The sequence below is a fragment of the Microcystis sp. 0824 genome, assembly GCF_003112475.1.
Lineage (GTDB): Bacteria > Cyanobacteriota > Cyanobacteriia > Cyanobacteriales > Microcystaceae > Microcystis > Microcystis aeruginosa_C.
The window spans coordinates 1-57671 of record NZ_BDSM01000025.1; the positions used below are offsets into that span (position 1 = coordinate 1).

53 protein-coding genes, 2 tRNA genes and 2 pseudogenes are annotated in these 57671 nt (G+C 43.5%); 28 read left to right on the plus strand and 29 right to left on the minus strand.

Annotated elements, in window-relative coordinates; translation table 11 throughout:
- The coding region (locus N0824_RS09715; RefSeq protein WP_233256405.1) for a transposase family protein at nt 1-180 on the minus strand (180 nt) is incomplete at its 3' end.
- A 352-nt stretch (nt 181-532) separates the two neighbouring features.
- Here N0824_RS09715 and hemF point away from each other — a divergent pair.
- The 3 genes from hemF (at nt 533) to N0824_RS09730 (ending at nt 5217) form a co-directional block, all read left to right on the plus strand.
- Entirely contained in the window at nt 533-1555 is a 1023-nt protein-coding gene (gene hemF, locus N0824_RS09720) for an oxygen-dependent coproporphyrinogen oxidase (RefSeq protein ID WP_002779853.1), read from the plus strand.
- Nucleotides 1556-1726: 171 nt separating this feature from the next.
- Entirely contained in the window at nt 1727-2701 is a 975-nt protein-coding gene (gene tilS / locus N0824_RS09725; RefSeq protein ID WP_108936615.1) for a tRNA lysidine(34) synthetase TilS, read from the plus strand.
- A gap of 215 nt (nt 2702-2916) precedes the next feature.
- Nucleotides 2917-5217 carry an ATP-dependent helicase gene (locus N0824_RS09730; protein ID WP_108936616.1) on the plus strand — a complete coding sequence of 767 codons (2301 nt, stop codon included), beginning with the start codon at nt 2917-2919 and terminating at the stop codon, nt 5215-5217.
- Here the strand turns inward: N0824_RS09730 and N0824_RS09735 are convergent.
- On the minus strand, nt 5182-5421 hold the full coding sequence (locus N0824_RS09735) for a DUF6737 family protein (RefSeq protein ID WP_108936617.1): 240 nt from the start codon (nt 5419-5421) through the stop codon (nt 5182-5184). The genes N0824_RS09730 and N0824_RS09735 overlap by 36 nt on opposite strands.
- A gap of 126 nt (nt 5422-5547) precedes the next feature.
- Here N0824_RS09735 and N0824_RS09740 point away from each other — a divergent pair, with 126 nt between their 5' ends.
- Nucleotides 5548-6114, plus strand: coding sequence for a hypothetical protein (locus N0824_RS09740; RefSeq protein WP_108936618.1), 567 nt, complete (start codon nt 5548-5550; stop codon nt 6112-6114).
- 39 nt (nt 6115-6153) lie between these two features.
- On the opposite strand, the gene N0824_RS09745 is transcribed toward N0824_RS09740, so the two are convergent.
- From N0824_RS09745 to N0824_RS09755, 3 genes are all read right to left on the minus strand, one after another.
- Nucleotides 6154-7035, minus strand: a complete 882-nt coding sequence (locus N0824_RS09745; protein ID WP_108936619.1) for a 4-hydroxybenzoate solanesyltransferase — start codon at nt 7033-7035, stop codon at nt 6154-6156.
- 219 nt (nt 7036-7254) lie between these two features.
- On the minus strand, nt 7255-7752 hold the full coding sequence (locus tag N0824_RS09750; RefSeq protein ID WP_108936620.1) for a DUF427 domain-containing protein: 498 nt from the start codon (nt 7750-7752) through the stop codon (nt 7255-7257).
- A gap of 37 nt (nt 7753-7789) precedes the next feature.
- Nucleotides 7790-8305: a DUF1499 domain-containing protein gene (locus N0824_RS09755; protein WP_008201564.1), complete on the minus strand. Its 516-nt coding sequence runs from the start codon at nt 8303-8305 to the stop codon at nt 7790-7792.
- A 70-nt stretch (nt 8306-8375) separates the two neighbouring features.
- Between N0824_RS09755 and N0824_RS09760 the strand changes: the two genes are divergently transcribed.
- Nucleotides 8376-8579: a hypothetical protein gene (locus N0824_RS09760; protein WP_002778572.1), complete on the plus strand. Its 204-nt coding sequence runs from the start codon at nt 8376-8378 to the stop codon at nt 8577-8579.
- Nucleotides 8580-8652: 73 nt separating this feature from the next.
- On the opposite strand, the gene N0824_RS09765 is transcribed toward N0824_RS09760, so the two are convergent.
- Both N0824_RS09765 and N0824_RS09770 read right to left on the minus strand, forming a co-directional pair.
- Nucleotides 8653-9117 carry an SRPBCC family protein gene (locus N0824_RS09765; protein ID WP_002778570.1) on the minus strand — a complete coding sequence of 155 codons (465 nt, stop codon included), beginning with the start codon at nt 9115-9117 and terminating at the stop codon, nt 8653-8655.
- Nucleotides 9118-9443: 326 nt separating this feature from the next.
- Nucleotides 9444-9692 carry a hypothetical protein gene (locus tag N0824_RS09770; RefSeq protein ID WP_108936621.1) on the minus strand — a complete coding sequence of 83 codons (249 nt, stop codon included), beginning with the start codon at nt 9690-9692 and terminating at the stop codon, nt 9444-9446.
- 327 nt (nt 9693-10019) lie between these two features.
- Here N0824_RS09770 and N0824_RS09775 point away from each other — a divergent pair, with 327 nt between their 5' ends.
- Complete coding sequence (locus N0824_RS09775) at nt 10020-10226, plus strand: type II toxin-antitoxin system HicB family antitoxin (RefSeq protein WP_004163097.1); 207 nt, start codon at nt 10020-10022, stop codon at nt 10224-10226.
- Nucleotides 10223-10444, plus strand: a complete 222-nt coding sequence (locus N0824_RS09780) for a type II toxin-antitoxin system HicA family toxin (RefSeq protein ID WP_079207149.1) — start codon at nt 10223-10225, stop codon at nt 10442-10444. The genes N0824_RS09775 and N0824_RS09780 overlap by 4 nt, the downstream gene beginning before the upstream one ends.
- A gap of 140 nt (nt 10445-10584) precedes the next feature.
- On the opposite strand, the gene N0824_RS09785 is transcribed toward N0824_RS09780, so the two are convergent.
- A complete protein-coding gene (locus tag N0824_RS09785) occupies nt 10585-12897 on the minus strand; it encodes a DUF3488 and DUF4129 domain-containing transglutaminase family protein (RefSeq protein WP_108936622.1) in 2313 nt (770 codons plus the stop codon).
- A gap of 185 nt (nt 12898-13082) precedes the next feature.
- Here N0824_RS09785 and N0824_RS09790 point away from each other — a divergent pair, with 185 nt between their 5' ends.
- Entirely contained in the window at nt 13083-13820 is a 738-nt protein-coding gene (locus N0824_RS09790; RefSeq protein WP_108936623.1) for a phycocyanobilin:ferredoxin oxidoreductase, read from the plus strand.
- Between the two features lie 368 nt (nt 13821-14188).
- On the plus strand, nt 14189-15772 hold the full coding sequence (ndhD1, locus tag N0824_RS09795; protein ID WP_108936624.1) for a photosynthetic/respiratory NAD(P)H-quinone oxidoreductase subunit D1: 1584 nt from the start codon (nt 14189-14191) through the stop codon (nt 15770-15772).
- Nucleotides 15773-15918: 146 nt separating this feature from the next.
- Here ndhD1 and N0824_RS09800 read toward each other — a convergent pair whose 3' ends face one another.
- Both N0824_RS09800 and N0824_RS09805 read right to left on the minus strand, forming a co-directional pair.
- Nucleotides 15919-16683 carry an ABC transporter ATP-binding protein gene (locus tag N0824_RS09800; protein WP_108936625.1) on the minus strand — a complete coding sequence of 255 codons (765 nt, stop codon included), beginning with the start codon at nt 16681-16683 and terminating at the stop codon, nt 15919-15921.
- Between the two features lie 58 nt (nt 16684-16741).
- A complete protein-coding gene (locus tag N0824_RS09805) occupies nt 16742-17554 on the minus strand; it encodes an inositol monophosphatase family protein (RefSeq protein ID WP_046662194.1) in 813 nt (270 codons plus the stop codon).
- Nucleotides 17555-17615: 61 nt separating this feature from the next.
- On the opposite strand from N0824_RS09805, the gene scpB reads away from it, so the two are divergent.
- Together scpB and N0824_RS09815 are read left to right on the plus strand one after the other, a co-directional pair.
- Entirely contained in the window at nt 17616-18134 is a 519-nt protein-coding gene (scpB, locus tag N0824_RS09810; protein ID WP_108936626.1) for an SMC-Scp complex subunit ScpB, read from the plus strand.
- 134 nt (nt 18135-18268) lie between these two features.
- Nucleotides 18269-18619 (plus strand): DUF760 domain-containing protein, encoded by a 351-nt coding sequence (locus tag N0824_RS09815; RefSeq protein ID WP_002735620.1) that lies wholly within the window; start codon nt 18269-18271, stop codon nt 18617-18619.
- A gap of 288 nt (nt 18620-18907) precedes the next feature.
- Here N0824_RS09815 and N0824_RS09820 read toward each other — a convergent pair whose 3' ends face one another.
- From N0824_RS09820 to ldpA, 9 genes are all read right to left on the minus strand, one after another.
- The gene (locus N0824_RS09820) at nt 18908-19771 is read right to left on the minus strand and encodes an NAD(P)-dependent oxidoreductase (RefSeq protein ID WP_108936627.1); all 864 of its coding nucleotides are present in this window, start codon (nt 19769-19771) and stop codon (nt 18908-18910) included.
- 26 nt (nt 19772-19797) lie between these two features.
- A complete protein-coding gene (locus N0824_RS09825; protein ID WP_108936628.1) occupies nt 19798-20457 on the minus strand; it encodes a class I SAM-dependent methyltransferase in 660 nt (219 codons plus the stop codon).
- A gap of 13 nt (nt 20458-20470) precedes the next feature.
- Entirely contained in the window at nt 20471-21313 is an 843-nt protein-coding gene (locus N0824_RS09830) for a DUF6671 family protein (protein ID WP_108936629.1), read from the minus strand.
- Between the two features lie 117 nt (nt 21314-21430).
- A complete protein-coding gene (locus N0824_RS09835) occupies nt 21431-22288 on the minus strand; it encodes a S1 RNA-binding domain-containing protein (RefSeq protein WP_108936630.1) in 858 nt (285 codons plus the stop codon).
- A 96-nt stretch (nt 22289-22384) separates the two neighbouring features.
- Complete coding sequence (locus tag N0824_RS09840) at nt 22385-23119, minus strand: dienelactone hydrolase family protein (protein WP_066029859.1); 735 nt, start codon at nt 23117-23119, stop codon at nt 22385-22387.
- Between the two features lie 75 nt (nt 23120-23194).
- Nucleotides 23195-24010 carry a Cof-type HAD-IIB family hydrolase gene (locus tag N0824_RS09845; RefSeq protein WP_108936631.1) on the minus strand — a complete coding sequence of 272 codons (816 nt, stop codon included), beginning with the start codon at nt 24008-24010 and terminating at the stop codon, nt 23195-23197.
- 77 nt (nt 24011-24087) lie between these two features.
- The gene (locus N0824_RS09850) at nt 24088-25515 is read right to left on the minus strand and encodes a hypothetical protein (protein WP_108936632.1); all 1428 of its coding nucleotides are present in this window, start codon (nt 25513-25515) and stop codon (nt 24088-24090) included.
- Between the two features lie 11 nt (nt 25516-25526).
- Nucleotides 25527-27272 (minus strand): R3H domain-containing nucleic acid-binding protein, encoded by a 1746-nt coding sequence (locus N0824_RS09855; RefSeq protein WP_199224902.1) that lies wholly within the window; start codon nt 27270-27272, stop codon nt 25527-25529.
- A gap of 122 nt (nt 27273-27394) precedes the next feature.
- Nucleotides 27395-28396 (minus strand): circadian clock protein LdpA, encoded by a 1002-nt coding sequence (ldpA, locus tag N0824_RS09860; RefSeq protein WP_108936633.1) that lies wholly within the window; start codon nt 28394-28396, stop codon nt 27395-27397.
- Nucleotides 28397-28643: 247 nt separating this feature from the next.
- Here ldpA and N0824_RS09865 point away from each other — a divergent pair, with 247 nt between their 5' ends.
- Together N0824_RS09865 and N0824_RS09870 are read left to right on the plus strand one after the other, a co-directional pair.
- Nucleotides 28644-28874 carry a helix-turn-helix domain-containing protein gene (locus N0824_RS09865; RefSeq protein ID WP_108936634.1) on the plus strand — a complete coding sequence of 77 codons (231 nt, stop codon included), beginning with the start codon at nt 28644-28646 and terminating at the stop codon, nt 28872-28874.
- A gap of 62 nt (nt 28875-28936) precedes the next feature.
- Nucleotides 28937-29215 (plus strand): DUF4164 domain-containing protein, encoded by a 279-nt coding sequence (locus tag N0824_RS09870; RefSeq protein WP_108936635.1) that lies wholly within the window; start codon nt 28937-28939, stop codon nt 29213-29215.
- Nucleotides 29216-29320: 105 nt separating this feature from the next.
- Here N0824_RS09870 and N0824_RS09875 read toward each other — a convergent pair whose 3' ends face one another.
- Nucleotides 29321-29542, minus strand: coding sequence for a hypothetical protein (locus tag N0824_RS09875; RefSeq protein ID WP_002736250.1), 222 nt, complete (start codon nt 29540-29542; stop codon nt 29321-29323).
- A 139-nt stretch (nt 29543-29681) separates the two neighbouring features.
- Here N0824_RS09875 and N0824_RS09880 point away from each other — a divergent pair, with 139 nt between their 5' ends.
- Together N0824_RS09880 and N0824_RS09885 are read left to right on the plus strand one after the other, a co-directional pair.
- On the plus strand, nt 29682-30488 hold the full coding sequence (locus N0824_RS09880) for a TlyA family RNA methyltransferase (protein ID WP_108936636.1): 807 nt from the start codon (nt 29682-29684) through the stop codon (nt 30486-30488).
- 158 nt (nt 30489-30646) lie between these two features.
- Nucleotides 30647-31027 (plus strand): cyclic nucleotide-binding domain-containing protein, encoded by a 381-nt coding sequence (locus N0824_RS09885; protein ID WP_108936637.1) that lies wholly within the window; start codon nt 30647-30649, stop codon nt 31025-31027.
- Between the two features lie 29 nt (nt 31028-31056).
- Here N0824_RS09885 and fmt read toward each other — a convergent pair whose 3' ends face one another.
- The 3 genes and pseudogenes from fmt to N0824_RS21910 all read right to left on the minus strand — a co-directional run.
- Nucleotides 31057-32034, minus strand: a complete 978-nt coding sequence (fmt, locus tag N0824_RS09890) for a methionyl-tRNA formyltransferase (RefSeq protein WP_108936638.1) — start codon at nt 32032-32034, stop codon at nt 31057-31059.
- Nucleotides 32035-32075: 41 nt separating this feature from the next.
- A complete protein-coding gene (gene pgeF / locus N0824_RS09895) occupies nt 32076-32870 on the minus strand; it encodes a peptidoglycan editing factor PgeF (protein WP_108936639.1) in 795 nt (264 codons plus the stop codon).
- 671 nt (nt 32871-33541) lie between these two features.
- Nucleotides 33542-33676 (minus strand): annotated as a pseudogene (locus N0824_RS21910) (IS5/IS1182 family transposase); the annotation flags it as partial.
- A gap of 831 nt (nt 33677-34507) precedes the next feature.
- Here N0824_RS21910 and N0824_RS09905 point away from each other — a divergent pair.
- The 3 genes and pseudogenes from N0824_RS09905 to N0824_RS09915 all read left to right on the plus strand — a co-directional run.
- Nucleotides 34508-34696, plus strand: a pseudogene (locus N0824_RS09905) (transposase); the annotation flags it as partial.
- Nucleotides 34697-35004: 308 nt separating this feature from the next.
- The gene (gene gltB / locus N0824_RS09910) at nt 35005-39609 is read left to right on the plus strand and encodes a glutamate synthase large subunit (RefSeq protein WP_108936640.1); all 4605 of its coding nucleotides are present in this window, start codon (nt 35005-35007) and stop codon (nt 39607-39609) included.
- 69 nt (nt 39610-39678) lie between these two features.
- Nucleotides 39679-39933: a DNA cytosine methyltransferase gene (locus N0824_RS09915; RefSeq protein ID WP_079208643.1), complete on the plus strand. Its 255-nt coding sequence runs from the start codon at nt 39679-39681 to the stop codon at nt 39931-39933.
- Here the strand turns inward: N0824_RS09915 and N0824_RS09920 are convergent.
- Both N0824_RS09920 and N0824_RS09925 read right to left on the minus strand, forming a co-directional pair.
- A complete protein-coding gene (locus N0824_RS09920; RefSeq protein ID WP_012265925.1) occupies nt 39891-40091 on the minus strand; it encodes a hypothetical protein in 201 nt (66 codons plus the stop codon). The genes N0824_RS09915 and N0824_RS09920 overlap by 43 nt on opposite strands.
- Before the next feature lie 10 nt (nt 40092-40101).
- Nucleotides 40102-40329: a type II toxin-antitoxin system RelE/ParE family toxin gene (locus N0824_RS09925; RefSeq protein WP_002781597.1), complete on the minus strand. Its 228-nt coding sequence runs from the start codon at nt 40327-40329 to the stop codon at nt 40102-40104.
- A gap of 408 nt (nt 40330-40737) precedes the next feature.
- Here N0824_RS09925 and N0824_RS09930 point away from each other — a divergent pair, with 408 nt between their 5' ends.
- The 7 genes from N0824_RS09930 to brnA all read left to right on the plus strand — a co-directional run bounded on the left by N0824_RS09930 (nt 40738) and on the right by brnA (nt 48217).
- On the plus strand, nt 40738-44184 hold the full coding sequence (locus tag N0824_RS09930; protein WP_108936641.1) for a type ISP restriction/modification enzyme: 3447 nt from the start codon (nt 40738-40740) through the stop codon (nt 44182-44184).
- A 400-nt stretch (nt 44185-44584) separates the two neighbouring features.
- On the plus strand, nt 44585-44794 hold the full coding sequence (locus N0824_RS09935) for a type II toxin-antitoxin system HicB family antitoxin (RefSeq protein WP_108936642.1): 210 nt from the start codon (nt 44585-44587) through the stop codon (nt 44792-44794).
- Nucleotides 44787-45014 carry a type II toxin-antitoxin system HicA family toxin gene (locus N0824_RS09940; protein ID WP_108936643.1) on the plus strand — a complete coding sequence of 76 codons (228 nt, stop codon included), beginning with the start codon at nt 44787-44789 and terminating at the stop codon, nt 45012-45014. The genes N0824_RS09935 and N0824_RS09940 overlap by 8 nt, the downstream gene beginning before the upstream one ends.
- 432 nt (nt 45015-45446) lie before the next feature.
- Nucleotides 45447-47273 (plus strand): peptidoglycan DD-metalloendopeptidase family protein, encoded by a 1827-nt coding sequence (locus tag N0824_RS09945; RefSeq protein ID WP_108936644.1) that lies wholly within the window; start codon nt 45447-45449, stop codon nt 47271-47273.
- A gap of 91 nt (nt 47274-47364) precedes the next feature.
- Nucleotides 47365-47438: transfer RNA gene (locus N0824_RS09950), tRNA-Met, on the plus strand.
- Between the two features lie 295 nt (nt 47439-47733).
- Nucleotides 47734-48003 (plus strand): BrnT family toxin, encoded by a 270-nt coding sequence (locus tag N0824_RS09955; RefSeq protein ID WP_002759054.1) that lies wholly within the window; start codon nt 47734-47736, stop codon nt 48001-48003.
- Entirely contained in the window at nt 47993-48217 is a 225-nt protein-coding gene (gene brnA, locus N0824_RS09960; RefSeq protein ID WP_002759052.1) for a type II toxin-antitoxin system BrnA family antitoxin, read from the plus strand. Before N0824_RS09955 ends, brnA begins: the two co-directional genes overlap by 11 nt.
- Before the next feature lie 125 nt (nt 48218-48342).
- On the opposite strand, the gene N0824_RS09965 is transcribed toward brnA, so the two are convergent.
- Nucleotides 48343-49185: a methyltransferase domain-containing protein gene (locus tag N0824_RS09965; RefSeq protein ID WP_108936645.1), complete on the minus strand. Its 843-nt coding sequence runs from the start codon at nt 49183-49185 to the stop codon at nt 48343-48345.
- Nucleotides 49186-49392: 207 nt separating this feature from the next.
- Between N0824_RS09965 and N0824_RS09970 the strand changes: the two genes are divergently transcribed.
- The 3 genes from N0824_RS09970 to N0824_RS09980 all read left to right on the plus strand — a co-directional run bounded on the left by N0824_RS09970 (nt 49393) and on the right by N0824_RS09980 (nt 52818).
- On the plus strand, nt 49393-50598 hold the full coding sequence (locus N0824_RS09970; RefSeq protein WP_108936646.1) for an FAD-dependent hydroxylase: 1206 nt from the start codon (nt 49393-49395) through the stop codon (nt 50596-50598).
- Between the two features lie 92 nt (nt 50599-50690).
- A tRNA-Pro gene (locus N0824_RS09975) sits at nt 50691-50764 on the plus strand.
- A 131-nt stretch (nt 50765-50895) separates the two neighbouring features.
- Nucleotides 50896-52818 (plus strand): S9 family peptidase, encoded by a 1923-nt coding sequence (locus tag N0824_RS09980; protein WP_108936647.1) that lies wholly within the window; start codon nt 50896-50898, stop codon nt 52816-52818.
- Nucleotides 52819-53167: 349 nt separating this feature from the next.
- On the opposite strand, the gene N0824_RS09985 is transcribed toward N0824_RS09980, so the two are convergent.
- The 3 genes from N0824_RS09985 to N0824_RS09990 form a co-directional block, all read right to left on the minus strand.
- Nucleotides 53168-54943 (minus strand): hypothetical protein, encoded by a 1776-nt coding sequence (locus N0824_RS09985; RefSeq protein ID WP_108936648.1) that lies wholly within the window; start codon nt 54941-54943, stop codon nt 53168-53170.
- Entirely contained in the window at nt 54937-55062 is a 126-nt protein-coding gene (locus N0824_RS21595; protein WP_255420525.1) for a hypothetical protein, read from the minus strand. Before N0824_RS21595 ends, N0824_RS09985 begins: the two co-directional genes overlap by 7 nt.
- 336 nt (nt 55063-55398) lie before the next feature.
- The gene (locus N0824_RS09990; RefSeq protein ID WP_108936649.1) at nt 55399-57534 is read right to left on the minus strand and encodes a hypothetical protein; all 2136 of its coding nucleotides are present in this window, start codon (nt 57532-57534) and stop codon (nt 55399-55401) included.
- Nucleotides 57535-57671 lie beyond the last annotated feature (137 nt).

Sequence of the window (57671 nt, forward strand, 5' to 3'; positions counted from 1 at the left end):
CGACTCTGAGACTCCCCACTCGCACCCAATGTGAAAATAAGTCCGATATTCCCGCCAGTATTGAATAGCTATTAAAACCTGATCTTCTGGGATTAATCTACAAGGACGACCCAGCTTATTCTTCTTTTTTTCGTATTCTTTAATGATGTTAACAATCAGATAGAAAGTTCGGCGACTCATTCCCGTTAAACGCTTAAATTTCTTTCGACATAACCTATTCGTTTCGGCAAATTTTATACTCTTATTCTGTTTTTTATCTATTAAGGACGGATTTTAAACAGTATTACAAAAAAACTCTTTTATTACGCTGGCAACACTATCTCATTGTGGCGATCGCTGTCTCGTGAGAGTATTGGCAAAAATAAATAACCCCTTATTATATCACGAAAGACTTTTGCAAGAGGTCTACTGTTCACTGTTCACTGATGAAAAACCTCCAATCCGTCCAAATGTTAAGTTAAGTATCGAAGATCGGCATCTTCATCACCCAGTAGTAATATAATCACTGAGTTATCAACTTTGATCCTTGAGTATGACTGCATTCACCACAACCCCCACCCTTGCCAATTTGCCCGCCAGTGACAGCCGTAGCCGCGTCAGTGAATTTATGAAATCCCTACAGGATGAAATTTGTCAGGGATTAGAAGAAGTGGATGGACAAGCAAAATTTATCGAAGATAGTTGGCAACGGCCCGAAGGTGGCGGCGGACGTTCGCGAGTTTTGCGGGAAGGGGCAATTTTTGAACAAGCAGGGGTGAATTTTTCGGAAGTTTGGGGGAAAGAATTACCTCCTAGCATTGCCAAACAACGGCCCGAGGCTGCCGGTCATCAATTTTACGCCACGGGAACCTCGATGGTCTTACATCCTCGCAATCCTTATATTCCCACGGTTCACCTCAATTATCGCTATTTTGAAGCCGGTCCAGTTTGGTGGTTTGGCGGCGGTGCCGATTTAACTCCCTACTATGCTTTTGAAGAAGATGCTAGTCATTTTCATCGCACTTTTAAACAGGTTTGCGACCAACATCATCCTGAATATTATCCCGTTTTTAAACGCTGGTGTGATGAATATTTTTATCTCAATCATCGTCAGGAAGCCAGAGGCATCGGCGGGATTTTCTTTGATTACCAAGACGGTTTAGACCCTCTCTATCGGGGTCCCTTTGCCGAAAGTGATGCCGCTATCTATTCAGAAAAATTATCTCCCCAACAACCCCGCAACTGGGAAGAAATTTTTAGTTTCATTAATGACTGTGGCCGAGCTTTTCTACCCGCTTACGTTCCCATTGTCCAGAAACGCCGCTCGACGGAATACGGTGACAGAGAACGTCAGTTTCAACTCTATCGTCGCGGTCGTTATGTAGAATTTAATTTAGTTTATGATCGTGGCACAATTTTTGGGCTGCAAACTAACGGTCGTACCGAGTCGATTTTGATGTCTTTACCTCCTTTAGTCCGTTGGGAATACTGTTATCAACCTGCACCCAATACCCCAGAAGCAAAACTCTATGATATCTTCCTAAAACCCCAAGATTGGGTTAATTGGCAAGGTTAAATCAGTTATCAGTTATCAGTTATCAGTTATCAGTTATCAGTTATCAGAAGATTGCTTTTATTTATTCTTCCCAATTCATAATTCATAATTCATAATTCATAATTCATAATTCCCTCTCCCTTCTCCCGTTCTAGTTATCTGTCATTTGTCAAGTAAATAAATCTAAAAATTTTGGCTAATTTTTGGACACCTCTCCATACTCGTCTGGAAACCACGGTGAAAAAGGGACAATTACTACCTAAAAATGCGTCTCTGTTAGTGGCATTGTCGGCAGGTCAGGATTCCCTTTGTTTAGGTCAATTATTGCTGGATTTGCGCTCTCGTTGGGGTTGGCAACTAGCGATCGCTCATTGTGATCACCGTTGGTCCCAGGACCGAGGATTAGTGGATCATGTGCGTAAAATCGCCGAAATTTGGCAATTACCCGTTTATATTGCCACCGCACCCCCCATGGCGGAAACGGAAGCCAAGGCCCGACAATGGCGTTATCAAGCTTTACAAACAATCGCCCAAGAACAGGGTTTTAATTATCTTCTCACGGCACACACGAGAAGCGATCGAGCGGAAACTTTTCTTTATAATCTCACGCGCGGAGCCGGTAGTGATGGACTTTCTGCCTTAACTTGGTTGACAAGTTTAACCCCAGATATTTTTTTAGTCCGTCCCCTCTTAAATGTCACTCGCGGGGAAACTTTCGCTTTTTGTCAAAGTCGAGAATTACCGATCTGGTATGATCGAGCTAACGAAAATTTACGCTATGCTCGCAATCGCATCCGTCAGGAATTATTACCCTACCTGCAAACTAATTTAAATCCCCAAATCGAAAAACATCTCGCCCAAACTGCTGAAATTTTGGAAGCAGAAAGCGATTATTTAGATAGTATTGCCCGGGATATTTTTCGTCAGGTTATCGATCTAGATCAACAAAGACTCGATCGCTCTCCTTTACAAATTTTACCTCTAGCGATACAAAGACGGGTGATTCGTTTATTTTTGGCTCAATATTTACCCTCATCACCTAATTTTGCCGAAGTTGAGTCAGTGGTTAATCTCATTACTGGTGTTAATCGCGATGCCACTTCCTCCCTAACGGGCAAAATTAGGGTAGAAGTACAACAAAATTGGCTATATATCAGTTATCAGTGATCAGTTATCAGTGATCAGTTATCAGATTACAGTTTTAAGTGGACAGTGTTAGGGGAAAAATTCGCTACTTTCTTTTCACTGATTACTGATTACTGTTCACTGAAAAAAACCATCTCCCCATTCTAGTTATCTCTAGCTAACTTTTACAGCAATTAGTTTAAAGATAAACTAAAATAGTAATACAATTAAACTAAAAATAAAATTGGCGGGGCATAATGAGCGAAACTAAAGTAATTAATCGAGAAAATTTACTGGTAAATCTCCGGCAACAACTGCGAGCCAGACAACAGGAATTAGCCGATTGGCAAGGGGGAAAAATGGCCATTTCTGCGGTGCCGGGGGCGGGAAAATCCCACAGTTTGGCCGTAGCTGCCGCTATGGTTATTGCTCGTGAGCAACTGCACGCTAAAAAACAGTTAATTATTGTCACCTACATCCGCTCGGCTGCCGCTAGTATTAAAGCTAAAATTAAACAACGCTTGCAAGATTTACAACTTTCTGCCCAAGGGTTCAGCGTTCAAACTCTGCACGGACTGGCTCTACAATTGGCCCGTCGTTACCCGGAATTATCGGGATTAGACCTCGAATCTTCTACCTTAGTTATTCCGACTCCTAGCCACAGAATTATTAGAAACTCGGTGGAAAAATGGCTAATTGCCGATCCAATTCGTTATCAAAAGTTATTAGAAGGAGTGGAATTTGATGGGGAAGAAACCGAAAGATTACGCCGTCAATCGGTGCTGAGAACCGAAATTTTACCTAGTCTTGCCTATACGGCCATTCATGAGCTAAAAAGTTCGGGATTATCACCGCAGCAAGTCTGGGAATTAAGCCACTATAGCGACGATAATTATCAAATTCTCGCTATTGCTAGTGGTTTGTACCAACAGTATGAAATCCTGATGCGTCAGAAAAACTATATAGATTATGATGACATGATTTTAGGAGCCTTGCGAGTATTAGAGGAAGAAACAATTCGCCGACAAGAGCAAAAATCTGTCTTTGGAGTTTTTGAAGATGAGGCACAGGATTCTAGTCCTCTCCAAGAAAAACTAATTACTATTTTAGCAAAAAATAATGACGGGGAAATACCTAATTTAATTCGCGTCGGCGATCCCAATCAAGCCATTAATTCCACCTTTACCCCCGCCGATCCTGTTTACTTTAATTGGTTTTGTGAAAGTTGTCAAAGCGAAGGCAATTTATCCACTATGAACCAAGCAGGTCGCAGCAATACTAAAATTATTGAAGCTGCTAATTTAGTTTTACAATGGGTCGATCGAGATTGGAAACAGGGGAAAGATAATCATAAAGTTACCGAGGCTCCTTTTCGGGTTCAAGCGATTCTTCCCGTCGGTGCTGAAGATCCCCAACCTAATCCAGTTAAGGAGGGAAAAGGATTAGAAATTTATCAACCCGATGACATTTATCAAACAGTAGAATTAATTGAAAAACGTCTAGTTAAATTACTCCAAGAAAACCCTCAACATAATGCCGCTATCCTCGTTAGACAAAATCGACAGGGACACTTTTTTGCTCAAAAATTCGCCCATTTTTATAAAAGTTATCAAATCAGAATTTTTGAAGCTAACGAGATCGATCGCTTTTCCCAAATTCCCGCCGAAATGCTGAAACTATTGGCTTTTGTCGAACGTCCCCACTCTCCTGATTATCTCAAAGCGGCCTTAGAAGTGTTACAATTGAGGGGTTTAATTACTGCCCAAGACTTAAATCCTTTAGTTACCTATCCCGAACAATTTCTTTATCCCACTCCCCTCGATCCTGAACTGAAATCTAACGAAAAAATCGCCCGTCGTTATTGCTGCAGTTTACTAAAAGCTAGATTAGAATTACCCCATTATCAACTCCTGTCTTTTTTCGCTATGACTCTCCAATATTCGGGATCAGAATTAGCCACTTTGCAAAAATTAACCGCCCGTATTTATCAGGAAACTGCTGGTAATAGTTCTCTCAAAAATACAATTAATACTCTTAATGAAATTATCGCCTCTGAGCGCTTTGAAGGAGTGGAAGAAGATAACGACGATTGTTATACTCGTCCCGGACAACTGACGATTATTACTATGCACAAAGCCAAGGGTTTAGACTGGGATTATGTTTTTATTCCCTTTCTTCACGAAGATATTATTCCTGGCAAACCTTGGGTCCCCAATGGGGCGAAATTTTTGGGAGATTTTACCCTCGCAGAAGTAGCGCGAGCGCAAATTCGAGCAGCGGTTCATCAACGCTATTTAAACCCCGACAGCATACCAATTATTCCCCCACCTTTAAGCGCTTGGTTAGAAGCTGGACAACTTAAAAAAGCTGAAGAATACCGACTTTTGTATGTAGCGATGACACGAGCAAAAAGACTTTTATGGATGTCGAGTGAAAAAAAAGCTCCTTTCCGTTGGAACACTTTTCGCGGAGATGAAAGTAGTCAATTACAGGATAAAAATCCCTGTCCTGTCTTTCCTGTTTTAATCAATGCTTTCCCCGATTCTTTCTGTGTTTAACTGTTGCTGCAGCGTCCGGGGATAAAGAATTAGGAAGACAAACCACCAGAGGAGTATGGGAATAGATAGGAGTAGGGTTAACCAGAGACGCTGAGTTAAAAACCAACAGCCAGCAATCAGGGTAATTCCTGTCAACAAAATCGACCAAGGTTGACACCAACGGGGTTTGTTGTCCCAAACGCTACTAGATTTCGAGTTAGACATTAGTTAAGGGGCGGTAATTTACTAACTTGATTTTATCGTACCTGACTATTCAGATAACTGCTACAATTTTGGGTAATTCTATCAATAGAGTTTCTTATCTCTAGACAAACTAAGCTAAATTTTCCTATGATTGATGTCTTTTATCCGATTCCCAAGCTGTTAGATACTATTCTGACGGAGATTTATGCCGAAAATCGCCGTAAACATGAAGAAAGAATGGCCGAATTACAAGTAATCTCTAATTCGTCCCTTCGCGATGCCTACGCTCAACAGCTATTATTAGATCGATTTCTTGCTCCCGTGGAAAATGCTCAACATAGCATTCAAAATGCCGCTAAACACGCTCAGTACATGGCAGAAGTAGTTAATTATTATCATCGTGACCATGGCTGTAGTCAAGAGCAAGCTCAAGAAATATCCCGTCAATTTCGGGCTTTAGCGGTTAAAATTTCTCAAATTGACTCTCTTTACGATTTAAAAATCATTTATCAAGTGGTTACTGTTTTCACCCAGCAATTATCAAGATTTAAACACCGAGAAAGAAATTATTCTTGGGAAAGGGAAATCAGAAAGGGTATTTTAGATCCCTTAAATACCTGCATTGCTGTGGAAAAAAATTTTCAAAGACGGGTAGCTTTGATGACTGGTGAACCCGCATCAGCTACGGTAATGGGATTATTAGAGTCAGAATAGACAATAGATACTGACTCTAGGGACATTTTTGGGGGAGTTTTAATACAAACTTCCCCCAATCATAGCCGCTAATAAAATAAAACCGACCCAAACATTTTGACCGAACATTTGACCATAAACTGGTTTAGGTAAATCCGATTGACGTAACAGCCGGTATTGACGCAACCAAGCGATCGCCGCTAGACCCAACCCTAGCCAAAAAGAGGCTGATAACTGCATTTTTTGCCCCTCCCAAGCCAATAAACCCACTGTTATGGCAAAAAAGACCCCCACGGCTTCCGGGGCGTATTTGCCGAAAAATATGGCACTAGAGTTAATACCAACCTTGAGATCATCCTCTCGATCGGACAGAGCATAAATTGTATCAAATGCCAATGTCCAAAAAATCACCGCTCCCCATAATATAAATGTATTACTATTTAACGCCCCAGTGACGGCACTCCAACAGATTAAAACCGCAAAACCCCAAGCGAGAGAAAGAACCAATTGGGGTACAGGAAAAAAACGCTTGGCGAGAGGATAGCAGATAATCAAGGGAACGGCGGCCACACATAGGCAAAAACTCAGGAAATTCAGATATAAAGCTAAAATTGCGGCGCAAAAGAAAGCAATCAGAGCGATAATCAAACCAACCTTGATCGATAAAGCTCTGGCCGCTAAAGGACGGTTACGAGTGCGATCAACCTGTGGATCAATATCCCGATCCCAAAGATCGTTAACCACACAGCCGGCGGCGCTAGTAGCCAAAGTTCCCAAAACGATCACCCCGATCAAGGGTAGCGGTGGCACCCCGTCTGCCGCCAAAAATACCGCCCATAAAGCGGGAATCATCAAAATTAACCTACCGGCGGGTTTATCCCAGCGCAAGAGGCGAATAATCGTCATCCAAGTGGGTTCTAGATCGGGTTGGGATATAGTCATAATTTCTCGTAAAAAGTAGAAACTAGGAGTTAAGGGGAATTATAAATTATAAATTATGAATTATGAATTATGAATTATAAATTATAAATTATGAATTATGAATTATGAAGTGAGAAGTGGGAAGTGGGAAGAAAAAAGCTGCCTCCTGCCTTTTGCCTTTTGCCTTTTGCCTTTTGCCCCTTCTGACAAGTAGCATAATGCCCAAAGGACTTAACGTGATTACCAGCCCCAACTATTAGGAACGCCTTTAAACGGACCAACCACATCGGAGGTTATCCATCCCCCGTAAAAGTTGCCGGGCTGCGGTTGTACTAATTCCCCATCGGCATAACAAGCACTCATTTTGGCGGGATAAAAAGCCAGATAATTCTTAATTGCTTGAAACTCTGGTGTCGGATCTGGATAATACCAAGCGGCGTTAATTGCCTGTTGATCCCCAACGGCGATATTATAATATCCCGCTAGACCTTTCCACTCACAAAAAGACTTTTCTGCTGTGGCTTGCAGGTATTCCATTTTAATATCTTGGGGCGGTAGATAATAAACTGGAGGATGACTGGTTTCTAGAACTCGATAACTGCTTTTAGTATCGGCAATTATCACGCCATTAAAGATAATTTTTAGGTGTTTAGGTGATAATTCTAGGCGCGGGGGACGAGGATAATCCCAGACGGATTCCTGTCCTGCTTTTGCTGGTATCGGTTGGGGACGAAACATAATTTTTCTTATATTATTCTCCGAGTCAGTTCACTGTTTACTGATTACTGATCACTGAAAAGAGTTTTCTCAGGGTTTCCACTCGTTCTCGATTGACATTTAAATCCGATTCTCCTAACCGGGAGGCCGAGCGAACATCGATCGCATTTTTGCTAGGATTAAGAGAAAATTCCACATCATCGACAAATCCCATCCATTGACTGCTAAATTCGGCGTAGAGATAGTTACTATCTTGGTTAATAATTTTAGTTCTCGGTTGGGAGGCGATAATTTTAGCTAATTGCTCGATCGCTTTTTCACCGCTACCCTGATAACTAAGGGGTTCGATCGCATGAGCCTGATCCTGACTCTGACTACTAACACAATTAGGAGTGACCGGACAAGGGGCCAGTTTACCTTCCCTGACTCCCAAATAATCGGGACGAGTACCAGCGAATAAACTGACGCTATCGGGAGCAATTAACCTAATTCCTAGCCAGATGAGCAGTATTCCCAGGAAAATAAACGGGGTTAGCCGGAAAGATTTTTTCACCGTGTCGGAAGTTTCAGTCATGCTAGTCTTACAGAATCACTTCAATTAACTTAACATTGATAGGTGTGACAAGATCAGGAGATAGAATAAGATGTTTCTCGATGAATTACAACCCGTTGTTAAAGAACTGATTCAACAACCGATCGCTTTTTTCGGTGGTTTTGCCTCTGGATTACTGCGCTTGAAACTTTCGGACGATCCCCTCAAAAAATGGTTAGAAGAGCAGGGATTAGTCAGTTTTAACGACAATAATCAGGATAACGGCAACAGTCCCCAGTCGATCTCGATCGATTAGGGATCAGGGGTTAGCTGTTGGGGGTGAGGGTATTCTCCCATCCCCAAAACCCCCCGCTTACTACCCCATCAGCTTAACTTGTTGCTGAAAGTAGATAAATTTCCTCGGCTACTCTTTTTAAGCGTCTTAATTGCGCTTCCATATCCTTTTTAGTCCATTTGGCGGCGAATTGCTGGAATCCCCACCCCACAACTGGATTAGGAATCGCAAACTCAAAACGATTGATGAGACAAGTGCCGCCATCATTGGGTTGACATTCCCAGCGATCGCAGCCGCGAAAAAAGCCTTCAAATTGCCAGACAATTAACCCCGGTTCCCTCTCAATCACCGTACTTTTCAGCGTTGGCTGAATTAGGGGAATTTGAATCAAAAAACGACTTCTCCCACCGATATCGGTCTTCCAATCGCCGATAGGTTCACAAACTAACACCGGATTCAACCAACGACGCATTAACTCTAAATCCGTGATACAACGCTCCACCGTCGTGGCACTAGCTTTAATCTGAATTGATTGTTCAAATACTTGACAAGATGACATTGATCTGCTTATAAATTACTGGCTGAGAATTATCGGTAGTCGGACAAAAATAAAGTTAACTGTGCAGACAAGGCAACAGTAAGGGTTTCGGCCTTGGTTACATTTCTTAACATAGTGTTATTTATAGCCTTTCTCATCAAGATGAAGTGTAACCTAATTTGCCATGGACGACCAGCGACCGACTCCCCAAAACGAAAACTTCCTACCTCACCATTAAGATAACTGCTCTCAAGCTCACTTTTTCACTAGCTTGACAAATTCTCGAAAACGTTGGCGTAATCTCTCGATATTAACTGATAATAACATTGGTATCGAGAACAAAGCGTTTAGTTATCTTCATTTAAGAGAGATTCTAAAATTTCAAGGGTTAATCCTCTCTCTTGTGCTTTTTGTCCAATAGTAGCCATCGTTTTATATAATTTCTCCAGAGATTCTTTTCTAGATAAATTTGAAGATTGAACATAAAAAGCGATTTTTTCTGCTATTCTTTGACGTTCTTCCTCCTTTGCATTCCAATAAGTTTCAGCAACATCTAAAGGAACTTTAATTTTAATTTCTGTTTGATAGTTTGTCATAATTATATTTTCTTAGTTTAGTTATTAGTAAAAAAATCAGTCGAAATTAATAGCCTCTCTTCCGCCAGCGTTACAGTCTAGAACTTTCAGTTACTCTAGCGCATTGTTAAACTGATTGTCAAGTTTAGTTACTCTCAATTTAAGATATGTAATTTACTTTGGTTGCGAAAAACCAACGCCGCTAGTGTAAGTATTCTTCAGCGCCTGGACTAAATCTAGAGATGACGTTGGGGGGAAGGCTAATCCAGGAACGGTAAATAAATTTGGCTGAGTTGTTTGCTATGATTAGGGGTAATTATTAACACTTCTTAAAAAGCGAGTGAAAAAATGAGGCAAGTCATTGTATATCGAGACGAAGACGGCTATTGGATTGTGGAGTGTCCAAGTCTCAAAGGCTGTGTTAGTCAGGGAAAAACGAAAGAAGAAGCCTTGATTAATATAAAAGAGGCGATTGCCGGTTATATTGCGGCTTTAGCGGAAGACGGACTGCCGATTCCAGAGGATACATTGGAAACATTTCTGGCGGTTGTGTGAGTAAGCTACCGAGTGTTTCAGGCAAGGACTGTATTAAGGCGCTGGAGAAAGTCGGCTTTTACCAAAAACGACGAGAAAGCAGTCACGTTATTCTTCGTCGAGATAACCCATTTTCTCAGGTTGTTGTCCCAGATCACCCCAAACTGGCAAAGGGAACTTTGCGTTCAATTATTAGAGACGCCGAGTTGAGCGTGGATCAGTTTATTACCTTATTATAAATATCCCCAGCAGCGTTAGGTTAAGCGCCGAGATCCAGAAAACGGGTTTCCTAAAGAAACCCGTTTTCTGTTATTAAAGACTAATTATTTAGGATTTGCTGAAAAACTTTTTGCCGCAAACCCTAACTATAGGCTCAAGCTCACTTTTTCACTAGCTTGAGCAACTCTCGAAAACGTTGGCGTAATCTCTCGATATTAGCCGATTTACCGCCATAACGCCAATCAACGTAAGCGCGAGCAATCTCCTCGATAATATTCGCCACTGGCGGCGGTTGGACGCGGCGGGCAGCGGCGGCGTATTCTAAAGGAGTTTGAGCGGGATGTTTACCATAACCGGCTTCTGTTAAGATTCCTAACATTTGCTGGTATAAACGCTCGATCGGTGGTAGTTTAGCTAACTTGCGACCCCGACGCCAACCATGGAACTGTCGCCATCCTAACCAACCAGCGTAAGCGAAGACGACCCCCACTAAACCGCCGAGAATTCCCCCGAAAAGACTGCCGGAAATAAAGCGCCATAACCAGGCCAATAACTTACCGATAGTAACGATAACATTTTCCCAAATCAGACCGAGAAAACCCGTTACTGGAGAGGGCAACCATCCGGCCACCCATTGCCAAAATTGCTTGAGGACGCTAAAAGGTTCCGCTTCCTCAAAGGATGGGGGAATTAATTCGTGGCCCGGGATAGGATCGAAAGTGTACCAACCGTAACCAGGGAAAAACACCTCTGTGATGGCGTAAGCATCCGTATTTTGGACAACATAAAAGCCAGTGAAAGGATTAAACTGGCCAGGGGCAAAACCGGTGGCTAATCGGGCAGGAATACCGATCGAGCGTAACATAATCGTTAACACGGTGGAAAAATGATCGGCGTAACCCCCCTGAAAACGAAACAAAAAGGCCGAGACTAAATCCTCATTTTCGGCTAAAAAGGGCAAATCGGTTTTTAATTCGTAGTTTTGCTTTAATGCTTGGGCCAAATATAGGGCCTTCTCGTAGGGAGAGGTTAAGGGTTTGGGAGATTTGGCCAGCAATTCCTCGGTTTTTCGGCGGACTTTCGGGGCAATTTCGGCAGGAATTTGTAAATAATACTTGAGAATAGACTTAGGGTAGGTTTCTGGAGCAGCTCGCAGTTGGCTGCGATTGCGTTCCGGCACTTGTGAGATTACAGTATAAGTTAGCCCTTCTGCTAATCCCCCCGGCGACCTTAAGCTATTTTCTCTGTCCAAAGATACCTGTCGGGTAGGAAAAAAGAGAAACTGGGGCGAGGTAAGAGCAGGGATAATATTCGGTAAACTGGAGACAATGCTGTAGGTTTGGACTACCTGATGGGTTTTTGCTTGGGTTGCGGGTAGTGGCACAAAAAAGCGATAGGACCAACTACTGCGATTTAAATCCTCTACTTCTTGATCTCGCGAGATTTGCCACCCTTGACCAGTATAGCGATCAAAGGCCATCGCCCGCCAGAATCCGGGGGCTTGGGAACGTACCCGCATGACTGTCTGGGGAGTCATACTTCCCCGCAAATTTTGGTTAATTTGAGGGTTAAAACCGTAATAAAAGGTAGAATCTAACTGTCCTGACCCTGTAGTGGGACTATTACCGCCATTTACGCCACCATTCCCCGTTTCACCCTCGCGCACATAGCCGGGGTTAACGATTTGTCTGTCTCCCTGTTCAAAATCCTGATTTTCCATACCTCCTGGACTATTGACGGGAAAAGATTGAATTTGATAACCCGGAAAACGCGGCATCAGAGCAAAAATTGTCAATCCCAAGAGGAGAATTGTCAGAAAGAAAATCCCGAAACGTTTGGGAGAAAGGGAAGAATTTTGCGGGGAAACTAATTTTTTTGTGGCTAGATGCGGGGATTTCCTTGAGAAGAAAGGGAGACTCTGATTGAGATTATCTAAACCTAAACGAGAACGATAGTCTAAAACTAGGGTAGGTAGGGATAAAAACAGAAAGAGGATTAACCAAGGCGCAAAAGCGAGGGTTTGGGAGATTGTCCCTGCGACTCCCAAGAGAATTAAACCGATTACCATAGAATACCCTAAATCTTTGCGTCGGGGCAGGTCAAAACTATGGAGAATTTGTAATTGAATTAATAATTGTGTTAGGGCAATGCGACTATCCTGCATCGCAACGATATTACCCAAGAATAGCGCCAACACTACCAACATTCCGATCGCTATACAAAATTTTGCCCCGATATTGCGCTTTTTCCTGCGTCGCCAACTCCAGATTCCGCCGATAATACTGAGAGGAACAGCCCAAATACTGGTATAACTATCGGTAGCCACATCGGTGGCGATAATACCGACGATTACTAAAGCTTGCACCAGAATTCTTAAAATAATCGATTCCTCGGTTTCTGGTAGGGGAAAAGATTCTATCTTTTGCCAGAGGGTTTTTAAGGAAGGTTTTGGACGAGCGGCACTGCTAACCATAGGCTAAATTGGGAGAAGGATCAAAAAGTTAATTTTATGTTTCCCAGTTCTAATCTCGATCGCTCCATGGGGTAAAGTGGATTTTAGATGTCAGGAGATAGGAAAATAGGGAGATAGGGAGATGGGGAGAAAAAAGCTGACTACTGATAACTGATAACTGATTACTGATTACTGATTACTGACCTATGATAGCCGTTACCAACCCTGAAATTTTACCGTTACTTCATCCCCTGATTGGACAATTAGCCACAGCAATTCTGTCCCACTGGGAAAATTATCTTGATTTGTCGCCCTTTGAGTTGCCGGAAGGTTTAGGCTATGTGGAGGGACGTTTAGAAGGGGAAAAATTAATTATCGAGAATCGCTGCTATCAAACTCCCCAGTTCCGCAAAATGCACCTAGAACTGGCTAAACTGGGCAATGGTTTGGATATTCTCCACTGTGTCATGTTCCCCCGTTCAGAATATCCGCTGCCGATGTTTGGATGTGATATAGTCTCCGGCAAAGCGGGAATCAGTGCCGCTATTGTGGATCTTTCTCCCACCAGTAGCGATAAAACTCTCCCTAGTGCCTATAATCAGGCTTTAGCGGCTTTACCTGGGGCTGATTTCGCCCAAGCTCGTGATTTACCGCCTTGGGGTCATATTTTCTCCCAATATTGTCTGTTTATTCGACCCGAAACCGCCGCCGAGGAACGACAATTTTTACAAAGAGTTACAGATTTCTTGACAATTCACTGCAAATGTGCTAAGGAAAGTCAGCCTCTTTCCGGGGAAGAAGCGCGCATTTATTTACAGGGACAACGGGATTATTGTAGTCAACAGCAAAAAAACGATAAAACTCGGCGTGTACTAGAAAAAGCCTTTGGTTGGGAATGGGCAGAGCGTTATATGACGGGTGTTCTCTTTGATCTGCCCGATTAAACTGAACTATCCCCTCCCCCCTTGCTCCTAGGGTTGATTCATCGCAGGGTTGATTCATGAATCAACCCTACCCTTAATAAGGGGGGAGCCGACAATTTTTAACACCTACCTCTTATTTAGAGATTTTCTGCAACCTCATCGCTATTTTTCCCATTTTTGAACTCTCAAACCCTAATTAGGCCAGAAGTCTCTTGAAACTTAACAATATTAACAGACAAGGACGGGAAAATAATTGCTAGATTGGGTTAGGTACAGTCAAATGTAACCGCGAGAACAAGAGAAAAAAGGCGGTTTTACCTAGCAAAACCGTCAAAAAGCCCTAGCTTAATTTCTCGATTCTGACGATTAAATAAATATTAAAACAGCCGATGAATCTAACGAACTTTCCTTGGTTAACTGCCATCATCCTTTTTCCCATCGTCGCCGCTTTATTAGTTCCCATAATTCCCGATAAAGACGGTAAAACCGTGAGATGGTTTGCTCTGACGGTGGGATTAATCGACTTTGCCCTAATTATCTACGCTTTCTATAGCAGTTACGATTTCGCTAATCCCAATCTGCAATTAGTGGAAAGTTACCAATGGTTGCCCGAAATTGACCTAAGATGGTCCTTAGGAGCCGATGGCCTCTCCATGCCTCTGATTATCTTAACGGGATTTATCACCACTCTGGCTATCTTAGCGGCTTGGCCGGTGACTTTTAAACCGAAACTATTCTACTTCCTGATGCTGTTGATGTACGGGGGACAGATTGCGGTGTTTGCCGTGCAGGATCTGTTACTGTTCTTCCTCGTCTGGGAATTAGAATTGGTCCCCGTCTATCTCATCCTCTCTATTTGGGGCGGTAAACGCCGTCTCTACGCAGCCACCAAATTTATCCTTTACACCGCCGGAGGCTCTCTCTTCATCCTTGTAGCGGCGCTGACGATGGCTTTTTATGGCGATACCGTCTCCTTTGACATGGTGACTATTGCCGGCAAGGATTTTCCCCTGAAACTGCAATTATTCCTCTACGCTGGTTTTCTGATTGCCTACGGGGTAAAACTGCCGATTTTCCCCCTCCATACTTGGCTACCGGATGCCCACGGCGAAGCCACTGCCCCTGCCCATATGTTACTAGCGGGAATTTTGCTTAAAATGGGTGGTTATGCGCTCCTACGCATGAATATGGGGATGTTACCCGATGCTCACGCCGTTTTCGCCCCCGTTTTGGTGATTTTAGGGGTAGTTAATATTATCTACGCCGCCTTAACTTCCTTTGCCCAACGCAATCTTAAGCGCAAAATTGCCTATTCTTCCATCTCTCACATGGGATTTGTCCTGATTGGTATGGCTTCCTTTACCGATATTGGCACAAGTGGGGCGATGTTACAGATGATTTCCCACGGACTGATTGGGGCGAGTTTATTCTTTATGGTCGGTTGTACCTACGATCGCACCCATACCCTGATGTTAGACGAGATGGGCGGTGTCGGCAAGAAAATGAAGAAAGTTTTTGCCATGTGGACTACCTGTTCCCTCGCTTCCCTCGCTTTGCCCGGTATGAGCGGTTTTGTGGCGGAATTAATGGTATTTATCGGTTTTGCCACCAGTGATGCCTATAGTCCCACTTTCCGCGTCATCATCGTCTTTTTAGCAGCTATCGGTGTCATTCTCACCCCGATTTATCTCTTGTCCATGTTGCGAGAAATTCTCTATGGGCCGGAAAATAAGGAATTAGAAGAACACCATGTCCTAGTGGATGCGGAACCCCGGGAAGTCTTTATCATCGCTTCTCTATTAGTGCCAATTATCGGCATTGGACTCTATCCCAAAGTGGCCACGACGATTTACGATGCTACTACCAATAAATTAACCGCCCTAGCGCGTAATTCTGTCCCCAGTTTGGTACAACAGGCAAAGGCAAAAACCCCTAGTTTCTCCCTTTATTCCCTAAAAGCTCCCGAAATCTAAGGAGTTACCAGTTATCAGTTATCAGTTATCAGATTTGAGTTTTAAGTGAGCAGTATGTATTAAGTGAGCAGTATTAAATAGTAGTTTCCCACTGTCTTTTCACTGTTTACTGATTACTGTTCACTGATTACCGAAAAATCCCCATCCTACCCAATCACCTCGTGTAAATCCGTCGGTGCCAGATTAGGATAAACCACTTCACCATCTTTAAACCAGATAATGCGTCCGGAATTACGCGCCACATCAGCCTCGTGAGTTACCATGACGATAGTAATGCCACTGTTATTCAATTCCGAGAAAATAGCCATCACCTCTTGGGTAGTTTTCGAGTCTAGCGCCCCCGTGGGTTCATCGGCAAGTAATAATATGGGTTGATTGACAATTGCCCTAGCAATAGCGACGCGCTGCTGTTGTCCCCCCGATAATTGATTCGGTTTATTGTGCAGTCGATTATCTAATTTTACCCTCGTTAAAGCAGCGATCGCTCTTTCCTTTCTTTCCTGGGGAGGAACCCCACCATAAATCATCGGTAACATGACATTTTCTAGCGCACTCATCTGGGGTAAAAGATGGAATTGCTGGAAAACAAAGCCGATTTTACGATTGCGAATCTGAGCTAAATCCCCATCCGGCAGCGTGGAAACGTCCAGATTTTCTAGATAATAGGACCCCGAGGTGGGACGATCAAGACAGCCGATAATATTCATGGCTGTGGATTTTCCCGAACCCGAAGCCCCCATAATAGCGCAATATTCCCCTTTTTTCAGGCTTAAATTGATGTTATTAAGGGCTTTAACCATGGTTTCGCCACTGCCGTAGATTTTAGAGACATTTTCGAGGCGAATAATTACTGGCTGATAGACTTCGGCTTTATCGTTGCGTTGGCTGAGAGAGGAAGTATCAAAACTCATGAAATAAATAGAGATAAAACCAATAAATGCAGCTATTCTAACCTGAGCAATTTTCCATTCAAGCAACGTCCTTGAGAAAACCGACCAGAGGCAAGAAAACCGGCGCTAAATTCGATCGAGCTACGGCTAAACAGGGATAGGAGCGATCACTATAATTTTCCCCAGGCTGCAAGGGAAAAATCTTTTCTCCTAAAGAGATAAATACCCCGCCGGCGGCCTGTAGAATTGCCCAAACGGCGGCAATATCCCAGACTTTTGGGGTTGCTTCCACTCCTCCCAAAACCGTGCCATCGGCAACCAAAAGCAGATTATAACTAGCCACTCCTATCATCCGCACTTTGCAGGGAAAGGGATTTTTTAATATATCTGTACTACGAGCGCAGAGATTAAACAGATGATTTTTGCTAGGAAAATCTTCGCTGGTGTGAATCGGTTGACCGTCGCGGTAGGCCCCTAGCGGACCGGTTAAACCCGTCTCACCGTACCAATAACCATAATAGGCCTGTTTTAGGCAGGGGAGATAAACAAATCCGAACACAGGAGTGCCCCGGTAGAGAAGTCCTAGGGAAATGCCCCAGATGGGAATACCGCGAGTAAAATTAGTCGTGCCGTCGATCGGATCCACTACCCAACACCATTCTTGATCCGGGAAAATATGGGTAGTTTCCTCGGTTAGGACTCCATGATCCCGGAAAGTGCCAGCAATTAGCGATCGCAATTCCCCATCAGACCAACGGTCGGCAGCCGTCACTAAAGTCCCATCTGCTTTATTGGTGGCCTGTAATTTGCCAAAATCAGCCAGTAAGCGATCGCCAACCTGGCCAGTAGCCTGATAACAAAAGTCTAAAACCTGACTCCAAAAAGTTTCCATAATTTTCTCGTTCGTCTTCTAGTAGAATATCAAATCATTGTCTAAACTTAGGTAGTCGAGATTGAGCGCGGAACCCCACAAGGAGATCAGACTAGCTACCCGTCTAGAAGCGATACTTTACCTAAAAGGGCAGCCTGTCCCCTTAACCGAGATGGTGACATTAACCAACAGCGATCGCTTGACGGTAGAAGATGCCATGATCGAGTTAATGTCCGATTATGCCCACCGGGATAGTGCCTTGGAAGTGGTGGAAACCCCCCTCGGTTATAGTTTACAATTGCGGTCAGCTTATCAGAATTTGATCGAAGACCTGATCCCGGCCGAATTAGGCACGGGAACCCTCCGCACTTTAGCAGCGATCGCAATAAAAGAACCGATTTTACAAGCGGATTTAATTAATTTACGGGGCAGTACGGCCTATCAACAGGTTCAGGACTTGGTAGAACGAGGATTTGTGAGAAAACGCAAGCAAAACGAAGGTAGATCCTACTGGTTAGAAGTAACCGATAAATTTCATCAATATTTCGAGGTTGACAATCTTAGAGAACAGGGTATTCTGGAACCTACCGATCAGGAATAGGGAGAGAGGGTATATTATGGGTAAATATTTCTGATCACTGAGCTAAACTTGAAGAAGATGGGGGGGGCTTCAGGCAATCAAGAAGAGCGATTTGTTAACCTATATCCAATAACCACTACAGCGTGGGAGTTCTGATGACTTTTAATCCTGATTTTTTTCCCTGGGAAACCGAAGAACAAAATGATAACTGTCTGATGCAGTATCTCCAGCAGCAGCATCCTGAAACCCTTGAGAGAATAGCCCAATCGGTCAGTAGCGAAATTAAAGATATTATCTCGCAAAACGTCAGGGGATTGGTGGGAATGTTGCCCTCAGAGGATTTTGCGGTACAAATTACCACCGACCGCGAGAATTTGGCGAATCTTCTCGCTTCAGCGATGATGACAGGTTATTTCCTCGGTCAAGTGGAGAAGCGCCATCATTTAGAATCAATTTTGTTAGCTACAGAATCAATTAAATTGGGCAAAAAACCCAAAATAGATTAATCTTCACCCAATACAGAGACACTTTCATCGGTGTCTCTATCGGTTTTTAACCCCCTTTGGCAAAACTCACCATCACCAAAATCGAGAGCAGGATACCGGGGACAAGTAAACCCGCTAATAATCCAAATTCAGTCAGCGTCATAGGAGAATATGCCCAAAATTCCATCACTTCCCACTCTAACCCCCTCTTCCGGCTACCTCAACAAAGCTTAAGGAAAATTTAAAGCCTTTTACCGGGTTTTCTTCCTACACAAACCAAAGAGAGTCGTTTTGATGTTGCCAAGCAGTTTATAATTCTTTTTTCAGCGCCTCGTATAAAGCTGAATAATCTTGTTCTGCTAATCCCATTGCTAAAGCTTTTTCAAGAAGGTGCTGTACTCCTGTTAGGGGAAAAGTGGTTAAATCTAACTTCTCCGATTCCTCTAAAAAAAGATTAACATCTTTCAGTAAATGTTTAGTGGGAAAGTTAGGGTTAGCATAATTTTTCTCTAACATTCTGGTTAATTTTTTGTCAAAAGTAGGCGCATATAAGGCACTTTGACGCAGGATAGTCATGAACTTTTCTAGATCTACTCCTTGCTGGGATAAAAAAGCTAAACTCAAACCAAAAGCGCTGGTTAGAGAGGCAATTAATTGATTTAAAGCTAATTTTAATGCTGCGGCGGTTCCCACTGCCCCGATTAACATCGGTTTTTGACCAAAATATGCTAATAAATTTGACCATTGATGGAACTGTTTCTCCGTTGCTCCCACCATAACTAAGAGAGTCCCCTTTTTAGCTTCGGGAATACTTCCTAGCACGGGTGCTTCTAGATATTCTCCCCCTTTAGCCACAATTTGATCTCGCAGTTGTTTACTTTCAGAAGGAGCAATAGTTCCCATCTGAATAATAGTCCGATTATTAAAGTTAGATTGCTCGGAATTTAATCCTAACACCTCTTGGATAGCGGCGGCATTAGTTAACATTAAAATCAGACAATCTGCCTCTTGAATTACTTGTTCAGGAGAGTTAACTGTTTTGGCTCCCAACTGCTGTAAAGGTGCTAATTTTTCTAAGGTGCGATTATAGGCAATAACAGAAATTTTCTGATTTAATAATCTTTCTACCATTGGCGTTCCCATTAATCCTGTTCCCAAAAATCCAACTTTCATAACTTAATTTTTCCCTGATTTAGTGATTAGTTTTTACTTGTTTTTATGGCTGTCCAATGACGATTAGAAGACTGATAAATTTTAACATTTTTTAATCCCGACTGCTGGATTAAATCGGCGATTTCTGCTAGGGTAAAAGCCGCTCGCAGGGAGTCTTGAAATAGTTGCGATTGTCGGGGAGAAAAATTAGGATCGATTTCCCTCACCATCCCCTGGATTATTTCCTCGGAATCGGGACGGAATAAATCTCTTAAAAAAATGCCACCATTGGGTTTTAAGACTCGCTTAATTTCGCGTAAAAAAGGCAGAGGATTTTCGAGATGATGGATTAAACTATTAGAAATAACTAAATCAAATTGCTCGGATTGGTAGGGAAGATTTTTTCCATCAACTTTCTCCAATTTGATCTGTTCTTGACAGTTAGCATTAAGGATATTTTTTTGACCAATTTCTAACATAGAATCGGCCAGATCAATAGCGATAATTTGCCATTGGGGACGTAGTTGACTGATCATAATCGGAATGCGTGCAGTACCGGTTCCTACATCTAATACCCTAGCATTAATACCGGCCAATTGTACGGCTTCTTTAGCGAAATTAGTATTAACTTCAGTGAAGTCCATGGCATCATATTCGATCGCTTCTTCCCGATCATCCATTACTTCTGGTTCTAAAATTCTTTCCATAGAAAAGCTATCTTTAAGGATTACAATATTCACAATACATAGGATCGGCAGTTTTTTGACCGTTGGGAAAGAGTTTTTCCTCTCGATAATCACACCTTTGACAACCGTATATTTCCAGTTTAATTAAAGAGGTGGGAAAGTGACATAAACCACAGGGTAAACCCGCTTTTCTTTCGATAATATCAAACCCCGGACAACCACAATTAGGGCATAATTGATTAAGTTTTTGAACAAGATTTGCTGTCGCAGCAACAATTGCTTTCATCCGCGTGGGATTGTGCATAGCACGCATATCGGTTTCTAGGTGTACTTTGCCGTTTTTGTCAAGAATATCTTCAACAATTTTAACTAAATTTTTCTGGTCAGTAATTCCCTTAAAAATCTGCTCGGAGTCGAGAGAATTTTTATCAAACATCACCACTAAACCATGACTAGGAAACCCGATTTTTTCAGCAAATTCTAAAGCAGCTGCTAGATTAGTGACAGTTTGGTGAGCGTGATTAGTTTCCGTGACTATTGCTTGACCAATTATTTCTAGATTATGGACTCGATCGAGCAATAAAATCAATTCACGATTACAGGAAACTAGCGGCAAGTTGGGATAGGGATAAAAACTACCCTCACTAGCAATTCCGATATCGTATCCCGAAAGCTCGATCGCTTGTTGTGCCTTCCTGCGCGCGGTTTCAATTTGTGTCCCGATGCGCTTAATATCCCGGGTAAAAGTGCCAAAGCGATCGGTATTAAAATTATCGGGTACAATCACCTTAAGACCTATTTTTTCCTCTAAAATCGGTGCAATTACCCGCTCTTTTCCGTGCATAGTCCCTAAAATTGCTATCCGATCTTGAAACATCTTTGTCAAGTAAAAAGGAGACAGGAGACAAATATAACTGATAACTGATGGTGGGTTACGGCGAATACTAAATAGGTGGTAAAATATCTAAATTATTGTCGCCTAACCCACCCTACACTAAGTTGCTGGGGTTTTTTCCTGAGCTTGTTTTAATCTTTCTGCTGCTGTTTCCATGACTTCTGCAAAGTTTTCGATAATTTCACCGGGGTGCGCTTCCAGGATTTTTGTAGATAGGGAAATGCGATTTTTATATTCGTCAATTTCCGCGACTACCACTTTAATTGCTTGACCAACTTTAAAGAAAGTCATGGGAGAATTAAAAGAGGCTCCCGTCACCTGTTTAGCATGGAGTAATCCCGTCACTCCACCGCAATCGACAAAGACACCGTAGGGTTGTAATTTAACCACGGTGCCACTTAATAATTTACCCACAGCTAATTGACTGATAGCGTTAGCGCGAGCAATTTCTCGCTGAGACAAAACTAACTTATTATTTTCTTGATCGATTTGAATAAAAGTTGCGGTTAAAAGTTGTCCGATCAGGGAATCTAAATCATTTTTTTCGATTAAATGGGAGCGAGGGATAAATCCTTTTAATCCCTCCACTTCCCCCGTCACTCCTCCCTTATTCACCCCCGTGACGCGCAGCTGCACCGACTTGCCACTTTCAGAGATTTCCCTGACATTTTCCCAAGCTTTTTGCAGTAATAATTGACGCAGAGATAGGGTAACTTGTCCTTCCGCATCCTGTCCACGGGTAATCAGAAAATCGAATTCTGCACCTATGGGTAAAGCTTCAGCAATGGAAGTGACATTTTCCAGGGAAATTTCCCTTAAAGGAATAAAAGCGGAGGATTTGCCGCCAATATCGATGAATGCTCCATCGGAGGTGTGTTGATCTACTCTCCCGCGCACGATCTGCCCTTTTTCAAATTGATAATCGTATTGATCAAGAGCTTTGGCAAAATCGTCCATGGAAAAGGCAGGGTTCGGTGTCATGATAAATAGAATGGTTACAAATGTGATTTCGAACTGCTTCCAGTGTAAGCTGAAGCTTGAGGGGTCAGACCATTAAGATTTAAGAAGACTAAATAACTCTAGCACATGATCCCAGGCAGATTTGGCCGCCTTAGCATTATAACTAGCTCTTTGGTCGCAGAAAAAGCCATGGTCGGCGTTTTCATAGCGGAAAACTCGATGAGGAATTTGATTACGGGTTAATGCGTGTTCTATCTCATCCACTTGCTTTTGAGGAATACTCGCATCTAACATCCCGAAAAATGCGTAGATTGTCCCCTTGATTTGGGGAGTCACCTTCACTGTCGCTTGGCCACCGCCGGGGGTTCCCGTGGTGATTCCCGCACCGTAAAAAGAGGCAGTAACTTTGATATCCTCTAGAGTGGAGACAAGATAAACCACATGACCACCAAAACAAAAACCGATCGTGCCGACACCGGTTTTTTGCACCTGTGGCAAACTATAAAGATAATCGATGGTGGCTTGGATATCGCTGAGTAATTCGGCTGCTTTGGTTTGTTCCTTATACTGACGACCGATTTCGATATCTGCCATACTGTACCCCGTTTCAAAACCGGGAGCAAATCGCTGATAAATGGCAGGTGCGATCGCTATATAGCCTTCTTGGGCAATTCTGCGGGTGACATGGCGAATATGGTCGTTTACGCCGAATATTTCCTGAATTACGATAATTGCCGGATAAATTCCCACTCGATCGGGAATGGCTAAATAGGCATCTATGTCAATATCTTTGTTAGAAATCGTAACAGTTTGCGTATTAATAGTCATAATTTTCTCGATGAAAAGGGTGTTGGGGTTTTAGGGTGTTGGGGTTTTAGTTGAATCTCCCCATCCCCCCATTCCTCAAATTAAAACAAACTTTGCCAAGGCTGCGGCCACCCCATTTAAGTCTACACTGGGGGCAACCCAATCGGCTTGATCCTTAACGGCTTGGGGAGCATTACCCATGGCGACACCGACACCCGCATAGGTGAGCATAGAAACATCATTAAAATTATCACCGATCGCCATAACGTTTTGCGGTTGTAATCCTAGGATATCTTCGGCCAAAAATTGGGTGGCGCTTCCCTTAGTGGCCTCAACGTGGGTAACTTCAAAAAAAGTCGGACTCGATTGGGTAAAGTATAAATCTTGATTTTGATAGCGTTGCTGTAAATGCTGCCAAATCTCGGCGATAAATTGCTTATCTTCCCCCATGGCCAGGATTTTAGTGGTTTTGTGGGCAACTTTGCGTAAATCTCCCACTGCTTCGGCAATAATACCCGATCGCTGCCGATAGAATTCCGTTTCCGCGTTTAATTGCCGCACATAAAGCACATCGTCCATATAAAAATTAAGGGAGATTTTCCCCTTCCATTGGGGTTGTTCGAGATAATCTAAAAGATCGATCGCTAAGTCGGGGGAAATGGGGGTATGTCGATGGTGAACTTGGGAAACAGGATCTTGAATCCAAGCGCCATTGTAAGCAATTAAAGGTAAAGTCGATTTAAGGCGTTGATGAAAACGTAAAGCCGAGCGGTACATCCTGCCAGTGCCAATAGCGACGGGAATCCCCTTTTTTTGGACGGCCGAGACAGCTTGCACCACAGCCGGATTAACCTGATTGTTATCACCGGCGATCGTTCCATCCACATCGACAACGATTAAGCGAATATCCACAGTCTTTTCCCATTCAACGGTAACAGTTAACAGTTTGCCACTTCCCCCATCAAAAAGGGCAAGAATTAAGTGGTCTGTTAAGTATTGGGTAAATTTTGGTATTCAGCCAAAGCACTCATAAAAAAGAAGTCTCCCCAAATTAAACCCGTATCATAGATTTGGGTGGGTTGGATCGATGCGGGATGATGATAACAACCATGACGCAATAGACTCATCTCTGGGGCGGTTTCGTCGGGAAAATAGGCAAAAGAAGTCAAATTCAAGAGAGTATTATCGATCGCCTCTCGATAGGTTCCATAACTAGGATCACTGCTGGGTAAAGCTTTTAATAAGCGAATCATCCCCGCCACCGCGATCGCTGCTGCCGAAGAATCCCTTTCGGTAGCGGCATTTTTTTGCAAGGCATAATCAAAGTCCCAAGGGGGAATAAAATCTCCGGCGCGTCTTTGTCCACCGGGCCAACGATCGGGCAAATTTTCCAGATAATAATTAATGGCAGCCTTGGCAATGGTTAACATTTCCGGATCGCCGGTGTAAATATAGGCCGTCGTGGCACTATAAATAAACCAAGCTTGACCCCGGGACCAAGTGCTATCATCACGCCAACCCTGTTTTCCCTCATTAAATAAGAAATTTCTATAGGTGGGAGAGTTGACATTTTGATCAAAATAGCCTCTTTGCCAAGTTCCTGTTTTACCCGGGCGACGGTTAGCGCCAAAGGTGCGGCTAATGGTGCGGATGTGGGAAAGGGCCTTTTCTTGCCAATCTTTTGCTTCCTTGGGGTCAGAATTGTGGCGACTTGCCCAGAGCAGTTGTTCTATATTGATCGTATGGTCCATAAAAACGTGCCAATGTTCTTGCCGATCAGTGCGATCGGCCTTGCGTAACCAGCCAAAAGTCCCGATATCGGTGTGATAACTCCCTTTACCATCCTGAAAGGGTTGCGCTAGTTGTCTGGCCCCCCGTAAAGTTATCTCTAAAGCTGTCTGTTTTTCCTTGCCCTGTCCCGACTCAAACCAAGGAGCAAACACCAGTACATTATTAAGAGCGATATCTTTGTTCTTCAAACTGGCTTCTTTTAAGGGATCGCTCCATTTTTTCGCAGCAGCTGCCCAAAATCCCGCATCCATAGGGTTTGATTCTAAGTCAGCAATTTTCCATAATAGAGCAGGAAAAGCCCCTGCCGCCCAAAAATCGGCTTTTTCTAACTTCCAAGTGCCGGGGGTGGGACTATTCCCCCTCCGTAGCCAATTTAAGAAGTTAAAACCCGATGACTCTGGATGGGTAAGATAGGGATAGAGAATGCCCCGACGGGCATAACTATCGAGATAATCGATCGTAGTGGCTAGTTTCATCTTAGCCAGATCGAGACAGAGCTTAATTCTTTCAGCTAGGGGCATTTTAGCCCGCAATTCCGCCGCCGATTCGGGACGATGGATAATCCGGACGGCCACCGCACTGATCGCCGCCCCCGTACCTATAATGATGAGCGTGCGTCGCTTCAAATTCCTGACTCCTAAGCTGGATAGATGCGAATACGGCGATTCGGTTCCTCTCCGAAGCTATCGGATTGGAGACGGTAATGTTCCACTAATTCGTGTTGCATTTTCCGCACTTTCGCCGAGCGGGGCAGTAACTCCACCGGTTGGCCGGTAGGGATAACGATTTGTTCCACCGCTAACCGGGCCTCCTCCAAAGCTTCGATCTCGTCATCGCTGCCGCTGCGGGCAAATAAACGCACGTCCGCACCTTCCTGATTCATCGGGTCATCAATGCCCAAAATCCGCTTTAAACCGCGAGAAATTTGGGGCAGGGTATTGGACTTGATGCCGTGGATGGGAATTTGTCTCACTTTAGCAATTTGACGCAATTTTGACTGATTTTTAACGTGGGAACGCAGGGCCAGCACTGCGTCGGCCCCCTGTAGGTCTTTGGTCAACACGATCGGCAAATCTAGGGCCTGTACTACCTGTTCGATCGGAGCGCGACTAACCCCGTAGGGATAGACATAAACTGGCCAATCTTCGCCATTAGGACCGGGGACGCGGACTTTTTCCGTTTCCGGTTCTTCCTGCAGCCAAGATTGTTCGAGGAGGCGATCGAAATCGTTTTCCCGGTTGAGAGGGCCCGCAGGGAAACGGGCCACGGGAGTCATCCGGCCATCGGCCCGCCATCCCTTGGGTTTATCCATTTCCGGGAGATAATTGCCGCGCAAAGGGGTCAACTTTTCCGGTTTTGGTTCTTCCTGAGCGACCTGTACTTTTCCCTCCTCGTCCACCCAACGGATTTGGGCAATTGCTTCCCGTCCCCGCAGCAGTTGGTCGATAGTGGTGGATACGTCCTCGTGAATCACCCAGCGCTGACGTTCCAACATTTCGATGGCAATGTCAAAGGTGGGCGGTGCTTTGCGTTCTAAAACGGTTTTTTGGGAACCCCGGCGGCGTGCTTCTTCGTCTCCGAGAGTTACTGCCTGAATTCCCCCGACTAAATCCGATAAAGTCGGGTTTTTAATTAAATTTTCCAGTTGATTGCCGTGGGCGGTTCCCACTAACTGCACCCCGCGTTCGGCGATCGTGCGAGCGGCCAGAGCTTCTAGTTCCGTACCGATCTCATCAATCACGATTACCTCTGGCATATGGTTTTCCACTGCTTCGATCATGACTTGATGCTGCAATTCCGGACGGGCCACCTGCATCCGACGAGCGCGACCGATGGCCGGATGGGGAATATCTCCATCCCCGGCGATTTCGTTGGAGGTGTCGATAATCACTACCCGTTTATTGAGATCGTCGGCTAAAACTCGGGCTATTTCCCGCAAGGCCGTGGTTTTCCCCACCCCCGGACGACCCAGCAGCAGCAGGGATTTTCCTGTTTCCACTAGGTCGTTAATTAGGGTGATCGTACCAAAAACAGCCCGACCGATACGACAGGTTAAACCGATAATTTCCCCGTCTCGATTGCGAATGGCACTGATCCGGTGCAGGGTGCGTTCAATCCCGGCGCGATTATCGCCGCTAAAACTGCCCACCCGGGCGATCGAATACTGGATTTCTTCTTTTGAGATCGGTTCGTCTCCCAGATCGATCGCCCCATCGGGAAAACGCGCTTCTGGTATGCGTCCCAAATCCATAACTACTTCGATTAGTTGATGCTGCCGCGGGTGTTCCTCGATTTTGCCGCGAATCCGAGCGGGTAGAATTGCCAAGAGTTTGTTTAAGTCGTCGGTCACTGGCATCCGAGAGGAGGGTAGGGTTTCTGGCATTAAATTAATAGTAAAAGGTTTTGGCGATAATTGACTGTTGTTATTTCCAGGATTTTCTTGGGGTCTAACACATTTAGGGGTTAGTTGTCAATTAAAAAAATATTATAGTTTTTTGAGCAAGGCTAGGCTTTTAATTGAGCAACCACCATAGAAGCGGCTTTAAGGGCTTCTTGGTAAGATTGGGGGTCATTTTCAAGGTTAGGCTGGTCTAAATGCTCTAAAATTGGCAAAATCAATGAACGGGCGTAACTTCCATAGGCAATACCAGCGATTTTTTCTCTCAGTCCCAGTTGCTCTAATTTGGTCACGGTGTGGTCATTGGTTCCCCCGGCTAACTGCACAAATCCGGCTAGATTGCTGGAAAGGACTTTTTTGGCCATATTAATGGCCGGGTGGGTGGTCCCTTTGCCGATATCGCCGCTCATCGGTCGGCCGTCCGTCTGCCAAATCAGAGGACAGCTTAGGGGTGAAATGGTTTCTCGCAGATAGTGGAGGTAATCAATGATATATTCATCATCTTGGCAACTTATGGCCAGGATTTTTAGGTTTTTAGTTAAAGGTGCGATCGCTTGCCAGAGTCGGGCAAATTCCTCCCCATGACCGACTTGGGTATGAATTTCGATCGCATCTACTCCCATTTCGATAATTAAGGGGATAATTTCTTCAGGTTGACAGACACGGGATCTTGTCTCGATTATCTGCTCGGGACAAACGGGTAAGCAACGACCGCAACCATAACAGCGCTGTTCAATCACTCCCCCCCCATCAATAGCATAAGCGGGACAGATTTTTTCGCAGGGACGGGGACAATCGACCGGACAGAGTTGCGGGTTAAAGACAGCTTTGCGAAAGTGGGGATCTTCACCGTCATTGAGACTGACCATTAACCAAGGTCGTCGATTTGGGGAGAATCCGGCGATTTTTTCCGCCGTTTCGATGCCTTCCTTGGCCGCAAGGATCACGGCTCGATCGGCAGCCACATCAATACAATCGGCCCCGGCGATAGTATAGGCCAAGGCGAGGTTGCGAATCGTGGGCAAATCTTGGTAACTAGCTCCACAGATGAGCTTGAACCAGTGACCCGCCACTAGGGACTGTAAGGGAGGGGAGTTTTTATCTAGCACTTTTTCATCCTATCGCGCCCAGCCCCTAAATGTCAGCCCTGTGCTGCTCTGATTCTGACTAAAGACCGATTATTGATTCTTCTTGGACATACTAAGCCACAAACGGTAAGTAAAACCGATTTACTCAACAACTTCATTGTCTTTTTACCAGTAAGTCACCGAAGGGCGGTCGTCTTTCTTTATATTCTTGATGTATAATGATAGTTATATAATGTCAATAGTATGTTTAGATGATTTTTGAGATATAATGACGGATACGGAACTAGGACAGCGTATGCAGAAATTACGGGAGAACGCTGGGTTAACTCAAAGAAAACTAGCGGAACGGTTAGGTGTGACAGTACAAACCGTAAGCAATTGGGAAACAGGCTACAGGGAACCGAGAATGAACCCATCGCAAACATTAAAGCTATGTCAATCCCTTAACTGCTCACTTGCACAACTGGCTGAAGCGATCGCACCATGCCAAGACAACTGACATATTTAGGTATCCCCAATCTCACCAGCGATCGCAATTAAAGAAAATACAGGAGACAGAAAATGGCTAACGAAACCGTTACTTGTTCCCTAGAAGCTGTTCTGACAAGGATCGAAGGGAAAATAGACAAAATCGATGAACGGTTAACCAAAGTAGAAATAGGACAATCGGAGATCAGAGGGGACATTAAAGCTTTAGATGAGCGACTAACTACGGAAATTAAAGGACTAACGACACGGGTTGCTTATCAGGAATTTACCAACCGGGGGATTTTTATCGCCCTAGTTGTCGCCATTTTAGGAGGGGCAGCTAAACTTTTTGGTTTTTTCCCCAATCCCTGACAGCGATCGCCATCGGTTAGGCCGGGGTTGACACTAAAGACTTAATGTAAATTCTAAAATCCAGCTGATTCTTCTTGAACGAATGCCATCGGCCTCTACATTGAACTATAAACCCAAACGCTGCTTTTGACGGGCTTTATAGGAAGCTAACAGCCAAATAGAGCCAGAAATCAAAGAAGGAGCAAGGACAAAAAAAGTGGCCATGGTCACGGGATGTTCCCGGGCCCAGACCCAATAAATCATCACGGCAAAAATCAAGCCACAGTAAGCTAGTCCGAGAAAGGGAATGCCAATGACTAAAATGGCGAATCGAGTATCTTTATCCATAAAATATCGGGATGGCAGCGAAAATTTAGCTGATGGGTTCCCCTTGTCCCTTTCTTTACTTATAATCTTCTTTCTGGGATTGCTTGGGGAAAAATAAGGTATTTTTTAGAATTAGGCGCTGATTATTGGGAGGCCTTCCTTGCCGAAAGAAAGATTAGATTTATTATTGGTAGCCAAAAATCTCTGTGATTCCCGTCAACAGGCACAGCGATTAATTCGCGCTGGAGAGGTGAAAGTCAATCACCAAATCATCGATAAACCGGCCACAGAAATCGATCCAGAAGCGGCGATCGAGGTTAAGCAGAAACTGCCCTATTTGTCAAGGGGGGGCGAAAAATTAGCCAAGGCGTTAGAATTGTTTGCCATCGATGTCAGCGATCGCATTTGTTTAGATGGAGGCATTTCCACGGGGGGATTTACCGATTGTCTCTTGCAAAAAGGAGCAAAACGGGTTTATGGGGTCGATGTGGGTTATGGACAAGTAGCGTGGAGTTTACGGCAGGATCAACGAGTTATTTTACTAGAAAGAACTAATTTTCGCTATTTAACCCCGGAAAAGTTATACGGACCAGAAAAACCCGCCGATTTAGCAGTCATGGATCTGTCCTTTATTTCTTTGACCAAAGTTTTGCCGACCCTGTGGACGCTATTAAATCCACCCCGAGAGGCGATTTTATTGGTCAAACCCCAATTCGAGGTGGGACGGGAAAAAGTCGGCAAAAAAGGGGTAGTTCGCGACTACCAAGACCAAGCAGGGGCAATTTTTCAGGTTTTACAGGCCGCCGAAGTCTTAGGATGGTTCTATCGGGGTTTAACTTGGTCTCCCATTACCGGACCTGCGGGTAACGTCGAGTATCTTCTCTGGTTATCCACCGAGACTGGCCCAGTTAGTCCCAGTTTAGCCGCGATCGCAGAAATCACCCAAGCAGCGATCGAACAGTTTTAACCCCGGTGTTTTGTCAAGGAAGTGGGAATTATGAATTATGAATTATGAATTATGAATTGAGGTGTGGGGAGATGTATTCTTACATACAAAAACGATGATCGGGGAGTTCAATATATCGGAAAATGGGAGAGATAACCCAAAAAAATTATCGTTAAATCATGTTAAGTCCCGTAGAAACGATTAAAATTCTCGAAAATCATCCCGATCGCACTTTTCCAGCTGGTGAAGTTATTTTTGCCGATGGCACGGAGGGCGAGTTAATGTACGGTATTCTTAGTGGAGAAGTGGAGATGTATGTCAAGGGACAATTGATAGAAACTCTAGAAAAAGGGGATGTATTCGGAGCAGGAGCGCTCCTGCATGGGGATAAACTGCGAGAATCCACAGCTATTGCCAAAACTGATTGTAAATTAGCCTATATCAATCAACCGCAGTTTTTATTTGCCGTGCAGGAAACTCCCATGTTTGCGATCGAAGTGTTAAGAAGTTATTCCGACCGCTTTCGCAAGTTAAAAAAAATCTTCACCAGTGAAGCATAGAGGAGCAAAGGAAAGCCATCCCCTGAAAACTATTGACCGAAAATCTCACCGATAGTTAAACGGGAACCATTGACCAAATCCCCACCAGAACGCGGAGGTTTCCCCGATAATTGCACTTCTTTTAATAATAATAAACCCTCACCCGTCTGCACTACCGGCCCGAAATTTTTCCAGAGAGCCACGATCGATCCCACTTCTCCGCTTAGATGAGAAAGGTCTTTTGTCTGTAATTCTGGAGGAAGTTGACCGAGATCGTCTAGGGGAATAGTGGCCATCACTTTTAGGGGTTGTCCCCGGAAAGTGGTCAGCGCATTAGGATAAAAACCCCGGACTCGATCGTGAATTGTCCGGCCCGAATCTTGCCAGTGGATTAGATAGTCGGATTTCTCAATTAAAGGGGCATAGGTGGCATCGTCGTTATTTTGAGGAATTGGGGTAATTTCTGCTCGATCGAGCTTAGAGAGGGTTTCTAGGAGCAAATCCGCCCCCATTTGGCCTAGGGTTGCTCCCACCTGTTCGGCATTGTCAAAAAGAGCGATCGGGGTGTAGGCTTTCAGTAGCATCGGTCCGGTGTCCATGCCCGCATCCATTAACATAGTGGTAATGCCGGTTTCTTTTTCTCCCCTAGCGATGCACCACTGCACGGGGGCTGCTCCCCGATATTTCGGTAAAATTGAGCCATGAACGTTAATACAGCCTAATCTCGGCATCTCTAGAATTTCTGGGGAGAGGATTTGTCCGTAGGCAACTACTACAAAGGCATCCGCTCGCGATTGTCTGAGAAAATCTAAGGTTTTAGCGTTTTTTTTCACACTTTTGGGCTGCAAAACTGGTATTTGCTGTTCTATGGCTATTTGTTTCACCGGTGAGGGGATTAATTGATTACCCCTTCCCCGGCGCTTGTCCGGTTGGGTAACGACGGCAATCACTTCTATATCGGGATTGGCTAATAATTTTTTGAGGGTGGGGACGGCAAAAGTCGGGGTTCCGAAAAAAACAATACGCATGGGAAAGGGGGGATTTTTCAGTTATCAGTGTGCAGTAACCATTAACGACTAACTATGCCAGACCATTGGATTTTTTTGGCTTTTTCCCGACGATAGGAGAAAAAATGCTCCTCTTGTTGATAGGTACAAAAAGGAGCGATCGCGATTTGTTCATCCCTAATTCCTAACTGTTGTAGTTGATGATAAATCACCCGTCGCACGTCTAAGCGCACTTTTCCTTTTTCCTCGTCAGCAAATAAGGGGGAGGGAGAGAGGTTAAATAAATTCGCCAGAATTTGGTCGGGATTGGTTTCTTGAGGAAATAAACTTAAACCCACTTCTGCGGCAACTTCTCCATCTACTTGATACACTTCCCCGGCAATTGCTGGCCCCAGGGCCAGGACTAAGTTATCTAAACAACTACCGGAGTTTAATAACTGTTTAACTGCTTTGGCAACTATTCCCTTAGCTGTGCCTCTCCATCCAGAATGAATCGCCACCCCAACACCGCTAGAGCGATCGCCTATTAGTACAGGAGTACAGTCAGCACTGGCTACCCAAATCCCTTGACCGGAAGCGTCGGTGATAATTCCATCCGCTTCGGCTATTTCTGGGTTAGCAATCCCTTGGGGATTTAATAGGCGATCGCCATGTACCTGTTTGACCCGATAAACTGGTACATTTGCCCCTAGAGCAGCCGTAAAAGCTTCCGGGGTTTGGGGGTAATAATGACGGGTAAAAAAGCCGTGGGACCAATCCTCTAGGAGATTACAGGTAAGATAGGGCAATCCTTGCCATGTTTGCCATTGCCACAGAGAAGTCTCGGTTAATCGCACATCGATCGCTACATTGGTCACAGTCTAAGCCTCTCTGGCTGCAATAATACCTTATTCTCTCCTATCCTAGTTCTGAGCTTGGCTAAAAGGCAACGGAAGATTATTACTCAAAACCCTTGACAAATGGCGAGACTTGCTTTAGAGTTTATGTATAATGGGGACTCCTGCGCCCATATATATAGGGTTTTTAAGCGAATTAAAAGAGTGACTGCTTCATCAAAACGAAGAGTTTTTTTCTTTGATATTAGGGGGAGAGAAGGTCGTCACGGACCTCCTCTCCCATTCAGAAGCGTGCATGAGACTTTCACCTCACACGGCTCCTGGTTCCACTGCTCCCTTGTTAAGGATACAGCTTGACTTCTTTTGGTTAACTATGTATCGTTTTGTTTGACGAATTCCTTGGGGAATGTCTTGACAATCCTTGATCTAAAGATAGAAGGATTCTTAAGAAATAGATTAGAACTCTTGCCAATTAATTAGATGTTATAATGATGAGTTAACTAATTTTACCCCAAAAAGGCTAATTAGTACATTTAAACTGAATGAAAATTTGAAGTTTTACTTCTAACTCAAAACTCTTTATATATGCTTTAATTTGGTTATCAAAACCTCTTTATTTAAGCAGCACAAACTATCTCAATTTTTATAATTGAGAATAAATCCTCCCTGACTTGATTAATGTTTGGCAACTTTTAAGAAGTTGCTATACCTATCCCTAACTCATAGTTATAAATAGCCGCCAACAGGTTAACTCTTAAACTATATCTTCGACGACGATTCCGATATTTACAGGATAAGATTTTCAAGATTTTGAGTTTCCTATTTATAGGTTAAATGATAATCCTTTCTTTGGCTAAAGCCTTGTTATACTACTTTTATAACTCTGTTAATTTTCTATTTTTCGTTTTTTTTTCGGGGTATATAGCGTTTCCTGAGCTAGTGAGGTACACCTATTTTTCTTCCCTTTTGCCTTTTGTCTAAAACCCATAACTTTTGTACCTCAGCAGACTGAAAAACGCTATATACGGTGCTGTGGATGCGGTAACATTTGAAGGATTTATTGTGAAGGAAGTGCTGCCAAAAATTAAAGAAGGAGACTGTCTGATCATGGATAAGTAGTCGTGCAAAATTAATTTCCTAGTAAAGATAGGCAAGAGGCAAGAGGCAAGAGGCAAGAGGTGGTTAGATATGTGTAATTAATTTTGCTTAGGTACTTAACGCCAAGATTCATCTCGGAGAAATGGTCAGAGAAATAATCGAACAAGAAAAAGCTAGACTCATCTATAGCAATTCCCATAGTTGTGAGGTACAGAGTCTTAGGTTTTGAGGAGTCAGGAGTCAGGAGTCAGGAGTCAGGAGTCAGGATTCGGGATTCAGGATTCAGGAGTCAGGATTCGGGATTCAGGAGTTAAGATTTTGGTGTACCTCATGAGATTGGGAAACGCTATATTTAGGGTCTGCTGAAAAAGTTTTTCGTGGGGGCAGGGTGTGGGGTGTAGGTTGTGGGGTTTTACCAGTTTTGAGGTGACCAATTACCTAATTTTCAGGGAAAAAGTACCTGAATTTTACCCCGATCACTCCCATATCCAGTACTTTTGGATTTCAAAAAGGTCTAAAAGTCTTACCCAACAAGGTTTTTAGATTTATTCAGCAAGCCCTATTTACCTTCTTATTCTCCCGAATTCTCTCCTATTGAAAACTTTTGGTCAAAAGTCAAAGCGATGTTAAGAAAACTGAAGGCGAGAACTTACAAAGACTTAATAGAAGGGATTGAATTGGCTCTGTTACAAGTTACTCAAAAAGATATTCGCAATTGGTTTACTCACTGTTGCCACTGCACCTCATAAGTTAGAGAATTGCGATAAATCTGCGTCTTAGCATTGATAATCTGACAATATTCTGCCAAAATAAGCACCTAGAAGGATGTTTCACCCCATCCAGGGGATTTTCGATGACAATTCCTGAGAGCTACTATATCATGGTAGATCACCTGTGATTCCTCAGACTGGCCAAGATAAAGACGGCAACAGGCAAAAATTAGGAAAAATCAGCGACAATCGAAACGGCAAGATCAAAAAAAATTCTATTCTAGATTGACCCTTTCAGCAGACCAACTATCCCACCCTTCTAGACAACGACCCTAAGGATAACTTCTATGGCGCAACAAAATAACCTAAAAACCGACAATATACACCAAATCGATCCCTATTGGGGTCCCCGATGGCTCGTAGAGGAACGGGACGCTTGCGGAGTCGGTTTTATTGCCGATGTGCGCGGTTCCGGCAGCCATCAACTGATCGAACAGGCCCTTTTAGCCTTAGGTTGTTTGGAACACCGGGGAGGCTGCAGTGCCGATCAGGATTCCGGTGACGGTTCTGGTATGATGACCGCTATCCCCAGAGATGTCCTCGCTCCTTGGTTCGCCGAAAATGGCTTAAATATGCCAGAATCTGAGCGACTAGGGGTGGGGATGGTCTTTCTTCCCCAAGCGGCCCAAGAACGCGCCGAGGCTAAGGCACACATCGAGGAAATTGTCAATAAATATAATATTAAGATTTTAGGTTGGCGCACTGTTCCCGTCCGTCCCCAAGTCCTCGGAAGACAAGCAAGGGAAAATCAACCCTACGTCGAGCAGATTCTGGTGACTTCCCCCGATTTAGCCGGTTCTCAATTCGATCGCCTACTCTATATTGCCCGTTCCGAAGTGGGTAAGCAACTGGCCGATGATTTCTATTTCTGTTCCTTTTCCTGTCGCACCATTGTCTATAAAGGGATGGTACGGGGCGAAATCCTGCGAGAATTCTATCTAGACCTGCAAAATCCCGCCTATAGCAGTCAATTTGCCATTTATCACCGTCGTTTTAGCACCAATACCCAACCCAAATGGCCCCTCGCTCAACCGATGCGTTTATTGGGTCATAACGGCGAAATTAACACCCTTTTGGGCAATATTAACTGGATGTCGGCCCGGGAACCCGCTTTAGAAACGGAAGGTTGGACCCACGAAGAATTACAATCCCTGACCCCCATTGTTAACCCCGCTAACAGCGACTCCTATAACCTCGATAGCGCCCTAGAATTATTGGTGAGAACCGGTCGCAGTCCCCTAGAAGCGGCTATGATCCTAGTGCCGGAGGCCTACAATAATCAGCCGGATTTACAGGATTATCCCGAAATTATCGACTTCTACGAATACTATAGCGGTTTACAGGAACCCTGGGACGGTCCGGCTTTACTGGTCTTCAGTGACGGGGGAATCGTCGGCGCTTGTTTAGATCGCAACGGTTTGCGACCGGCCCGTTATAGCATTACTAACAACGGTTATATCGTCGTTTCCTCGGAAGCGGGAACTATTCCCCTCGATGAAACCACCATTATCGAAAAAGGTCGTCTCGGCCCAGGTCAAATGCTCGCAGTGGACCTAGAAAAAGGCGAAATTAAGCGTAATTGGCCGATTAAACAGGAAATTGCCCGAGCTAATCCCTACGGTGAATGGGTGAAATCCCAACGCACCTTTATTGACAAAGAAACAGCGATAGACATTCCCGCTCCTAGTCATCTCCTTCCCCTGCAAACCGCTTTCGGTTATACTGCCGAAGATGTGGATCTGATTATCGTTCCTATGGCAGAACAGGGAAAAGAACCGACTTTCTGTATGGGTGATGACACTCCCCTAGCGGTCCTCTCCAGTAAACCCCATCTTCTCTACGATTACTTTAAACAACGTTTTGCCCAAGTTACTAACCCCCCCATCGATCCCTTACGGGAAAGTTTAGTCATGTCCTTGACTATGTATCTGGGACGACGGGGTAATATCCTTAAATTAGGGGTTGATGACGCACATTTACTGAAATTAGACTCTCCCCTGCTCAATAATGCGGAATTAGCCAAAGTTAAAACCTCTAGCTACAAAACAGCCGAACTTTCTACCCTTTATGATCTGACCACCGGACCGCAGGGATTAGAAACCGCGATCGCTCATTTGTGCGCTGAGGCCGCCAAGAAAGTAGCATCGGGAGCGGAAATTTTAATTCTCAGTGACAGGACTGCTCCTATTGACGAAAAAACTAGCTATATTCCCCCTTTATTGGCCGTTGGGGCCGTCCATCATCACCTGATTCGCTCACACTTGCGTTTAAAAGCTTCGATCGTTATCGACACGGCCCAATGTTGGAGTACCCATCACTTCGCTTGTCTAATTGGTTATGGCGCTTCCGCAGTCTGTCCCTATCTGGCCCTAGAAACGATCGCCCAGTGGTGGATTGAGCCAAAAACTCAGAAATTGATGGAAAATGGCAAATTAGAAGCTATTAGCCTCGAAAAAGCCCTAATTAATTACCGCAAATCCGTAGAAGCGGGATTACTGAAAATCCTCTCGAAAATGGGCATTTCTCTCCTATCTTCCTACCATGGGGCGCAAATTTTTGAGGCGATCGGATTATCGGCAGATTTAGTTAAACTAGCTTTTAACGGTACTACCAGTCGCGTCGGGGGTTTAAGCATTGCTGAGGTGGCCCAAGAAGCGATCGCATTCCACAGTAAAGCTTTCCCCAATCTTACCGCTAAAAAACTAGAAAACTACGGTTTTGTCAACTACCGTCCGGGGGGAGAATACCACATGAATTCCCCGGAAATGGCGAAAGCACTCCATAAAGCCGTGGCCGCTCACTCCCAAGGGGAAGGATATGACCATTACGAAACCTATCGTCAAATCTTGCAGCAAAGACCTGTCACCGCTTTACGGGATCTATTAGAATTTAACAGCGATCGAGCCTCAATTGCCATCGAAGCAGTAGAATCGATCGAAAGTATCCTGCAACGCTTCTGCACAGGGGGAATGTCCCTCGGTGCCTTGGGCCGGGAAGCACACGAAACCCTAGCGATCGCCATGAATCGTATCGGAGGTAAGTCCAATTCCGGAGAAGGGGGAGAAGATCCGATCCGCTACACCAGCTTAAGCGATGTGGATGCCGAGGGACATTCCGTGACCATGCCTCACCTAAACGGCTTAAAAAACGGTGATACAGCTAATTCTGCCATTAAACAGATAGCTTCGGGTCGTTTTGGAGTCACTCCCGAATACTTAATGAGTGGAAAACAGCTAGAGATTAAAATGGCCCAGGGAGCAAAACCGGGAGAAGGAGGTCAATTACCCGGGAAAAAAGTCAGTTCCTATATTGCCATGTTACGGCGATCAAAACCGGGAGTAACTTTGATTTCTCCCCCTCCTCACCACGATATCTACTCGATCGAAGATTTAGCGCAATTAATCTACGATTTACACCAAATTAACCCCCGGGCCAAAGTTTCCGTCAAATTAGTGGCCGAGATCGGTATCGGTACAATTGCGGCCGGAGTTGCCAAAGCTAACGCTGATATTATCCAGATTTCCGGCCACGATGGTGGTACAGGTGCATCACCCCTAAGTTCGATCAAACACGCGGGTAGTCCCTGGGAATTGGGAGTAACGGAAGTGCATCGGATGTTAATGGAAAATCAACTGCGTCATCGGGTGATTTTGCGTGCAGATGGGGGACTGAAAACCGGTTGGGATATCCTCATGGCTGCTCTCATGGGTGCGGAGGAATTCGGTTTTGGTTCCATTTCCATGATTGCCGAGGGGTGTATCATGGCCCGCGTCTGTCACACGAATAATTGCCCTGTGGGAGTCGCTACCCAGCAGGAACGTCTGCGATCTCGTTTTCCAGGAATTCCCGCTCATGTGGTCAATTTCTTCACTTTGGTGGCCGAGGAAACGCGGCAATTATTGGCGAAATTAGGCTATCACAGTTTAAATGAGGTGATTGGCCGGGCAGATCTGTTAAAAGTGCGCTCCGATGCTCGTTTAACTAAGACAGAATCCCTCAATCTCGATTGTTTATTGAATTTACCCGATGGTCGTGGCGATCGCTCTTGGTTGCAGCACGAGGAAGTACATAGTAACGGTGCTGTCCTTGATGACGAGATTCTAGCCGATAGCGAGATTAAACAGGCGATCGAGCAACAGGGAACCGTCAGCAAAACCTACAGGATTGTCAATACCGATCGCTCCGTCGGGGCGAGAATTGCGGGGGTAATTGCCCAAAAATACGGGAATGACGGCTTTGAAGGCGAAATTAAGCTCAATTTCCAGGGTGCGGCCGGTCAAAGTTTCGGAGCCTTTAATTTACCCGGTGTCAATCTCCATTTAGAGGGAGAAGCTAACGATTATGTGGGTAAAGGCATCTACGGCGGCGAAATTGTCATCTTACCGCCCCAAAACGCCAATTATCAGCCCGAAGATAACGCTATTATCGGTAATACCTGTCTCTACGGGGCCACCGGTGGGGTGTTATACGCTAATGGTCGCGCTGGTGAACGTTTTGCTGTCCGCAATTCCACCGCGAAAGCGGTTATCGAAGGGGCCGGGGATCACCTCTGTGAATATATGACCGGTGGGGTAATTGTCGTGCTTGGTTCCGTCGGTCGCAACGTCGGCGCCGGGATGACGGGAGGATTCGCTTATATCCTTGATCCGTCCCTACCGGAGAAACTCAACCCGGAAATTGTCAAGATTCAACGGGTTGGCACGGCTGCCGGTGCGGAACAGTTAAAATCTTTAATTGAGGCCCATGTAGAACGCACTAATAGCCCCAAAGGTAAGTTAATTTTAGCTAATTGGGATAGCTATCTCGGTCAATTCTGGCAAGTGGTCCCTCCCTCGGAAGCGGATAGTCCCGAAGCGCAAATTAGCGCGGAGAAAACCTTAACTTCGGTGTAATTTCTTTGGGGTGCGTTACTCTTTGTTAACGCACCCATTGATTAATTTCTTTGATGTCATAATTTGGCAATGACAAACGAAAAACTCAGATTTATCGATCTTTTTGCTGGTATTGGAGGATTTAGATTAGCTTTCGAGAGCGTTGGTTATGACTGTGTATATTCTTGTGAAATAGACGAAAACTGTCGAAAAGTAGGAAAACGAGCCGGATTTAGAGATACAAGGGGAACTCTATTTTTTCCCATCTGCGAAATAGTAGAATTAAAGCAAGATACAAGCAATCAATCAATATTTAGCATCTTCTTAACCTCATCTAGAGAATAAGTTTGACTATCTTTTTCTTCTTCTTTTGCCTGTATTAAATCTTCCAAATCCTCTAAGTCTTCTAAGATTTCTTTAATTTTCATAAACTCCTCATAAGTTAAAACAGCAAATTCTTTTTTGCCATTTTTGATTAAGAATTCAGGATGTAATTCAATCATTGTTTTCTCCTTAATTTAATTGTAGATATTTTAAAGTGATTTCTTCAACCTCAAATAGAATTCGATAGTTACCCACCCTTAAGCGATAATTAGGCGTAAAATTCTTTAATTGCTTGACATCTCCTTGTAAATTATCCTTCATTGCTTCAATTTTAGCCATAATCCTAGTCCGATCTTGAGAAGAAAGTTTTTCTAAGTCTTTGATAGCTTTAGGCTTGAATTGAATTTGATATTTCACATTATACCTCTTGCATAAATCAGAGAAATTGAAGATTTCTAATTTTGGATTTTGGATTGAGGGATTTAGGACTTTTACCAGAGATCTATTAATTGTACCTCCATCAGGTTGAGGTGGGCTATCAAGCTCAAATAAAACAGCTTATAGTGATGGGGAAACCCCACTTATATATTATGTTCCAAGGCAGAGCCTTAGAACAAGCAGTAGTAGGACAAAATTAACTTCTTGGTTAGCACAGACCCCATGCACTCAGACAAGAGCCTTTGAGGGTTCAAAAACAGCCCAAATAAGGATTAAATAGCATAAAATATGTAAATAGACTACTTAGTTAATTATTATTCATTCCTAATTATCCTGACGACCGACTCCTAACCCTAACAACAATTTTTAGTTTTCACAAGAGGTCTCATGAATCCCCTCGTCAATTATTTTCGCAACCTGCAAGAAATCCACTCCTCCCAAGCAGCAGTAAAAGAAACCTCCTACTACGGCACTCTCGAAACTCTCCTCAACGAAATCGGTAAAACCCTAAAACCGCGAGTGCGCTGCATTATCAACCTCAGAAATCAGGGTGCGGGATTGCCGGACGGGGGACTTTTTAACGTCGATCAATTCCCGAAAAATCAAGAATTAGAACCTTTTACGGCGATTTTTCCCGAAAGAGGCGCGATCGAGATTAAGGGAACCAAAGAAGATATCAAAAAAATCGCCGCCAGCGAACAAGTACAAAAATACTGGCAAAAATACGGTCAAGTATTAGTCAGCAATTATCGCGATTTTCTGCTCATCGGTCGCAATAGCCAAGGTCAACCGGTAGAATTAGAAGCCTATAGTTTAGCCCCGTCAGAAGCCGAGTTTTGGCTAAAAACCTCAAATCCATCCAAATTTGCCGCCGAACACGGTGATAGCCTCTTAGAATACCTAAAGAGAGTGCTTTTACAGGCGGCTTTTATCACCTCACCGGCCGATGTTGCTTGGTTTCTTGCTTCCTATGCGCGGGACGCAAAAGCACGCTTAGAACATCATTCCGATCTTCCCGCTCTGGCCAATATTCGTCAAGCTTTAGAAAATGCCCTAGGTATCAAATTTGAACGGGAACAGGGGAATAAATTTTTTCGTTCTACCCTCGTGCAAACCCTCTTTTATGGTTTATTTTCTGCTTGGGTATTATGGCACAAGCAAAACCTCAATCGCGAGGATAAAGAGGATAAGTTCGATTGGAAATCCGCAGCCCACCATCTCCATGTTCCCATGTTAGCGATCCTATTTGAGCAGATCGCCGCACCGAGTAAGTTAAAATCTTTGGGATTAGTAGAAGTTTTGAACTGGACCGGTGCAGCTTTAAATCGAGTGCGACGAGAGGAGTTTTTTCGTCAATTCGATGAGGGACAAGCGGTGCAGTATTTCTATGAACCATTTTTGCAAGCTTTTGATCCCGATTTACGCAAAGAATTGGGAGTTTGGTACACTCCTCCGGAAATTGTTCGCTATATGGTAGCGCGAGTCGATCGAGTTTTGCGAGAAGAATTAAATATCGAGGACGGTTTAGCTAATCCCGATGTTTATATTCTCGATCCTTGCTGTGGAACCGGTGCTTATTTAGTCGAGGTTTTGCGCTATATTACCGATACTTTACAGGAAAATGGCGCGGGTGCTTTAGCCATGGCTTTGGTGAAAAAGGCAGCCATAGAAAGAATTTTCGGTTTCGAGATTTTAACCGCTCCTTTTGTCGTCGCTCATCTACAATTAGGTTTATTCCTGCAAAGTTTGGGTGTACCTTTAATAGAAGATAGTGAACGGGTGGGGATTTATCTGACTAATGCTTTAACCGGTTGGCAACCTCCCGATGAGGAAAGTAAACAGAAAATTCAACAGCTACAATTGAGTTTTCCAGAGTTAAATAAGGAACGAGAAGCAGCTGATGAAGTTAAGCGCGGTAAACCGATTTTAGTTATTCTCGGTAATCCTCCCTACAATGCTTTTGCTGGAACCAGTCCCGCAGAAGAAGCAGGTTTAGTGGAATTGTATAAACAGGGTTTAATCTCCGATTGGGGGATTAAAAAGTTTAATTTGGATGAGCTATATGTGCGCTTTTTCCGTTTAGCGGAAAGATGTATTTCAGAAAATACTGGCAAAGGGGTTGTTTGTTATATTTCTAATTTTTCCTATCTCGGTGATCCTTCTTTTGTGGTGATGCGGCAAAGATTTTTACAAGAATTTGATCGTCTTTGGTTTGATTGTCTCAATGGTGATAGTCGCGAAACGGGAAAGTTAACCCCTGAAGGTAATCCCGATCCTAGTGTTTTTTCTACTCAATACAATAAGGAAGGGATTCGAGTCGGGACAACTATCGGACTAATGGTAAGAAAGGAAGTAAGGAATAAAAATGTTGATGTCTATTTTCGCCATTTCTGGGGAGTTGCTAAACGAGAACAGTTATTAGATAGTTTAAATAATCAAGATTTTGATGCTTTTTATCAAGTCTCTAACCCAGAAAAATCTAATCGTTATTCTTTCCGTACCTCCGATGTTTCTTCTCACTATTTAGCATGGCCAAAGTTAACAGATTTATGTAAAAAACCACCTAGCAATGGATTAATGGAAAAAAGGGGAGGAGCATTAATTGATATTGATAAATCAAGTTTAGAAAAAAGAATTAAAATGTATTATGATACTTCGATAACATGGGAAGAACTTAAAACCTTAAAAACTGGATTAACGGAAGATGCTAGTGGATTTGAAGCCAAAAAAGTACGCTTAAAAGTTCAAAAATCAGAAGGTTTTCAACAAAATAACATTATACGCTATTTACTTCGACCTTTTGAAGTTAGATGGTGTTATTACAGCAAGATTAGTCCTTTATGGAATCGTTCCAGACCTGATTTATGGTCACAATGTTGGGAAGGAAATTCATTTTTAATCAGTCGTTTTAAATCAGCAAAAACGGACGAAGGTTCTCCCTTTTATTTTGCGATAGGATTATCTGACGATCATCTCTTATCTCCTGATGCTTCCTGTTTTCCTATCCGTCTAAGGACTAAATTAACTGAAAATAAAACAGCCTCATTATTCAATACACAAGAATTTATCGACACCACTCTAACAGCCAATCTTTCAGAAAAATCTCGTCAATACTTAAATCAACTGGGTATTAATAATCTTGATGAAAATATCGAGAATGCTTCCTTAATTTGGCTGCACACATTAGCGATTGGGTACTCTCCCTTGTATCTTGGGGAAAATGCCGACGGTATTCGTCAAGACTTCCCAAGGATTCCCCTTCCCAATAGCCAAGAATTATTAATTAAATCTGCCCAACTAGGACAAGCGATCGCCTCTCTTTTAGACACAGAAAACCCCGTTATAGGAGTCACCAAAAAACCGACCCCTGCACTGCAAAAAATCGCCTTGATTTCCTGCACTGATGGGGGAAATTTAAACCCAGATAAGGGGGATTTAATTATTAACCTCGGTTGGGGACACGGGGGGAAAAATGGCGTGACAATGCCGGGTAAAGGAAAAGCGATCGCCAGACAATATACAACCGCAGAAATGAGCGTAATTAGCCCAGAAATGCGAAAATTATTAGGAACCAAAACCTATGATATTTATCTCAACGATCGAGCCTATTGGCAAAATATACCAGCCCGGGTGTGGGAATATACCATCGGGGGTTATCAAGTCATTAAAAAATGGCTAAGTTATCGCGAGGAAAAATTATTAGGACGGGGATTAACTATCGCAGAAGTGCAGGAAGTCAGCGAGATGACTAGAAGAATTACTGCGATTATTCTCCTAGAATCAGACCTAGATGATAACTACCAAAATATCAAAACAGCCGTGTATTCTTTTTAATTAGGTAGGCGTTAAAAATTGTCAGATACCCCCCTTATCAAGGGGGGATTAAGGGGGGATCGAACCTAAAATCCATTTTTAATTTAATTATAACCAGCTACTTAATTAGGGTTGGCTGATTAAATAGAGTTCTTGCATAACTAATTTTTGAGGGTTTAAAACCGGCAAAAATAAGGATTAAATTGCCTAAAATTCCTAAATAGAGTATTTAATTGATTAAGGCTCATTCTTAATTCTCCTGACTACTGACTACTGGCTACTGACTCCTAACCCTAACAACGATTTTTGATTTTTACAAGAGGTCTTATGACTCCTCACCTAACGGAAGATCTTTGATTTTTGCAAGAGGTCTTATGAAAGATGTTATGCTTGCAAGAAAAAGTTTTGAGGAGAGGATAGGATGAAGAGTCGTAGCTTCACAGTCATTCTTCATAAAGAAGATGAAATGTACATTGCTGAATGTCCAGAGGTTGGCACAGTTGATCAAGGGGAAACGATCGAGCAGGCGATCGCAGGCTTGAGGGAAGCAACACGGCTCTACTTAGAAGAATTTCCCCTATCTGAAACCTCCCCTAGATTGGTAACTAGCATCGAGGTCAGCTATGCCTAAAATGCCGCGAATCTCAAGCGCAGAGGCAATTCGGGGATTAGAACGTTTAGGGTTCGAGCAAATTCGTCAAGCTGGCAGTCATGTTGTCCTCAAGAAAGAGACCGAAGAAGGCGATATCGGTTGTGTTGTGCCTCTCCATCGAGAGTTGAAGGTTGGTACGTTGAGCGGCATTCTGAAACAAGCGCAAGTGACAGTGGAAGATTTCATTGAGAGTCTGTGAGGTCTAATTAGGGTTTGCTGAATAGCCATCATTGCCCCTTGCGAGCGGCGAATCATCAATAATTTCTTTCTAAACGGCAAAACAGATAAAAATTTTCTATCAAAAAACTGGCAAAAATTGGCAGGACGAAAAATGCTGATCAGCTTGGAACAACTGAGATAGAGCATCGTCTATCTAGACATTCAAAATGTCACCAACTTGCCGTGATCCCGGCGCTAATGGTCAGAGGGAGACTTGCATGATTTCAAAATCTAAGTTAATCTCTCCTAAAAGTCACCTTTAGGTATTTTGACTAAAAAGAGAGTTGCCTAGCTTCTACTCTAGCCTCAAGGCTAATGCTGAAAGCTAGAATCATCGGCTTAATCCACTGGCTCTAGCTAACTCTTTACACCACAGGAGGTCTGTTTGAAAGAGACTTTTATCCACAACACCATGACATCCGCTACCCCAGAACAGAATTGCACCGCTGAGTCTAACCGAGTCCGTTACTCAGTTGCTCTACTGGGATTAGCACTCTCCCTGGGAGTACCTAGCATTCTCAACTCCACCTCAGAATCAGCCCAGGCCGCCAATTCTCTACCCTTGGCATGGGAAGTGATCGACCTGTCCCAAAAAGCCAAGGATGCGGGTAAAAAACTCAAAGAACCGCAGATAATCCAATCCCAAGCACTTGCTACTGTCAAATTCATCGCCACATCAGTAGTTGAGCATCAGGTAAAACCGGGAGAATCCCTGTGGAGTTTGGCCGACACCTATCAAACCACCCCTATAGCGATCGCTAACAGCAATAATCTCTCCCCCCATTCCGATCTGATTATCGGACAAACCTTAAAAATTCCCACTCCTGAGCAGTTGCCCCCGGCAGCCCCGGCAGCAACTCCTGAGCAGTTGGATAGTTCCTCTGCTAGTCTCCGTCAAACCCGTCAACGTCTCCAAGAAAGTTTGGCCGCCTTACAGACCGAGGAAACCCCCCATCAGTCCGATTCTGGGGAAACGGTAATCGTTACCGAAACTACCGCTCTCGTTCCCGATAATTCGCCAACTAGCGTCGAGATTCCCGTTATTGCTCCCGAAGAATCCCCCCGACCAACCGGCCAGGTGATCCCGATTCCCGTTCCCACTCCTGAAAGCGATCGCCCGATAGCCACAATTCCCCTTAATCCTCCCTTAACCAGCAGACCGGAAATTCCCAGGGTCGCCCTACGAAATCCGGCTCCTGTGACTGAAATTCCCGCCATTCCCAATCCTAGGGTCATAGTTCCCCCAGAAAACCAAGTTTATCGGGTTCGGCCCGGGGATACCTTAAACACCATCGCTCGCGCTCTCGGCATCACCCCCGCCGAATTAGCCAGGGAAAACGGCATTGACAACCCCAACCGGATTAAAGTTAATCAAACCCTAGTGATTCCCGACCGCTCTGCTAACGCTAGAGTTAATCAAAATCTTACTCCCTTGGTCGGTGATCGCCAGAGATTGTCCTTTGACCCCAGCAATCGACAAAATTTGCCCGCCGCCACCGCCACCACGGAGACGGAAGAATTCCCCGAAAATATCACCGGCAGCTATCGGGAAAGATTGCGCCAAGAGGTGGCTAATCTGCGGGAAACTAACCTTTCGGAAACCCAGAAAAGTATCGCTATTCCCGTCGATAATCCCGCAGAAACCGTCGATGATCGGCAAATAACCCCTAATCCCCAATGGGCCGCCCTTCGTTCTCGTTCTAACCAAAGCACCCCCCCACAGATTATCGGTTCGGCTCCTACCAATGTGGAAGAATATAATGACCGCCTACGAATTCCCGTCGGCGAAACCGTAGAACCTTCCCTTCCTCCCCTCGCTAATCCTGATGAGCATTTACCTAATCCCGCCCCTATTTTTACCGGCTTTATCTGGCCCACCAGGGGGGTGTTAACCTCCGGTTTCGGTTGGCGCTGGGGCAGACCTCATCGCGGCATCGATATCGCTGGTCCAGTGGGTACACCAGTTGTGGCGGCGGCTGCCGGTGAAGTAATCTCCTCTGGCTGGAATTCTGGCGGTTATGGCAATCTGGTGAAACTGCGTCACCCCGATGGTAGCGTCACTCTCTATGCCCATAACAGCCGTCTGTTGGTGCGTCGCGGCCAAACTGTTGAGCAAGGCGAGCCAATCGCCCAGATGGGTAGCACCGGTTTTAGCACCGGCCCTCACCTACATTTTGAGGTTCACCCCTCCGGCCAGGGCGCAGTTAATCCCATGGCTTTCCTGCCAGGCAGACGTTAAAGATGCCCGCAAAGGGAAGAAAAAATCTTCCCTTTTTTGCTCTTGTGCAATTGGGTGACTGTGTGTTATGATTGATAGCTGTGTAAAGAACGGCTTAGTAGCTCAGTTGGTCAGAGCAGGGGACTCATAAGCCCAAGGTCGGCAGTTCAAATCTGCCCTGAGCCATTGGACAAGATCCAAGAAAACCAGCAAGATTATAGTCAGGTGATATCTCCTTCCCTTTTATTTGGGGACGCTCCCTTCAGGTTCTACCTGATAACTTTTTACTGATAACAGCAGCAAGGAAATTCCAAAATTTATTAGCTCAATTGTACTATAGCTTTTGCCGATACAGTCACTACCATAATATTATGGTAGGATTGCCTAGGGGTCAGTGAGTTTATCGAACTGCGTGCGCCCAAAATGTCCTATAGATATTTCGACCAAATTGAGATGCAGCCACGGAAACGAAGCCGAGAGAATGAAAAAACCGGAATTTGAATTTGATCCTAATAAAAGCCAAGCTAACAAAAATAAACATGGTCTAGATTTTGTTGAAGCTCAAGTATTATGGTTAGATTCCCAAAAAGTCGAAATTCCAGCCCGAACAGAAAATGAACCACGATTTGTTGTTATTGGTATAATAGCAGGTAAGCATTGGTCAGCCGTAGTTACCTATCGTCAAACCAAAATCCGTATTATTTCAGTCCGACGCTCTAGACCTGAAGAGGTAGAAATTTATGAAAGCTGAAGATTTTGACCGCAAATTTGATGATGGAGAAAATATCATCGAATACTTGGATTTAACCAAAATTAAACGTTCTAATTCCGAGGAACAAACAATTGCGTTTGAGTTTCCCTCATGGATGGTAGAGGCTCTTGAGCAAGAAAGTCAGCGTCGTGATTTACCGTTACAAGCTATTGTCAAAGACTGGATTGGGGAAAAATTGGCGTTGTCAAATTGAAAGATGATCCGAATCAGCACCGAAACTCAAATTACTTTGATAGCAAGGATTGCATTGCATCTTTCCTATTCTGATCTGACAACGCCTAATTATCAATCGCTGCACTGTAATCATCGCCAAGCTGATTATTTTTTCCCTTGCAGTAAACCAAAACGAATTAAACCCGACTCGTAACCGCGCCGCATTAACCCTAAAGATAAGGCCCCTTGGATAGTAGTATAACCGCTTGCTAACAGACCAGCGATCGCATCTGTGCTGAGGGCCGAATCAATCACCACATCCCAAAAAGCCGCCACCGATAGGGACCAATCATCGGTTTTTAGGTCTTGAAAGCCAACTTCACGGGCAATATCGGCGTATTCTGGCAAAGAAATCACATAGGGCAGACAATAAACCTGATAAATCTCGTTTAATAGTTTAATCTCCCCTTCCGTTAAATTACCGGCGAGGGAAGTGGTGGGACGATGACACCAAGTAGCCATCAAAAAAGTCCCCCCGGGCTGCAAAACCCGATAACATTCCCGCAGAAATTGCCTTTTATCGGGCATATGTTCGCCACTTTCCAATGACCAGACCAGATCAAAATTATCCTCAGGAAAGGTGGTTTTTAGGGCATCAGCCACACAAAAACTGACTTGTTCCTCTAAATTGAACTCTTGCGCCCTTTGGCTGGCTCTAGCGGCTTGTACCGGGGAAAGGGTAATCCCCACCGCTTGGCTGTGAAATTTTTCGGCCAGATAAAGGCTACTGCCACCAATACCACAACCCACATCGAGAATCTGATTAGCACCGGTGACACCACCCCAAGTTAATAATTCTTCTATTAAATCAATTTGTGCCTGACGGCGATCGAGTTTAATCTTGCCGCCGCGACCGTAGTAACCATGGTGCATATGTTCGCCCCAAATCCTTTCCCACAGTCCACTAGAGGAGTCATAAAAATCGGCTATTCGTTGATAAAGTTCCATGGTGATTTCCTAGTTAAGAGAGGCACTCTTGCCAGAGAGCCGAAACACTTACCTAACCCTAACCCGAAACTCTCGGCAAAGGACAAAACCCTTTCAAGTCTATCAATGGCTAGGTGGGGTGAAGAGAATCAAACCCGATAGCAACCCCGAAAATCGTGTCAGAATAGATCAGTGTAGTCACTGATGATCTTTGAGAAAAATATTTATATGTTAGGACGGGACAGCTACGATTTAATCATTGTCGGGGGCGGTATAGTCGGGACCACCCTAGCGGTGGCTTTAAAAAATACAGGATTAAATATCGCTATGATCGAGGAACGTCCCCTAGAGGTGGCCGCCTCCCGTCGTCAAGCTTATGCCCTCTCGCTGATGTCCAGCCGAATTTTTACAGGCTTGGGTATCTGGGATAAAATCTCGCCCAGTATCGGTAAATTTCGTCATATTCGCCTTTCTGATGCCGATTACCCGATTTTTGTCCCCTTTGTGGTCGATGAGCTAAAAACCGATTATTTGGGCTATGTGGGCGAACATCAAGTGATTTTAACCGCCCTGCACAAGGCCAGCCAAGATTGCGATCGCATTGACTGGTTATCCCCGGCTAAAGTGTTAGAAGTGGAGTACGGAGCAGAAACAGCCACTGTCACCCTGGAAGAAGCCGGTCAAACCCGAAAAATCACCACAAAATTAGTCATCGGGGCCGATGGGGCCAGATCCGCTATCCGGCAAGGGGCGCAAATTAAAACCAAAGGTTGGAAATATTGGCAATCCTGTGTCGCTTTCACCATTAAACATCAACTCGATCGCAACGATACCGCCTTTGAAAGATTTTGGCCCACCGGTCCGATGGGTATTTTACCGCTCCAGGGTAATCGCTGTCAGATCGTTTGGACAAATCCCCATGGGGAAGCGAAAAAACTGCAAGAAATGCCCGAAGGGGAATTTCTTGACAAATTAGAAGCATATACGGGGGGATTACTGGGAAAACTAGAATTAGTTAGCTCCCGCGCTCTCTTTCCCGTACAGTTAATGCAGAGTGATACCTATGTTAAACCCCGACTGGCTTTAATTGGTGATGCCGCCCACTGTTGTCATCCCGTCGGTGGTCAAGGTTTAAATTTAGGCATTCGCGACGCAGCCGCTTTAGCGCAGGTATTAAAGGAAGCAGTAGAAAAGCAAGAGGATATAGGAGCGCTTTCTACCCTAAAATCCTACGAAAAATGGCGTAGATCCGAGAATTTAGCGATTTTAGGCTTCACAGATTTTCTAGATCGCCTGTTCTCCAATAACTGGCCGCCTATCGTTGTCATCCGTCGTCTCGGATTGGCAATGATGCGCGGTTTCCCCCCGTTGAAATTGTTTGCCCTGCAATTAATGACGGGATTAAAAGGACGTATTCCCCAATTAGCTAGATAGCTGGCCGCTAATTCTGGGAATGGGGAAGAAAGGAAGAAAAAAAAAGCTTGCAAAATGCCGCGATTATCGCTATGATAGTTAAGGTTCAATATCGGGGCGTAGCGCAGCTTGGTAGCGCACTACTTTGGGGTAGTAGGGGTCGTGGGTTCGAATCCCGCCGCTCCGATTGCAGGAAAACAGAGAGTTAGGTAGGGATGCACCCAATCCCTACTTTGTTCTGTTTACTCGGAATTTTCTTAATTTATCAGCGTTTCTTATCCAGTTAGTTCACCATTAAGATCACTACTCTAGGAGAAAATGTCTCATCAAATATCAGCTTACGGTTCCTGGAAATCACCGATTACCTCCGATCTAATTGTGGCAGCATCGATTAGTCTTGGCGGTGTAACTCTAGATGGAGAAGATATTTATTGGTTAGAAGGCAGACCACAGGAAAAGGGGCGAAATGTTTTAGTTAAATTAAACCCCGACGGCACAACTACAGACATCACTCCAGGGCCTTTTAATGTGCGAACTCGTGTCCATGAATACGGGGGAGGTTCCTATCTAATTGTTGCGGGAATTATCTATTTTTGTAATTTTGCTGACCAAAGAATTTATCGCCAAACTGCTGATAGTTTACCCCAACCTCTGACCCCAGAAAATTCCTGTCGTTATGCGGATTTAATTCTCGATAAATTTGGCAATCGCTTAATCTGTGTTTGTGAAGATCATAGCCAAAAAGATCGGGAACCAGTTAATAGTATTGTCAGCATCGATGTGGATACGGGAGAAATAAAAACTTTAGTATCTGGCGATGATTTTTATACCTCTCCTCGCTTAAGTGCCGATGGTTCTCGATTAGCTTGGATTAGTTGGAATCATCCTAATATGCCCTGGGATAGTTCTTTTCTCTCGGTAGCAGATATTAATAATCTTTATTTGAGTAATATTCGGGTCATTGCTGGTGGTGAAAATGAGTCGGTGTGTGAACCGCGCTGGTCTGTCGATGAACAGTTATATTTTACCAGCGATCGCAATAATTTCTGGAACTTTTATTGCTTTAACCACGATGAACAAATCGAACCAGTTCTCGAACCAATAGAGGCTGAATTTGCCTATCCTCATTGGGTTTTTGGTTTATCTAACTATGGCTTTGCTGGGGAATCAAAGATTATTTGTAGCTATACAAAAGATGGTCGTTGGTATTTAGGAAGTATCGATACTGTTAATCGAGAATTCCAAGAAATTATCACTGATGATACTAACATTTCTTCCCTACAAGTTAGCGATAACAAAATAGTTTTTATTGGCGGTTCTTTCACGGAAGTAACAGCAGTTATCTCACTGGATTTAGCCACAGGAACGAGAGAAATTCTCAAATCTTCCAGTAATTTAACTATTTCTAGCGATTATTTCTCGATTCCGGAAATGCTCGCTTTTCCCACCAGTCAGGGACTAACTGCCTATGCTTGGTATTATCCCCCCAAAAACCCCGATTATACCGCCCCCAATGGCGAATTACCGCCCCTGTTAGTCAAAAGTCACGGTGGACCGACGGCTGCAGCTACCTCTAGTTTAAGTCTGCGGGTGCAATACTGGACCAGTCGCGGCTTTGGCTATCTAGATGTCAATTATGGTGGTAGTACGGGTTATGGTCGTCAATATCGTCAACGTTTGCAGGGAAATTGGGGAATTGTCGATGTGGAAGACTGCATCAACGGGGCAAAATATTTGGTTAATCAGGGATTAGTCGATGGGGAAAGATTGGCAATTTCTGGAGGCAGCGCCGGTGGTTATACAACTTTAGCAGCCCTAACTTTTCATGATACTTTTAAAGCAGGAGCTAGTTATTACGGAGTTAGTGATTTAGAGGTTTTAGCCACCGATACCCATAAATTCGAGTCGAGATATTTAGATAAATTGGTGGGACGTTATCCTCAAGAAAAGGAAATTTACTATCAGCGATCGCCTATTCATTTTACCGCTCAGTTATCCTGTCCGGTGATCTTTTTCCAAGGTTTAGAAGATCGGGTAGTTCCACCCAATCAAGCAGAAATGATGGTAGAAGCTTTAAAAGCGAAAGGTTTACCCGTTGCTTACGTTCCCTTTGCGGGAGAACAACACGGATTTCGTCAAGCTGAATCGATAAAACGAGCATTAGATGCAGAATTTTATTTTTATTCCCGTCTCTTTGGTTTTACTGCTGCCGACAATTTAGAACCTGTAGAAATTAAGTAATCGTGCCAAGTTAATTTCCTAGGTCAGTAATCGGTGAACAGCAAATCTAGACCTAATATTATCTAAAGACTAAAAGTCTTTCTAGTTAAGAAACTTACCCGAATAGAAATGATTTTAATTACCCCATGTTTTTCTTAGTCGCCTACCCACGATTCAGACATCTTTGAGGAGAAATCGAGCAAATAGGTCGAGTTCGTAACTATTCTGATTGACTGGTATCATTTGAAATGACTACACAGCAATCGGCTCATAAAATTGGCCGATTGTCAACAGCGTTTGAGATAAGCTTACCCTTTTCTAGGTTGCCAGTGGTTGCTTGACCAAGAACAAAAGGTAAGGCAGCGTAGGATTATTTTTTAATGTAAATACGAACTCCTTGAACTTCATCAACTAGCCGATAATTTTCATTGATAACCCTAGCAATTTCTGGAAAAACTTCGTGTCCCTGAGTTTCTCTATTGGTAAAGAAAAACATTCTTGGAGCTACAGCATCAACAAATAACTTAGCATTAGAATTAATAATATCTTCCGCGTATCTTTGCAGAAAATATTCTTGCAGTGAACCTAGTTTGATTTGCCAAACAGAAACACTATCTCTTATCGCCGGTACCAAACCCGTGTCAACATATAGCTCTGATGCCCATCCCCAGACAGCCATAGATTCACCAGGAGAAGCATACTTTAGAATAGTTTTTGCAATCGGACTAAGATAATTTATAGCAAATATTCGGCGATTATCGAGGTAAAAATTATCTGATGTTATCGTTGTGGCAAATTGTAAAAAACTACTAGCAACTGTAATAAAAATGACACCTGTTAAAAGAGATAACTTGAAGTTTGAAAGAGTTAATTGCGACACCTGTAATACTTGTGCCAGTTCACCTATAAAAACGCCGATGAGAAATCCACTAGGTATGATTAGAAACAGCAAATAATGAGTAAACCCGTTCCCCGGTCTAATAATTGAATAACTCGATGCTGCCCAAATAAATAAACTGTAATAGACAAAGCAAAATGTCTGGGACTTTTCTTGATTTTGGCTTAAGGAAACACGCTTTAATATCAGAAATGGTACTCCGAATATCAAGACAATTGCTGTTAATAAAAACAATATATGTGTATCTGGCACTACTCTTAACATCCAAAGAAATATGTTAATTTTTACGGAAAAGCTTAGTTGGTTTACGTTTCCTCCCAAACCATCTGTAGAATAAATCAATAAATTCTGTTGTATGTAAGATTTCCAGAAAGCATCATATATTGAGAAAATTGTTAGATATAGTATGACTAAAGCCGAGAACAACATCCCCCCAAGAAAGAAAGCAGCAAGACTCCGGATGAATTGACCTCTCGCTCTACTTTTTAGCCAGAGGATGTGCAAAAATATACAAGCAATTGAGAAAGCTATAGGAACTGACTGCATTTTGGCAAAGGGAGTAAGTCCTAGTATAAAACCCAAGGCAAATATCAGGCGATTAGGATTAGATGAATTACCAGCATAATATTTACAAACGATTAACAAAGCCACACTTAATATTGCCACCGAAAAATGTTCACTTGTATAATGCACATAGTCGAAAAATGTCATGAAGGCGACAGTTGTAACCACGGTAACTATTGCTAGGCGAGAAAGGCTCTTATCGTAGAGAGTGGATAAGGCATAATAAAGACAAACAATAGCAGCAATTATCATGATTAAGCCGATTACACGACTACTAGCATATTCAATTCTGAACCCGAAAAAAGCTGGTAGAGTTAGAGGATAGACATTCAGAGGTCCAGATGAACCTGTATCTACCGCACGCCAGAAAACTGGCTCTTTCAACAGTTTCATCGCACCTGCGGTAAACTGCGCCTCATCGGGATTTAGCATTGGTGGCAAGAAACCTGGCCAGCGTGCTGCTAAAATAAAAGTCACTAAGGAGATAATAAATATTAGATTTGACAATAAAAATTTCTGTATCTTACCCGTGGGAGTTCTCGGGAATATAAGAGGAGAAAAAGCGCAAAAAATGAAGATAATAAAAGTGACTATTACCGATATTCTGTAGATAATTGGCAAAGATTCAACATTTGCCAAGTTGCTCAGTAGCCACCACCGTAAATCAATTTGGTTATTTACCATTTTTTCACCTTTTGGGGATCAATATACAAGGATTTTTCTTTTAGACGATTTTGCACATCATTGGGAAAGATTTTTAACTGCTTCTGCACAGGCTTAGGAATGATAACTTCGTAATTCATCAAGCTTGTTCAGAGGGACCATCTCATTTCTACAAGTGAGTAATTAGGGTTTGCTGAATATTACTGGAAGCATTACTAGAAAGCATTTTTGGTAATTTTTTAGCCAAAAAAGTCCCAGAAATAAACGTTGATAAATCGATCTGAGGGACTCAAAATCCTTGCACTTTCATTTGACTCCCGACGACTGACTCCTAACCCCACCGACAAACTTTTTCAGCAAACCCTAATTAATTGGCAAGAGTTCTATTAAATCCTCTAATCTTTTTAAACTCCCCGACGCTGAATTTTTCTTACCCAGATTCGATACTTTATTGATTGCGGATAACTTTCTCATTATCAATTTCCCTCCCAGATTTTTAAATAGGCATTTTCCATATTTTCAGCGAATTTTTTCCCTTGCCAGAGGGGGGCTGTGTCACGATTTGCTAACAGTTGATGGCTGATGTCTTGACGAAAGGAGCGATCGAGTCCTAATTTTACTCCCCAGTGGATATATTCTACCTCATTCCAGCCAATTCTGGCTTCAATACCAGCATTAATCATAAAAGTATAACTATTGCGGGCGGAAAATTGTTCTCCTACCAATGTAACTAAAGGGATTCCTTGCCATAAAACTTCTAAGGTGGTGGTAGCGCCATTGTAGGGATAGGTATCTAATACCACATCGGCAATCTGTAAATTAGCGCGATGGGTATATTCATCTATATCTCTCGGTAAAAATCGCAATCTTTGGGGATTAACTCCCTCACGAATCGCTATTTCAGTAAATAATTCTTGAATTTTTTCAGTCTGACCGACTCCCTTAATCAAAAAATAACTATTAGGCACTTGTGCGAGAATTTTCATCTGAAGTTTAATAGTATCAGGATGACGTTTCATACCACTTTGTACGGAAAAATAGATGGTAGCATCGGGGGGAATTTCTAAATCTTCTCGACGGAGATTAGTAGTGCCGATTTCAAAACCATCCACTGCTAAATATGTCTCTGGTAAACGATAGATTTTTTCTCGATAATATTCCTCCGCTTGCTGGGGTAAAACGTAGGGATCGGCGATATAGTAATCAATAGTTGCTAATCCAGAAGCATCCCAACCTAACCAAGTCACTTGTTTTGCTGCGGGTTTCAGTGCCATGATCTGATTGGTAAGATTATGGGTTAAACTGTCTAAATCTACCAAAATATCTATCCGATCCTGTTGAATTTGTTGGGCAACTTCTAGGGGATTTTGAGCGTAGGGAAAATGACGGATAATATCTCGGCTATCCCGGAACCATTGACGGGTAATTTCATCTTCTTCTTGGTTAATAGTATAGATGGCTATTTGAAATTTGTCTCGATCATGATGGTGAATTAACCAACGACTTAACCAACCGACAGAATGATGTTTTAAGGTACTAGCAAGATAACCAATCGTTAGTTTTTCTGGAGCTTTTTTGCTCGTAACCAAAGGAGTTTTTAAACTATTATTATTAAGGAAAATTTCGGCGATGCGATTGGTTAATTGTCGATTGGCTAAGGCTCGATCGCCTAGGTAGGGTAGGGGACTAGAAACATTGAGAAAGCTAGTTTTAATAATCGGTTCTAGAGTAAGATTTTTCCGACGGGTTAATTCCTGTAATAAATTCTGATATTCTTGATAAATATGATCAATTTCTTGCCAAACTCCCCAGCGCAAAAGTATTAACAAAATTAGATAATTACTGTATAACTTTAGGGTTGGAGTTAGACAAATTTCTCGCAACTGATAGGCAGTTATCAAAGAATTATCAAAGTCTTCGGCTAAAATATAGAGGTTAACTAACTGTTCCAAAAGACTCAGATCATTTGGTCTTAATTGCAGACAAAGTTTAATAATTTCTACTCCAAAAGCGGGACTTTGTTGCTCGTTGGTGACTCGTGCTGATATCTGAAAAGCTTGCGGGATAAAACTATCAGCTAATTCCCCTAGGTAAGGTAAACTTGCTTGAGCTAAGTCTAAAGTTAATTCATGGGGATATAAAAGACTTTTGAGAACTACATTTAAAAGCAATTCTCGATCAGGATTATATCTGAGATTCTCTTGAATAGGATAATTAAGTAGTTCTCCTGGAGCGAATATTTCTAAATCTAAAGCCAAGTCAAATAAAGCTAATAAATTATTAATTGACTTGGGAACAATTTCCTGTAGATGATAGCGAAAATATTCTACAGCTGCCAGATCACCTTTTCTTTGTTGTCGTCGCGCTTCTGCGTCTAAAACTGCTTCTAATTCTGCTTGCCATTGCTTAACTTCTTCCGGATTACCTCCTCTTAAAACATTTGGCCACATCACCTGTGCCTCTGCTTCTAAATTTTGCAGAAGATAGGCAACTCCCAAGTACCAATAGTCAGAAATATTTTCGGGATTGTTATCGATTAGTTCCTCGTAGATTGCCGCAACTTGGGGATAATTCTCGGCAATTAAAGCTTGATAAGCGTCAGGATGCCACATAAATCAGTTATCAGTAAACAGTAACCAGTAATCAGTGAAAAAGTGACAGTTAGGGGGGTAAAGCTCAAAAAGAATTGACTCATAACTGGAAACTGTCAACTTAAAACTTACATCTGATAACTGATAACTGATAACTG

Excerpts from the sequence above, each read along its gene's own strand:
- hemF (WP_002779853.1), top strand. The coding sequence starts at position 533 with ATGACTGCATTCACCACAACCCCCACCCTTGCCAATTTGCCCGCCAGT.
- N0824_RS09730 (WP_108936616.1), top strand. The coding sequence starts at position 2,917 with ATGAGCGAAACTAAAGTAATTAATCGAGAAAATTTACTGGTAAATCTC.
- N0824_RS09735 (WP_108936617.1), bottom strand. The coding sequence starts at position 5,421 with ATGTCTAACTCGAAATCTAGTAGCGTTTGGGACAACAAACCCCGTTGG.
- N0824_RS09740 (WP_108936618.1), top strand. The coding sequence starts at position 5,548 with ATGATTGATGTCTTTTATCCGATTCCCAAGCTGTTAGATACTATTCTG.
- N0824_RS09745 (WP_108936619.1), bottom strand. The coding sequence starts at position 7,035 with ATGACTATATCCCAACCCGATCTAGAACCCACTTGGATGACGATTATT.
- N0824_RS09750 (WP_108936620.1), bottom strand. The coding sequence starts at position 7,752 with ATGTTTCGTCCCCAACCGATACCAGCAAAAGCAGGACAGGAATCCGTC.
- N0824_RS09755 (WP_008201564.1), bottom strand. The coding sequence starts at position 8,305 with ATGACTGAAACTTCCGACACGGTGAAAAAATCTTTCCGGCTAACCCCG.
- N0824_RS09760 (WP_002778572.1), top strand. The coding sequence starts at position 8,376 with ATGTTTCTCGATGAATTACAACCCGTTGTTAAAGAACTGATTCAACAA.
- N0824_RS09765 (WP_002778570.1), bottom strand. The coding sequence starts at position 9,117 with ATGTCATCTTGTCAAGTATTTGAACAATCAATTCAGATTAAAGCTAGT.
- N0824_RS09770 (WP_108936621.1), bottom strand. The coding sequence starts at position 9,692 with ATGACAAACTATCAAACAGAAATTAAAATTAAAGTTCCTTTAGATGTT.
- N0824_RS09775 (WP_004163097.1), top strand. The coding sequence starts at position 10,020 with ATGAGGCAAGTCATTGTATATCGAGACGAAGACGGCTATTGGATTGTG.
- N0824_RS09785 (WP_108936622.1), bottom strand. The coding sequence starts at position 12,897 with ATGGTTAGCAGTGCCGCTCGTCCAAAACCTTCCTTAAAAACCCTCTGG.
- N0824_RS09790 (WP_108936623.1), top strand. The coding sequence starts at position 13,083 with ATGATAGCCGTTACCAACCCTGAAATTTTACCGTTACTTCATCCCCTG.
- ndhD1 (WP_108936624.1), top strand. The coding sequence starts at position 14,189 with ATGAATCTAACGAACTTTCCTTGGTTAACTGCCATCATCCTTTTTCCC.
- N0824_RS09800 (WP_108936625.1), bottom strand. The coding sequence starts at position 16,683 with ATGAGTTTTGATACTTCCTCTCTCAGCCAACGCAACGATAAAGCCGAA.
- N0824_RS09805 (WP_046662194.1), bottom strand. The coding sequence starts at position 17,554 with ATGGAAACTTTTTGGAGTCAGGTTTTAGACTTTTGTTATCAGGCTACT.
- N0824_RS09815 (WP_002735620.1), top strand. The coding sequence starts at position 18,269 with ATGACTTTTAATCCTGATTTTTTTCCCTGGGAAACCGAAGAACAAAAT.
- N0824_RS09820 (WP_108936627.1), bottom strand. The coding sequence starts at position 19,771 with ATGAAAGTTGGATTTTTGGGAACAGGATTAATGGGAACGCCAATGGTA.
- N0824_RS09825 (WP_108936628.1), bottom strand. The coding sequence starts at position 20,457 with ATGGAAAGAATTTTAGAACCAGAAGTAATGGATGATCGGGAAGAAGCG.
- N0824_RS09830 (WP_108936629.1), bottom strand. The coding sequence starts at position 21,313 with ATGTTTCAAGATCGGATAGCAATTTTAGGGACTATGCACGGAAAAGAG.
- N0824_RS09835 (WP_108936630.1), bottom strand. The coding sequence starts at position 22,288 with ATGGACGATTTTGCCAAAGCTCTTGATCAATACGATTATCAATTTGAA.
- N0824_RS09840 (WP_066029859.1), bottom strand. The coding sequence starts at position 23,119 with ATGACTATTAATACGCAAACTGTTACGATTTCTAACAAAGATATTGAC.
- N0824_RS09855 (WP_199224902.1), bottom strand. The coding sequence starts at position 27,272 with ATGCCAGAAACCCTACCCTCCTCTCGGATGCCAGTGACCGACGACTTA.
- N0824_RS09865 (WP_108936634.1), top strand. The coding sequence starts at position 28,644 with ATGACGGATACGGAACTAGGACAGCGTATGCAGAAATTACGGGAGAAC.
- N0824_RS09870 (WP_108936635.1), top strand. The coding sequence starts at position 28,937 with ATGGCTAACGAAACCGTTACTTGTTCCCTAGAAGCTGTTCTGACAAGG.
- N0824_RS09875 (WP_002736250.1), bottom strand. The coding sequence starts at position 29,542 with ATGGATAAAGATACTCGATTCGCCATTTTAGTCATTGGCATTCCCTTT.
- N0824_RS09885 (WP_108936637.1), top strand. The coding sequence starts at position 30,647 with ATGTTAAGTCCCGTAGAAACGATTAAAATTCTCGAAAATCATCCCGAT.
- fmt (WP_108936638.1), bottom strand. The coding sequence starts at position 32,034 with ATGCGTATTGTTTTTTTCGGAACCCCGACTTTTGCCGTCCCCACCCTC.
- gltB (WP_108936640.1), top strand. The coding sequence starts at position 35,005 with ATGGCGCAACAAAATAACCTAAAAACCGACAATATACACCAAATCGAT.
- N0824_RS09915 (WP_079208643.1), top strand. The coding sequence starts at position 39,679 with ATGACAAACGAAAAACTCAGATTTATCGATCTTTTTGCTGGTATTGGA.
- N0824_RS09920 (WP_012265925.1), bottom strand. The coding sequence starts at position 40,091 with ATGATTGAATTACATCCTGAATTCTTAATCAAAAATGGCAAAAAAGAA.
- N0824_RS09930 (WP_108936641.1), top strand. The coding sequence starts at position 40,738 with ATGAATCCCCTCGTCAATTATTTTCGCAACCTGCAAGAAATCCACTCC.
- N0824_RS09935 (WP_108936642.1), top strand. The coding sequence starts at position 44,585 with ATGAAGAGTCGTAGCTTCACAGTCATTCTTCATAAAGAAGATGAAATG.
- N0824_RS09940 (WP_108936643.1), top strand. The coding sequence starts at position 44,787 with ATGCCTAAAATGCCGCGAATCTCAAGCGCAGAGGCAATTCGGGGATTA.
- N0824_RS09945 (WP_108936644.1), top strand. The coding sequence starts at position 45,447 with ATGACATCCGCTACCCCAGAACAGAATTGCACCGCTGAGTCTAACCGA.
- N0824_RS09955 (WP_002759054.1), top strand. The coding sequence starts at position 47,734 with ATGAAAAAACCGGAATTTGAATTTGATCCTAATAAAAGCCAAGCTAAC.
- brnA (WP_002759052.1), top strand. The coding sequence starts at position 47,993 with ATGAAAGCTGAAGATTTTGACCGCAAATTTGATGATGGAGAAAATATC.
- N0824_RS09965 (WP_108936645.1), bottom strand. The coding sequence starts at position 49,185 with ATGGAACTTTATCAACGAATAGCCGATTTTTATGACTCCTCTAGTGGA.
- N0824_RS09970 (WP_108936646.1), top strand. The coding sequence starts at position 49,393 with ATGTTAGGACGGGACAGCTACGATTTAATCATTGTCGGGGGCGGTATA.
- N0824_RS09980 (WP_108936647.1), top strand. The coding sequence starts at position 50,896 with ATGTCTCATCAAATATCAGCTTACGGTTCCTGGAAATCACCGATTACC.
- N0824_RS09985 (WP_108936648.1), bottom strand. The coding sequence starts at position 54,943 with ATGGTAAATAACCAAATTGATTTACGGTGGTGGCTACTGAGCAACTTG.
- N0824_RS21595 (WP_255420525.1), bottom strand. The coding sequence starts at position 55,062 with ATGAATTACGAAGTTATCATTCCTAAGCCTGTGCAGAAGCAGTTAAAA.
- N0824_RS09990 (WP_108936649.1), bottom strand. The coding sequence starts at position 57,534 with ATGTGGCATCCTGACGCTTATCAAGCTTTAATTGCCGAGAATTATCCC.